Origin of the sequence: Ensifer sp. LC163 (genome assembly GCF_001695855.1) — a bacterium.
GTDB lineage: Bacteria > Pseudomonadota > Alphaproteobacteria > Rhizobiales > Rhizobiaceae > Ensifer.
Genome location: NZ_MBSS01000025.1, coordinates 7,501 through 48,900 on the forward strand (window position 1 = coordinate 7,501; position 41,400 = coordinate 48,900).

The 41,400-nt window shown below is 62.5% G+C and carries 38 protein-coding genes and 1 tRNA gene (1 of these 39 only partly in view); 16 read left to right on the plus strand and 23 right to left on the minus strand.

The window, feature by feature from the left end; translation table 11 throughout:
* Positions 1-1,017, plus strand: the 3' portion of a protein-coding gene (locus BC360_RS20990) for a M23 family metallopeptidase (protein ID WP_065796804.1). The gene continues 933 nt to the left of window position 1, outside the view; the window shows 1,017 of its 1,950 coding nt (coding positions 934-1,950); the start codon falls outside the window, past its left edge; it ends in the stop codon at positions 1,015-1,017.
* Between the two features lie 234 nt (positions 1,018-1,251).
* Here the strand turns inward: BC360_RS20990 and clpB are convergent, their stop codons facing one another.
* Together clpB and BC360_RS21000 are read right to left on the minus strand one after the other, a co-directional pair.
* Positions 1,252-3,858 carry an ATP-dependent chaperone ClpB gene (gene clpB, locus BC360_RS20995; protein ID WP_065796786.1) on the minus strand — a complete coding sequence of 869 codons (2,607 nt, stop codon included), beginning with the start codon at positions 3,856-3,858 and terminating at the stop codon, positions 1,252-1,254.
* A 299-nt stretch (positions 3,859-4,157) separates the two neighbouring features.
* Positions 4,158-5,165, minus strand: a complete 1,008-nt coding sequence (locus BC360_RS21000) for a saccharopine dehydrogenase (protein WP_065796805.1) — start codon at positions 5,163-5,165, stop codon at positions 4,158-4,160.
* Between the two features lie 145 nt (positions 5,166-5,310).
* Here BC360_RS21000 and BC360_RS21005 point away from each other — a divergent pair, with 145 nt between their 5' ends.
* Complete coding sequence (locus BC360_RS21005) at positions 5,311-5,895, plus strand: TetR/AcrR family transcriptional regulator (protein WP_065796787.1); 585 nt, start codon at positions 5,311-5,313, stop codon at positions 5,893-5,895.
* A 134-nt stretch (positions 5,896-6,029) separates the two neighbouring features.
* Here BC360_RS21005 and BC360_RS21010 read toward each other — a convergent pair whose 3' ends face one another.
* The 5 genes from BC360_RS21010 to BC360_RS21030 all read right to left on the minus strand — a co-directional run bounded on the left by BC360_RS21010 (position 6,030) and on the right by BC360_RS21030 (position 12,682).
* Entirely contained in the window at positions 6,030-6,689 is a 660-nt protein-coding gene (locus tag BC360_RS21010; protein WP_065796788.1) for a DUF4167 domain-containing protein, read from the minus strand.
* 331 nt (positions 6,690-7,020) lie between these two features.
* Positions 7,021-7,890: a peptide chain release factor N(5)-glutamine methyltransferase gene (prmC, locus tag BC360_RS21015; protein ID WP_065796789.1), complete on the minus strand. Its 870-nt coding sequence runs from the start codon at positions 7,888-7,890 to the stop codon at positions 7,021-7,023.
* 5 nt (positions 7,891-7,895) lie between these two features.
* On the minus strand, positions 7,896-8,978 hold the full coding sequence (prfA, locus tag BC360_RS21020; RefSeq protein WP_065784936.1) for a peptide chain release factor 1: 1,083 nt from the start codon (positions 8,976-8,978) through the stop codon (positions 7,896-7,898).
* A gap of 71 nt (positions 8,979-9,049) precedes the next feature.
* Positions 9,050-11,317 carry a phosphoenolpyruvate--protein phosphotransferase gene (ptsP, locus tag BC360_RS21025; protein ID WP_065784935.1) on the minus strand — a complete coding sequence of 756 codons (2,268 nt, stop codon included), beginning with the start codon at positions 11,315-11,317 and terminating at the stop codon, positions 9,050-9,052.
* Positions 11,318-11,407: 90 nt separating this feature from the next.
* Complete coding sequence (locus tag BC360_RS21030) at positions 11,408-12,682, minus strand: aspartate kinase (RefSeq protein ID WP_065784934.1); 1,275 nt, start codon at positions 12,680-12,682, stop codon at positions 11,408-11,410.
* Between the two features lie 702 nt (positions 12,683-13,384).
* Here BC360_RS21030 and BC360_RS21035 point away from each other — a divergent pair.
* The 4 genes from BC360_RS21035 (at position 13,385) to ubiG (ending at position 17,618) form a co-directional block, all read left to right on the plus strand.
* Positions 13,385-14,917, plus strand: coding sequence for an ABC-F family ATP-binding cassette domain-containing protein (locus tag BC360_RS21035; RefSeq protein WP_065796790.1), 1,533 nt, complete (start codon positions 13,385-13,387; stop codon positions 14,915-14,917).
* Positions 14,918-15,321: 404 nt separating this feature from the next.
* The gene (locus tag BC360_RS21040; RefSeq protein ID WP_065796791.1) at positions 15,322-16,050 is read left to right on the plus strand and encodes a class I SAM-dependent methyltransferase; all 729 of its coding nucleotides are present in this window, start codon (positions 15,322-15,324) and stop codon (positions 16,048-16,050) included.
* A gap of 131 nt (positions 16,051-16,181) precedes the next feature.
* Positions 16,182-16,730 carry a dihydrofolate reductase family protein gene (locus tag BC360_RS21045; RefSeq protein ID WP_065796792.1) on the plus strand — a complete coding sequence of 183 codons (549 nt, stop codon included), beginning with the start codon at positions 16,182-16,184 and terminating at the stop codon, positions 16,728-16,730.
* A 141-nt stretch (positions 16,731-16,871) separates the two neighbouring features.
* On the plus strand, positions 16,872-17,618 hold the full coding sequence (gene ubiG / locus BC360_RS21050) for a bifunctional 2-polyprenyl-6-hydroxyphenol methylase/3-demethylubiquinol 3-O-methyltransferase UbiG (protein ID WP_065784930.1): 747 nt from the start codon (positions 16,872-16,874) through the stop codon (positions 17,616-17,618).
* A gap of 188 nt (positions 17,619-17,806) precedes the next feature.
* Here the strand turns inward: ubiG and BC360_RS21055 are convergent, their stop codons facing one another.
* The 5 genes from BC360_RS21055 to BC360_RS21075 form a co-directional block, all read right to left on the minus strand.
* Positions 17,807-18,310: a GNAT family N-acetyltransferase gene (locus tag BC360_RS21055; RefSeq protein WP_413813758.1), complete on the minus strand. Its 504-nt coding sequence runs from the start codon at positions 18,308-18,310 to the stop codon at positions 17,807-17,809.
* Between the two features lie 208 nt (positions 18,311-18,518).
* Positions 18,519-18,947, minus strand: coding sequence for a DUF1178 family protein (locus tag BC360_RS21060; RefSeq protein WP_065796793.1), 429 nt, complete (start codon positions 18,945-18,947; stop codon positions 18,519-18,521).
* Entirely contained in the window at positions 18,944-19,801 is an 858-nt protein-coding gene (locus BC360_RS21065) for a carbon-nitrogen hydrolase family protein (RefSeq protein ID WP_065784927.1), read from the minus strand. The genes BC360_RS21060 and BC360_RS21065 overlap by 4 nt, the downstream gene beginning before the upstream one ends.
* Positions 19,802-19,917: 116 nt before the next feature.
* Positions 19,918-20,175: a glutaredoxin 3 gene (gene grxC / locus BC360_RS21070; protein ID WP_065784926.1), complete on the minus strand. Its 258-nt coding sequence runs from the start codon at positions 20,173-20,175 to the stop codon at positions 19,918-19,920.
* 47 nt (positions 20,176-20,222) lie between these two features.
* Positions 20,223-20,999 carry a ComF family protein gene (locus BC360_RS21075; protein ID WP_083222666.1) on the minus strand — a complete coding sequence of 259 codons (777 nt, stop codon included), beginning with the start codon at positions 20,997-20,999 and terminating at the stop codon, positions 20,223-20,225.
* 173 nt (positions 21,000-21,172) lie between these two features.
* On the opposite strand from BC360_RS21075, the gene BC360_RS21080 reads away from it, so the two are divergent.
* Positions 21,173-22,051 (plus strand): SAM-dependent methyltransferase, encoded by an 879-nt coding sequence (locus BC360_RS21080; RefSeq protein WP_065784941.1) that lies wholly within the window; start codon positions 21,173-21,175, stop codon positions 22,049-22,051.
* Positions 22,052-22,070: 19 nt separating this feature from the next.
* Here BC360_RS21080 and BC360_RS30965 read toward each other — a convergent pair whose 3' ends face one another.
* The 6 genes from BC360_RS30965 to BC360_RS21105 all read right to left on the minus strand — a co-directional run bounded on the left by BC360_RS30965 (position 22,071) and on the right by BC360_RS21105 (position 26,378).
* Complete coding sequence (locus BC360_RS30965) at positions 22,071-22,244, minus strand: Flp family type IVb pilin (protein ID WP_083222667.1); 174 nt, start codon at positions 22,242-22,244, stop codon at positions 22,071-22,073.
* A 74-nt stretch (positions 22,245-22,318) separates the two neighbouring features.
* Positions 22,319-22,639, minus strand: coding sequence for a hypothetical protein (locus tag BC360_RS21085; RefSeq protein WP_053249846.1), 321 nt, complete (start codon positions 22,637-22,639; stop codon positions 22,319-22,321).
* Positions 22,640-22,819: 180 nt separating this feature from the next.
* Positions 22,820-23,233: an 8-oxo-dGTP diphosphatase MutT gene (mutT, locus tag BC360_RS21090; RefSeq protein WP_065784925.1), complete on the minus strand. Its 414-nt coding sequence runs from the start codon at positions 23,231-23,233 to the stop codon at positions 22,820-22,822.
* Between the two features lie 3 nt (positions 23,234-23,236).
* Positions 23,237-24,055 carry a GNAT family N-acetyltransferase gene (locus BC360_RS21095; protein WP_065796794.1) on the minus strand — a complete coding sequence of 273 codons (819 nt, stop codon included), beginning with the start codon at positions 24,053-24,055 and terminating at the stop codon, positions 23,237-23,239.
* Between the two features lie 88 nt (positions 24,056-24,143).
* On the minus strand, positions 24,144-25,385 hold the full coding sequence (argJ, locus tag BC360_RS21100) for a bifunctional glutamate N-acetyltransferase/amino-acid acetyltransferase ArgJ (RefSeq protein ID WP_065796795.1): 1,242 nt from the start codon (positions 25,383-25,385) through the stop codon (positions 24,144-24,146).
* A gap of 135 nt (positions 25,386-25,520) precedes the next feature.
* Complete coding sequence (locus BC360_RS21105) at positions 25,521-26,378, minus strand: peptidylprolyl isomerase (RefSeq protein ID WP_053249842.1); 858 nt, start codon at positions 26,376-26,378, stop codon at positions 25,521-25,523.
* A 245-nt stretch (positions 26,379-26,623) separates the two neighbouring features.
* Between BC360_RS21105 and secA the strand changes: the two genes are divergently transcribed.
* The 3 genes from secA to BC360_RS21120 all read left to right on the plus strand — a co-directional run bounded on the left by secA (position 26,624) and on the right by BC360_RS21120 (position 32,279).
* Positions 26,624-29,338, plus strand: coding sequence for a preprotein translocase subunit SecA (secA, locus tag BC360_RS21110; protein ID WP_065784922.1), 2,715 nt, complete (start codon positions 26,624-26,626; stop codon positions 29,336-29,338).
* A gap of 275 nt (positions 29,339-29,613) precedes the next feature.
* Positions 29,614-31,008: a lipopolysaccharide biosynthesis protein gene (locus BC360_RS21115; RefSeq protein WP_065796796.1), complete on the plus strand. Its 1,395-nt coding sequence runs from the start codon at positions 29,614-29,616 to the stop codon at positions 31,006-31,008.
* Positions 31,005-32,279, plus strand: coding sequence for a GNAT family N-acetyltransferase (locus BC360_RS21120; protein WP_065784920.1), 1,275 nt, complete (start codon positions 31,005-31,007; stop codon positions 32,277-32,279). Before BC360_RS21115 ends, BC360_RS21120 begins: the two co-directional genes overlap by 4 nt.
* A 6-nt stretch (positions 32,280-32,285) precedes the next feature.
* On the opposite strand, the gene BC360_RS21125 is transcribed toward BC360_RS21120, so the two are convergent.
* A complete protein-coding gene (locus BC360_RS21125; RefSeq protein WP_065796797.1) occupies positions 32,286-33,935 on the minus strand; it encodes an AMP-binding protein in 1,650 nt (549 codons plus the stop codon).
* A gap of 190 nt (positions 33,936-34,125) precedes the next feature.
* Positions 34,126-34,210, minus strand: a tRNA-Leu gene (locus BC360_RS21130).
* Between the two features lie 220 nt (positions 34,211-34,430).
* On the opposite strand from BC360_RS21130, the gene BC360_RS21135 reads away from it, so the two are divergent.
* A complete protein-coding gene (locus tag BC360_RS21135) occupies positions 34,431-34,940 on the plus strand; it encodes a disulfide bond formation protein B (protein ID WP_065796798.1) in 510 nt (169 codons plus the stop codon).
* Between the two features lie 211 nt (positions 34,941-35,151).
* On the opposite strand, the gene BC360_RS21140 is transcribed toward BC360_RS21135, so the two are convergent.
* Both BC360_RS21140 and BC360_RS21145 read right to left on the minus strand, forming a co-directional pair.
* Positions 35,152-35,709 (minus strand): HNH endonuclease, encoded by a 558-nt coding sequence (locus BC360_RS21140; RefSeq protein ID WP_065784916.1) that lies wholly within the window; start codon positions 35,707-35,709, stop codon positions 35,152-35,154.
* 105 nt (positions 35,710-35,814) lie between these two features.
* Positions 35,815-36,462: a DNA-3-methyladenine glycosylase family protein gene (locus tag BC360_RS21145; RefSeq protein ID WP_065796799.1), complete on the minus strand. Its 648-nt coding sequence runs from the start codon at positions 36,460-36,462 to the stop codon at positions 35,815-35,817.
* 54 nt (positions 36,463-36,516) lie between these two features.
* Here BC360_RS21145 and gluQRS point away from each other — a divergent pair, with 54 nt between their 5' ends.
* Positions 36,517-37,407 (plus strand): tRNA glutamyl-Q(34) synthetase GluQRS, encoded by an 891-nt coding sequence (gene gluQRS, locus BC360_RS21150; protein ID WP_065796800.1) that lies wholly within the window; start codon positions 36,517-36,519, stop codon positions 37,405-37,407.
* A gap of 6 nt (positions 37,408-37,413) precedes the next feature.
* Here gluQRS and BC360_RS21155 read toward each other — a convergent pair whose 3' ends face one another.
* Complete coding sequence (locus BC360_RS21155; protein ID WP_065796801.1) at positions 37,414-38,295, minus strand: YihY/virulence factor BrkB family protein; 882 nt, start codon at positions 38,293-38,295, stop codon at positions 37,414-37,416.
* Between the two features lie 183 nt (positions 38,296-38,478).
* On the opposite strand from BC360_RS21155, the gene BC360_RS21160 reads away from it, so the two are divergent.
* The 4 genes from BC360_RS21160 to BC360_RS21175 all read left to right on the plus strand — a co-directional run bounded on the left by BC360_RS21160 (position 38,479) and on the right by BC360_RS21175 (position 40,994).
* Positions 38,479-39,312, plus strand: a complete 834-nt coding sequence (locus BC360_RS21160; RefSeq protein WP_065796802.1) for an SDR family oxidoreductase — start codon at positions 38,479-38,481, stop codon at positions 39,310-39,312.
* A gap of 23 nt (positions 39,313-39,335) precedes the next feature.
* The gene (locus tag BC360_RS21165) at positions 39,336-39,539 is read left to right on the plus strand and encodes a twin transmembrane helix small protein (RefSeq protein WP_025424626.1); all 204 of its coding nucleotides are present in this window, start codon (positions 39,336-39,338) and stop codon (positions 39,537-39,539) included.
* 16 nt (positions 39,540-39,555) lie between these two features.
* Positions 39,556-40,134 (plus strand): cob(I)yrinic acid a,c-diamide adenosyltransferase, encoded by a 579-nt coding sequence (locus BC360_RS21170; RefSeq protein ID WP_065784911.1) that lies wholly within the window; start codon positions 39,556-39,558, stop codon positions 40,132-40,134.
* Positions 40,135-40,199: 65 nt separating this feature from the next.
* A complete protein-coding gene (locus BC360_RS21175) occupies positions 40,200-40,994 on the plus strand; it encodes a rhomboid family intramembrane serine protease (protein WP_065796803.1) in 795 nt (264 codons plus the stop codon).
* Positions 40,995-41,400: the final 406 nt, after the last annotated feature.

Sequence of the window (41,400 nt, forward strand, 5' to 3'; positions counted from 1 at the left end):
AACGACGGCGACGTCCTGCGCATCGGCATCATTCAGAAGGGCGAGGAAGCGCGCATCGTTCGCGCCACCATCTATTCGCGCAACCGCCATGTGCTGACGATGGCCGTCGACGATGGCGGCCGCTTCGTGCCCGGCGCCGAGCCGCCCAAGCTCGATGCGGTCGCGACCGCCTTCGACGACAACGGCACGCCGACGATCACCAGCACCCACGATCTGCCGCGCGTCTATGACGGCATCTACCGCGCCGCGCTGTCCTACGGCATGAACACCGACATGGTCGGGCTCGTGGTCAAACTGCTGGCCAGCAATGTCGACTTCCAGGCGCAGCTGAAACCAACGGATTCGCTCGAAGCCTTCTTCTCGGTCACCGACGATCGCGGCATGGCAACGGCGGAATCCGAACTGCTTTACGTCAGGGCGAAGTTCGGCGACGCGGAAACGGCCTTCTACCGCTTCCAGGATCCGGACGACAACTCGATCGACTACTTCAACAGCGAAGGCAAGAGCATCCGACAGTTCCTGTTGCGCAACCCCGTGCCGAACGGCCATTTCCGCTCCGGCTTCGGCATGCGTCGCCACCCGATCCTCGGCTTCTCGCGCATGCACACCGGCGTCGATTGGTCGGCCCCCCGTGGCACGCCGATCATCGCAGCCGGCAACGGCACGGTGGAGAAGGCTGGCTGGGATTCCGGCGGGTACGGCAACCAGACGCTGGTCCGCCATGCCAACGGCTATGTCTCCTCCTATAACCACCAGAGCGCGATCGCCAAGACCGTCAAGACAGGCGCGAAAGTGGTCCAGGGTCAAGTGATCGGCTGGGTCGGCACGACGGGTCTTTCGACCGGTCCGCACCTGCACTACGAACTGATCGTCAACGGCAACAAGGTCGATCCGCTGCGCATCCGCCTGCCGGGCGGCAAATCGCTGGGCGGTGACGCGCTCGCGAAGTTCGAGAAGGAGCGCGACCGCATCGACGAGTTGCTGGACAAGGACGGCAGCGAAGTCGCCAGCAAGTAGCCTGCGACACCCACCCCTTACAGCGCCGCGCGTCTATTTAGACGCGCAAAGGACGCTGTAACGCTTTAAACTCGCTGCATAATTTTCTCCTTAAATCGGTTCTGATTTAAGGAATTATGCAGTAGCGGTTTGGCGCCTTGATAGGCGGTGGCCGCGATCCCCGCAGCGACGGAACTTCAAGCGCATGAACGAAAAAGGCCGCCCCGAAGGGCGGTCTTTTTCAGTTTCTGTGGTTTAGGCGGCTTCCTTTTCCGTGCCGGCGCCACGCTTGAAGTTCAGCCGGTCGGAGCCGGCAAGAACCTTGATGGCGGATCCGTCCGGGAACTCGCCCTGCAGGATCTTTTCAGCGAGCGGATCCTGAAGATACTTCTGGATCGTCCGCTTCAAGGGGCGGGCGCCATAGGCAGGATCGTAGCCCTTTTCGGCCAGGAACGTCCGCGCGTCGTCCTCCAGTTCCAGCGTGATCTTGCGCTCGGACAGCAGCTTGCGCAGCCGGGCCAGCTGGATATCGACGATCGCGCCCATTTCCGAGCGACGCAGCCTGTGGAACAGGATGATCTCGTCGACGCGGTTCAGGAACTCCGGCCGGAAGGCCGACTTGACGACGTCCATCACCTGGTCGCGAACCACATCGCTGTCCTCGTTCTCACCGAGCCCGGTCAGATATTCCGCGCCGAGGTTCGAGGTCATGATGATCATCGTATTGCGGAAGTCGACGGTGCGACCCTGACCATCGGTCAGGCGACCGTCGTCGAGCACCTGCAGCAACACGTTGAAGACATCCGGATGCGCCTTCTCGATTTCGTCGAACAGCACGACCTGATAGGGCCGGCGGCGGACGGATTCGGTCAGCGCACCGCCTTCCTCGTAGCCGACATAGCCGGGAGGTGCGCCGATCAGCCGGGCAACGGAGTGCTTCTCCATATATTCCGACATGTCGACGCGCAGCAGCGCGGTCTCGTCATCGAACAGGAAGCGGGCGAGCGCCTTGGTCAACTCGGTCTTGCCCACCCCGGTCGGGCCGAGGAAGATGAACGAGCCGATCGGCCGGTTCGGATCCTGCAGGCCGGCGCGCGCACGGCGAACGGCACGCGATACGGCCTGGACGGCATCGCCCTGACCGACGACCCATTTCGCCAGTTCGTCTTCCATCCGAAGCAGCTTCTCGCGCTCGCCTTCCAGCATCTTGTCGACCGGGATACCGGTCCAACGTGAAACCACATGGGCGATGTTGTCGGGGGTCACGACCTCCTGCACCATCGGATTGGCGTTGGCGTTCTCCTGGCTTTCGGCATCGGAAAGCTCTTTTTCGAGCTTGGGGATGACGCCATAGGTCAGTTCGCCGGCGCGCTGGAACTCACCTTTGCGCTGGACGATCGCCAGTTCGTTGCGGGCTTCGTCGAGCTGCTTCTTGAGGTCGGCGGCGCGGCCAAGCTTCTGCTTCTCCGCCTGCCAACGCGCCGTCAGCGCCGATGCCTGCTCTTCGAGCGAGACCAGATCGAGCTCAAGCTTCTCCAGCCGGTCTTTCGACGAGCTGTCGGTTTCCTTCTTCAGCGCTTCGCGCTCGATCTTCAGCTGCATGATGCGCCGGTCGAGTTCGTCGAGTTCCTCGGGCTTGGAATCCACCTGCATGCGCAGACGTGAAGCCGCTTCGTCCATCAGGTCGATCGCCTTATCCGGCAAGAACCGGTCGGTGATGTAGCGGTTGGAAAGCGTCGCGGCGGCAACCAGCGCAGAGTCGGAGATCCGCACCTTGTGATGCTGCTCGTATTTTTCCTTCAGGCCGCGCAGGATCGAGATGGTGTCCTCGACCGTCGGCTCCTCGACCATGACGGGCTGGAAGCGGCGGGCAAGGGCTGCGTCCTTTTCGACGTGCTTGCGGTATTCGTCGAGCGTGGTCGCGCCGACGCAATGCAGTTCGCCGCGCGCAAGCGCTGGCTTCAAGAGGTTGGAGGCATCCATCGCCCCTTCCGCCTTGCCGGCACCGACCAGCGTGTGCATTTCGTCGATGAACAGGATGATCTCGCCGTTTTCCGCCTGCACTTCGTTGAGCACAGCCTTCAGCCGCTCTTCGAATTCGCCGCGGAACTTCGCGCCTGCGATCAACGCGCCCATGTCGAGCGCCATCAGGCGCTTGTCCTTCAGGCTTTCCGGCACGTCGCCATTGACGATGCGCAGAGCGAGGCCTTCGGCGATCGCCGTCTTGCCGACGCCGGGCTCGCCGATCAGAACCGGGTTGTTCTTGGTCCGGCGCGACAAGACCTGGATCGTGCGACGGATTTCGTCGTCACGGCCGATCACCGGGTCGAGCTTGCCTTCGCGCGCATCGGCCGTCAGGTCACGGGCGTATTTCTTCAGGCTGTCGAACCCCTGTTCGGCATTGGCGCTGTCGGCCGTGCGGCCCTTGCGGATGTCGTTGATGACCTGGTTGAGCTTGGTCGGCGTCACGCCGGCCTTCTTCAGGATGTCGGCCGTGGCGGCAGAACTTTCGATCGCCAGCGCCAGAAGCAGGCGCTCGACGGTCACGAAGCTGTCACCGGCTTTCTTGGCCGCTTCTTCGGCGCTCGAAAAGACGCGAGCAAGCGGCTGCGACAGATAGACCGAACCGTTGCCGCCGGAAACCTTCGGCAGTTTTGCCAGGGCCGCATCATTGCCGGCGCGCGCTTCGCGCGCATCGCCGCCCGCCCGCTCGATCAGCGAGGCGGCCATGCCCTGTTCGTCGTCGAGCAGCACTTTCAGCACATGCTCGGGCGTGAACTGCTGATGTCCCTGCGCCAACGCATAGGTCTGCGCCGATTGCAGAAAACCGCGCACGCGTTCGGAATATTTCTCGATATTCATTCTCTACCTCCATAGCCCACCAGGCCCGTCGCACGGCACCCGCTGGTGTTTCAGGATCAGGCCCCCGCATTCGGCGAACCTGTCATTGGCCGTCGATCCACACCTTGCGCGGGATCAACGCGTCCGAAGCGAATATGGGGCAGCGGTTTTCGAAATTAAAGGGCTGATTGCATGTCGCAAATAGGAAATCTTGCGGGGGATGCAAACGGCCACGCCCCTTTGCGATGCGTGGCCGTTTGCAAGTGGATGCCGGCATGCCGGGCGGCCTCGGACGAACGCCCTCGGTGGCAGCTCAGAGGTCAGTGATCGACAAATGACGTACCGAACTCCTTCATCCGGGAGACGTAGTAGGCCGGTTCGATCAGCACCTCAGGCAGATAGAGGCCGGCCTTGGGCGCCTCGCCGCCGGCAAGACCGAGCATACGCTCGACCGCAAGGGCAACGCCAAGCGCCGTCAACGGCGCCTGCCCCTGCGAATGCACGATCTCGTGCCGGCGCGTCAGCGGTTCTCCGTCCTTCGCCTGTCCAGCGATTTCAAGCGTGATCTCGGTTGAAAACGGTTCGCCGCGCCGCCGGCTAGCGGACACGCTATAGGCAAGGTCGAGCCGGATTTCCTTGGCGCCGGTTCGCGCGGCCAGCGCCATGACATCAAAGGGCGAATAGGCCGCAGCATCGAGTTCGACACCATCGACACTTCTGTAGCGCGCGCGTGCCTCTTGCCCGCTCGCCCAATGCAGCTTGCCGTCCTTGACCGTGAGCGATGCCGGCGCCTTGCCGGTAATGCGGTTGTAGTCGGCGAGTGCCGCGGGCCCGCCCATATCCTCTTCATCGAGCAGCACGCCGATGCGGATCGCATCGACCGTCTCATAGGACGAGAGGGTGTCGAGCACGGGGAAAATCGCCGCTCCCGCAAGCCAATGGCTGGCGAGCAGGATCGGCGCCTTGTCCGGCGCATGGATATACTGTGCAACCTCAGGCCCGACCTCGAACGTTCCGCTGGAGAGGCTGATATACGGTATTCCCTTGTTCTGCGCGTACCGCATCGAGGTCAGTCTCTCGTCCTTGACGAAGATGACCACGGCGCTGAAGGCGGCATTGTCATCAAGGCCAAGATCGGCGCGGTCGAGATCGATCCGTACACCGATCGCTCCCCCGACCTCGTCGGCGACGGCCTGCGCCCGGGAGAGATCCCGGCCGCCGATTGCCAGCGGCAGCCCGGGGTGCAGCCTGCGGATCGCCTTGGCCGCCTGTGACCCGACGACGCCGGAGCCGCCGATGATCAGGACGGGTGAGAACTTGCTCGACATGTTCATATCTCCTAGACGGAAGAGAGGTGGGCGTTTTGCCAACCTACCATTAGTAAGTTACCATCAGTAGATAAGTAGCAAACGCGTTGCGTCAAGGGATTGGGATATTTATCGCCTGGCGCGAACGACCGGAGGAGAGCAGCCGATGCCGAAGACGGCGTTGAGGAAACTTACCAAGCCCGAACGGCGTGCGCAGCTCATCGAAACCTCCAAGCAAATCCTGCGGGAATGCGGCGCAGACGCCCTCACCCTCGGCCACCTTGCCGAACGCGCCGGCGTCAGCAAACCGATCGCCTATGAACACTTCGGCACCCGCGAAGGGCTGCTGATCGCACTATCGCGCGAGATCGAGAGCCGTCACACGGAAAAACTGAAGAACGGCTTGCTGGAGGCGCCGGCCGAACTTGCATCCGTCGCCGGCATCATCAGCTCCGTCTATATCGGATGTGCCGTCGAGAACGGCTCGGAATGGCAGGCAATGTCAGGCGCCCTGCGTGGCAACGCCGAGATGGACCGCGTGCAGCAGGAACTGGCCGACGACTATGTCGCGCTCATCGGCGCGGCCGTCGCCCCCTTCTCCAACCTCACTGACGACGATCTGCGCCTGCGTTGCGCCGGCATTGCCGGCGCTGCGGAAACGATTGCCAGGGAGTTCGTCCGGGGTCGCGCGACCGCGGAGAATGCGGCTGCCAATCTCGCAGCCTTGATCGTCAACGGCATCGGCGCCTGATGCACAACGCTCCACAGCGGCCGCGATCGACCGGCTATTCGAACAATGGTCAGATAACAAAAAACCCGGCCGCAAAGCGGACCGGGCTTTTGATGTTTGTTTCTGCCGGGCCGCATATGCGGCCCTGCGAAGATTTACTCGGACGCGGCCAGAGCCGGAGCTTCCGGAGGCGCTTCGCCTGAAGCTTCGCCTTCACCGGCAGCCTCATCGGCTGCATTGCGGCGCGGACGGCGCGGGCGCGGTGCGCTGCGGCGGCGCGAGGCCGCACGGCCGGAAGCCGCTGGCGTTTCTTCTTCCATCGCCACTTCGGCTGGCGTGCCGTCGATGACGGGCTGCGGGCCCGAACCGTCGATCACCGGCTGCTGCTCGATGACCACGGGAGCGGCTGCAAGCGGAGCCGGTGTCTCGTCGGCGTAGCCCTGATCCAGATCGTCCTGATCCTGGTCGTTGGCATCCTGGCCGCGGAAATCCTGGCGCTCTTCGCGCTGGAAGCGATCCTGCATCTGCGCCTGTGCGGCTGCGATGATGCGGTTGTAATGCTCGGCATGCTGAAGATAGTTTTCAGCGATGACACGGTCGCCAGAGCTCTGCGCGTCGCGAGCAAGCGCCGAGTATTTCTCGGCAATATGCTGCGCGGTACCGCGAATCTTCACGTCCGGACCCGAACTATCATAGGTCCGCGTCAGGGGATTGGATCCCTTGCGGTTATGACTGTTGTTGCTTCCGTTGTTGTTATTGTTGTTATTATTGTTATTCCGCCCGCGGCCGCGCTTGTTTTGCTGTCCTGGCCTCATAGTACATTCACCCGAATTCTCTTGATAATGATGATCATGTGGTTTCGTCTTCCGGCCGGATCCGTCCGCGCCCGACAGAGCACGCGCCGGTGAGCCCGCACATGGCGGCTTCGGCGCCGACTGGCGTCAAATTAACAGGTACCTGCACAAGGCACTGTTGAACCCTAGCAACTCTTTCTTGAGAGCAATCCCCGTGGCCAGGTCATACCGGAACGAATCTTAGGTCCATGACCATCTGCCCAGTGCGCGGGCAAACTAGCCCGCTTCCTCTGGGATTCCAAGCCCTTTCTTTGCGTCTGCAAGAAAGAAGATGCGCCAGTGCAGCATTTTTTCAACGGCCGAAGCTACGCTCGAAGATCAGCACCCGGTCGTTACCGCCCAGATCCTTGGCTTCTTCGCGCAAACGGAAGTTCTCGGCATTAAACAATGCCGTAACCGCCTCTTTCTGATCGAAACCGATTTCCAAGCCTATCACGCCGTCTGTCTCAAGATGATGACCGGCCTGAAGGGCGATGGCACGATAGGCATCAAGGCCGTCGTCTCCGCCATCGAGTGCTGCGGCCGGATCGTGCAATCGCACTTCCGGCTCAAGCTCTGCAACTACACTGGACCGTATATAAGGCGGATTTGAGACGATGACGTCGAAGCGCCCCTCCACCCTTTCGAACCAGTTGCTGCGCAGGGCCTCGAAACGATCCGCAAGGCCAAGCGCCTCGGCATTTGCACTCGCTGTCGCCAACGCATCCTCGGATATATCGGTAGCCGTGCCGTGCGCTTCAAGAACGCTGGCGAGCAAAGCCAGGCAGATCGCCCCCGTCCCTGTGCCGAGATCGAGAAGCCGGCAGCTCCCCTTCGCCGTAACGGTACGGCGCAGATGCGGGATCATGCGATCGACGAGCGTTTCCGTATCCGGCCTCGGCTCCAGCGTTTCCCGCGACAGCTTGAGCGGCAGGCCAAAGAACTCCCGCTCGCCGAGAATGCGGTAGACCGGCTCGCGCGCGATCCGCCGCTCGACGGCGGCCCGGACCCTGACGGCGTCCACCTCCGAAACCGGGTCCTTGCCACGGGTCACGACATCCGTCAGCGAAAGCCCGAGCAGGCCCGACACCAGATGGCGCGCGTCGAGTGTCGCATGCTCGATGCCGGCCGCGGTCAGGCGGTCCCGGCTTTCCGCCACGAGGCGCGCGAGCGTGGCAGTCATCGCGATCAGCCTCGTTGCTCGCCCAGGAGAGCCAGTTGGCTCGCCTGGTAATCGGCCAGCAGCGCATCGACGACTTCGTCGATTTCGCCGATCATCATCCGGTCGAGCTTGTAGAGCGTCAGGTTGATACGGTGATCGGTGATGCGCCCCTGCGGAAAGTTGTAGGTGCGAATACGTTCGGAGCGGTCGCCGGAGCCGACCTGGCTCTTGCGGTCGGCCGAACGTTCGCTGTCGGCGCGCTGGCGCTCCATGTCATAGAGCCGCGAACGCAGCACCTGCATCGCCTTGGCGCGGTTCTGATGCTGCGACTTTTCCGAACTCGTGACGACGAGACCGGTCGGGAGATGGGTGATGCGCACGGCGGAGTCTGTCGTGTTGACGTGCTGCCCACCCGCGCCCGACGAGCGCATGGTGTCGATGCGGATGTCCTCGGGCCGGACCTCGATGTCGATCTCCTCGGCCTCCGGCAGCACGGCGACGGTTGCCGCCGAGGTGTGAATGCGTCCGCTCGCTTCGGTTTCCGGGACGCGCTGAACCCGGTGCACGCCCGACTCGAACTTCAACCGCGCAAACACGCCGCGACCGGAAACGGTGGCGATGATTTCCTTGAAACCGCCAGCTTCGCCGTCGCTGGCCGAAAGCACTTCGACCCGCCAGCCCTTGGCTGCCGCATAACGCTCGTACATCCGGAAAAGATCGCCGGCAAACAGCGCTGCCTCCGAGCCGCCGGTTCCCGCGCGGATTTCGAGGATCGCGCTCTTTTCGTCGGCTGCATCCTTCGGCAAGAGCAGGATCTGGATCTCCTGTTCCAGCTGCTCGATCGCCTCCACGACTTCAGGCCTTTCCATCTCGGCCAGGTCGCGCATGTCCTTGTCGGTCGTCCTGTCGGCCAACATGGCATTGATGTCGGCAAGCTCGGCGGTTGCCTTCTCATAGGCGCGGATCTTGGTGACCACAGGCTGCAGTTCGGAATATTCCGACGCCAGCTTCACATAGACGTCGGCCGCGGGCCCTGCCGACATGCGGGCCTCGATCTCGCCGAACCGCCGTTCCAGTTCGCGCATTTTCTCAATGGGAAGCTTTGCCAAGTGTCACTCCAAATGCGCTTCGCCTCGCCCGGATCATAGCCCGAACGAGGACAAAAGCCCTTCAAATCTATCTAAACCGGGATGCCGTTCGCCGCAGCGAAGTCGATCAGGATCTGGCGAACCGGCGTCTGGTCGCGCGTGTCGTCCAGCGCCGCGTTCAGGACCTCGCCGAGCTTGCCGGCATCGAGAGCCAAGAGCATCGCCTTGATCGGCCCGACTGCCGTCGGTGACATCGACACCGAGCGGTAGCCAAGACCGAGCAGGGCCATGGCCGACAAGGGCTTGCTCGCCATCTCGCCGCAGAGCGTCACCGGTGTCTGATGGCGCTCGCCGCCGCGCACGATATCGCGCAGGATTCTGAGGAAGGGCCGGCCAAGCACGTCGAAGCGCTCGGAGACGCGGGCATTGCCGCGATCGACCGCCATGGCGAACTGGAACAGATCGTTCGAGCCGACCGAAACGAAGTCCACCTCGCTCATCAGCTCGTCGAGCTGCCACAAGAGCGCCGGCACTTCCAGCATAGCGCCGAACTGCAGCTTGCGCGGCAGCTGTTCGCCGAGCTTCGACTGGCGCTCGATTTCCTTTTGCAGCAGTTCGCGGGCTTCCTTCAGCTCCGAGACCTCGGTCACCATCGGCAGCATCAGTCTCAGCTCGGCGCCGGCAGCGGCGCGCAGCATGGCGCGAAGCTGGGTGCGCAGCAGACCCGGCCGGTCGAGCGAAAGGCGGATCGCCCGCCAGCCGAGCGCCGGATTTTCCTCTTCCGCCGCACGGAAATAGGGAACCACCTTGTCGCCGCCGATATCGAGGGTGCGGAAGGTCACCGGCTTGCCGCCGGTCTGCTTCAGGACGCTGCGATAGAAGGCCTCCTGCTCTTCCGCCTTCGGCATGGTCGAGGCGATCATGAACTGCAGCTCGGTGCGGAAAAGGCCGATGCCCTCAGCACCCGCCTCGTTCAGATGCGGCAGGTCGACCAAAAGGCCGGCATTCATCTGCAACGTGATGCGCTTGCCGTCCTTGGTGAGTGGCTCGACGTCCTTGAGCGCCCGGAACTGCGCCTGTCGGCGTGCGCGGAAACGCACCTTTTCCTCGTAGGCGCGCTGCAGATCGGCCAGAGGCCGCAGGTGCACCTTGGCATCGTCGCCATCGATGATGACGGCATCGCGATTTTCGGCAAGCGCCACAGCACCCGCAGCCTGGCCGACGACCGGGATGCCCATAGCGCGGGCGACGATGACCACGTGGCTGGTGACGGCACCCTCTTCAAGCACCAGGCCGCGGACGTTTTCGCGCGGATAGTCGAGAAGTTCGGCCGCACCCATGGCGCGCGCGACGATCACCGCATCGGTCGGAAAATCGCTGGCCGAAAGCTTGGCGCCATAGCCCGAAAGCTGTCGCAGCAGCCGGTTGGCCAGATCGTCGAAATCGTGCATGCGCTCGCGCAGATAGGGATCCGTCAGCCGGATCATGCGCGCCTTGGTCTCGCTCTGCACCCGTTCGACGGCGGCTTCGGCCGTCAGGCCGTTGCGGATCGCCTCTTCCAGCTTCCGCACCCAGCCGCGGTCATGGGCAAACATGCGATAGGTCTCGAGCACCGCGCGGTGCTCACCCTCCATCGACACTTCGCGACGCGACAGCATGTCGTCGATCGAGATGCGCAGCGATCCCAGCGCTTCGGCAAGCCGCTGCAATTCCTGGTCCGTATCCTCGTTCAGAAGATTGGTGACGACGATCCTCGGCTCGTGCAGCACGACATAGCCAAGGCCGATGCCTTCGCCGTAGCTGTTGCCATCGATCGAGACCGGGCGGGACAGATCGAGCTCGAGGCCGGGCTTGGTGATTTTCTTCAACTCGCCGGTCGCCACCATCTCGGCGAGAACCATCGCGGTCGTTTCCAGCGCCTCGACCTCGTCTTCCCGGTAGTTGCGCTGCGCCTTGTTCTGCACGACGAGAACGCCGAGCGCGCGGCCCGTGCGCAGGATCGGCACGCCGAGGAACGAGTGATAGATCTCTTCGCCGGTTTCCGGCAGGTAGGTAAAGGCGGGATGCGCCTGGGCGTCGGATAGGTTGAGCGGCCGCGCAGACGCAGCAATGGTGCCGACAAGGCCCTGCCCCATCTTCAACTGCGCCAGGTGGACGGCGGTCTTGTTCAGACCTTCGGTCGCGTAGAGTTCGAGCACGCCGTCGGAACGCAGCACATAGACCGAACACACTTCCGCGACCATGTTCTGTGCGATCTGGCGCACGATCCGGTCAAGGCGCTCCTGTGGCTCGAGCGGTTCCGCCATCAGTTCGCGCAACCGCTTGAGGAGAACGCGCGGACCTGCGGAAAGGTCTCTCATCGCGTGGGGTCCCCCGAAAAAGAGTAGACGACGGCGGCGGAAGAATTCGCAGCCAAAACGGCTGCGAATCCCAAATCAGTCACCTGTCGGTTAACTCTTATCGAGACCGTAGGCGGAATGCAAAGTGCGAACTGCCAATTCGGCATAGGGTCCGTCGATCAGGATCGAGATCTTGATTTCGGAGGTGGTGATCGCCTTGATGTTGATGCCCTTGTCGGCCAGTGCACGGAACGCCGACGCGGCAACGCCCGCATGGCTGCGCATGCCGATGCCGATGACCGAGACCTTGACCAGGCCCGCTTCCGACTGGATCACGTCGTAGCCGATCTTTTCCTTATTGTCGCCAAGCACTCTCAGCGCCTTGTCGACATCGCCGGAAGGAACGGTGAAGGTCATGTCGGTCTTCGAACCATCTTCCGAGATGTTCTGAACGATCATGTCGACATTGATATGGGCTTCGGCCAACGGCCCGAAGATCGCGGCGGAAACGCCCGGCCGGTCGGCAAGACGGCGCAGCGAAATCTGGGCTTCATCCTTGGCATAGGCAATGCCGGTTACGACTTCCTGTTCCACGATTTCTTCCTCATCACAAATCAGCGTGCCGGGCGGATTGAGAAGGTCACCCATGCCCGGCGCATCGGGATCCTCGAAAGACGAGCGCACGAAGGTACGGACCTTGTGCACCATGGCAAGCTCGACCGAGCGCACCTGCAGCACCTTGGCGCCGAGCGATGCCATTTCCAGCATTTCCTCGAACGCGATCTTTTTCAGACGCCGCGCCTTCGGCTCGATACGCGGGTCGGTCGTGTAGACGCCGTCGACGTCGGTATAGATGTCGCAACGGTCGGCCTTGACGGCAGCGGCAATCGCAACCGCCGACGTATCGGAGCCGCCGCGGCCAAGCGTCGCCAGGCGATTGTCCGGGCCAAGGCCCTGGAAGCCGGCGACCACGGCCACCTGGCCCTCGCCCATGCGGCGGATGATGTCGGCACCCTCGATGTCGAGAATGCGGGCGGCGCCATGAGCGTTGTCGGTGCGGATCGGAATCTGCCAGCCCTGCCAGGAGCGCGCATTGATGCCCATCGACTGCAGCGCGATCGCCAGGAGACCCGAAGTCACCTGCTCGCCCGAGGCGACGATGGCGTCATATTCGCGCGCATCGTAGAACGGCGCATTGCTGCCGGCGACCTTGGGCATGTGCTGCACCCAACCGACGAGCTCGTTGGTCTTGCCGGACATGGCGGAAACGACGACCGCGACCTCATGGCCGGCGTCGACTTCACGTTTCACATGGCGAGCAACATTGTGAATGCGGTCCAAATCAGCGACGGAAGTTCCGCCGAATTTCATCACGATGCGTGCCATTTCGCCTCTACCGGTACCGAATGTTTGCGCGCGAGCGCGCGTGACAGGAAAGCGCCCCCGTCGGCGCCCGACGATCAAAAAGTTGGGAGACTTCTCGGACATCGGCCAATCACCGCTTCGGGGAGCGGAAAGTCGCGGCGTCTCTTAGCGGATCGGGGGGCGCGGCGCAATGGCAAGAAGGCAGGAATAAGGCCCGCGTGACAGCAACCTGGCCGCACGCTGAGCAACAATATTGCCAATCGACATCGCCTGGAGCAACGAACGGCCCGCCAGATAGCTTTACGGCTTTGCACATATGGCAAGAGCCATCTTCGGTCGCACCCAACCGTCGCCACCCCGTTGAAAATTGCTCGCGCCGATGGTAAAACTGCGGCGCAACTCGATTGTGAAAGGAGGGCTGCGTTGTGATGACTTTTTTCCGGCACCACCGCCAGCGTGGCCCCGTCAACGCCCTGCAGATGCGTTTGCAGGGCTGACCGGTACAATCGCTTCGCGTCCTCGCGAACCTTATCCCTGGTCTGCCCCAGTGTGGTGCGGCTGAAAACCGTTTCGGTTTGAACGCCTGCACAGTTGTCCATTCCGAGCCGACGCGGCCCGAAGACTGCACCATACCGTGCATCGGGTCCGACAATCCGCCCAACCCGGCAGAAGTCTTGCCGCCCGTGGATGTTTGCCGTCGCTCGCGCAGTCCAGAGAACGAACATGGCTTTGATCAATATCCGCAACCTCGGCGTCACCCTCAGCACGGCGCTCTTTTCCAACCTCAACCTTTCGGTCGCGGCCGGCGACCGCCTCGGTATCGTCGCCGCCAACGGGCGCGGCAAATCCACCCTGCTCAGATCGATCGGCGGCAGCTTCGAGCCGACAGCGGGCGAGATCACCCGCTCGCGCGGCCTGACCATCGGCCATGTCGAGCAGAACGTGCCGGCACATCTGCTGTCACTATCGTTCCATGACGCGGTCCTTTCGGCGCTCTCGGCCGAGCAGGCGGACAGCGAAAGCTGGCGCGTCGATATCGTGCTGGATTCGCTCGAGGTGCCGGAAGCGCTTCGCCAACGCACCGTCGCTGACCTCAGCGGCGGCTGGCAGCGGCTGGCGCTCCTTGCCCGTGTCTGGGTCACGGATCCCGACGCACTGCTCCTCGACGAGCCGACCAACCATCTCGACCTGGCCAAGATCGCAAGGCTCGAATCCTGGCTGAATGCGCTAGCGCGCGACGTGCCGGTGCTGATCGCCAGCCACGACCGCGCCTTCCTCGACGCCACCAGCAACCGCACGCTGTTCCTGCGCCCGGACCAATCGCCCGTTTTCGCGCTACCCTATTCCCAGGCGCGCGCGGCCGTCGACGAACTGGACGCCTCGGAAGAGCGGCGCTACCAGCGCGACATGAAGGTGGCGCAGCAATTGCGGCGGCAGGCGGCCAAGCTCAACAATATCGGCATCAACTCCGGCAGCGATCTGCTGACGGTGAAGACCAAGCAGTTGCGCCAGCGCGCCGACCGGCTGGAAGACGCGGCCAAGCCCGCCCATCAGGAGCGTTCGGCCGGCGCGATCCGGCTGACCAATCGCGGCACGCACGCGAAAATCCTGGTAACGCTCGATGACATCCAGGTGGAAACACCGGATGGCGCCCCGCTTTTCCGCACGGGAAAACGCTGGATCTGCCAGGGTGACCGCATCGTCCTGCTCGGCGAAAACGGCGCCGGCAAGACGAGGCTGGTCAACCTCATTCGCACCGCCATCGAAGAACCGGCACGCGCGCCCGAAACGTTGAAAGCCACGCCTTCCCTGGTGCTCGGCTATAGCGATCAGGCGCTTGCGGGTCTTTCGGACAAGGAGACGCCGCTTGCCGCCCTCTCCCGCCGGTTCTCGCTGGGCGACCAGAAGGTGCGTTCGCTGCTCGCCGGCGCCGGTGTCGGCATCGACATGCAGGACAAGCCGCTCGGCCGGCTCTCCGGCGGTCAGAAGGCGCGCCTTGCGATGCTGGTGCTTCGCCTGCGGGAGCCCAACTTCTACCTGCTCGACGAGCCGACCAACCATCTCGACATCGAGGGCCAGGAGGCGCTGGAAGACGCGTTGATGAAAAACGAGGTCAGCTGCCTGCTGGTGTCCCACGACCGCAGCTTCGTGCGCAACATCGGTAATCGCTTCTGGTTGATCGACAAGCGCCGCCTCGTAGAGGTGGAAGACCCCGAGGATTTCTTCGCCGCGGCCGCACAAGGCGACATGGCCTGACGAGCAGGCGGCGCGCGGTGGATACCGTGCGCCGCTATGCCTGACAGCGCCGCGCGTCTGTTTAGACGCGCAAAGGTCGCTGTAACACTTTGAGTTGCTGCATAATTTTGTCCTTAAATCGATTCCGATTTAAGGACAAAATTATGCATTAGAGGCAACCGCAAGTGACCAATGGCTTCGCCAGCAACGAACTTGACTGGGCGGCGCGATCGGGCGATATCGGACCCATGTGCGAACATGACGTCCCTATCATTGCGCGTTCGGCCGGCATCCCAACAGGCGGGATGCAGGGCGATAGAGCACGCTGACGAAAGAGCGTTCGCGCACCTGCAACCTCGCCGGAAACGGACGGGGTTCTTCTTTTGACGGGTGCGCCGTCCATCGGCATTTTGATGGAGAATGAAATGGCACAGAATATCTACGACAAACCGGAATTTTTCGAAGGCTACAGCCAGCTGGGGCGATCCGTGCATGGTCTCGACGGCGCCGCCGAATGGCCGGCGATCCGCGCCGCCTTGCCGGATCTGCAAGGCAGCCATGTGGTCGATCTCGGCTGCGGCTTCGGCTGGTTCTCGCGTTTCGCCCGCGAGCAGGGTGCCGCCCGCGTCCTCGGGCTCGACCTGTCGGAGAACATGATCGCCCGCGCCCGACGCGACACGGCCGATCCGGCGATCGAATACGGCATCGCCGATCTCGATCACCTGACACTCGAGGACGGCGCCTTCGACCTCGCCTACAGCTCGCTCGCATTCCACTATGTCGAGGACTTCGATCGCCTGATCCAGGCGATCCACAATGCGCTGATGCCCGGTTCGCACCTGGTCTTCACCATCGAGCACCCGATCTACATGGCCTCGCTCACCCCGGGCTGGCAGGTCGGAGAAAACGGGCGGAAGCGGTGGCCGGTGGATCACTACTCCGTCGAGGGCCGGCGCACCACGGACTGGCTGGCCAAGGGCGTGGTCAAATACCACCGCACGATCGGCACCACGCTCAACGCGTTGATGCGCGGCGGCTTCGCCATCCGTCACGTCGAGGAGTGGCACCCGACGCCGGCGCAGATCGCCGCCAATCCGGATCTTGCCGAAGAGATGGAGCGGCCGATGATCCTGATCGTCGACGCACAGAGATAAGGCCGGCTGGAGCCTGGGCCGGAACCGCCCGGGCTTCGCCCCATGCTGTCCCGCACGTTCATCCGGCGCGACAGTTGTCGGCCAAAGAACAGGGCCGCAAATGGCGGCGAGCGAAAACGGGAGAAACGACAATGCGCAAGGTCATCATGTGGGACATGGTCAGTGTCGACGGCTTCTTCGAAGCACCCGGTCAGGACATCAGCTGGTTCGTCTTCGAGGATGAACTCGCGGCCTATATCGGCGAAACCCAGCTCGAAGCCGATACCCTGCTCTTCGGCCGGGTTACCTATGAGATGATGGCGTCCTACTGGCCGGAAGCCGAAGGCGATATCGCCACCTTCATGAACGGGGTCGAGAAGTACGTCTTCTCCCGATCGCTGAAAACCGTCGGCTGGCACAACACTAAGCTCGTTACCGGCGACGCGGTCGCCGAAGTCGAACGCCTGAAGGCGCAGGAGGGCGGCACCATCTTCATTTTCGGCAGCGCGGATTTTGCCGCAGAGCTGGTGGAGAAAGGCCTCGTCGACGAATATCGGCTCGGCATCAATCCGGTCCTGCTCGGCGGCGGCGTTCCCCTCTTCAAACCTCTGTCGAAGCGCACCAGCCTCAGGCTCACCCACACGCGGCCGCTCAAGTCCGGTGTCGTCATCCTGCATTACCAGCCGCAGCCGGATGCCTGATCGAAGGCTGCCCGACGTGGCACCTGACGTCGCCGGACGCACGCGCGGCCGCTTCAGATGCGCTGTTGTGGCCGCTGCCCGCCTCTTGACATCCCTGCCCGATCGTCCGACTTCATCAGGCAGAATGAAGGAGATGGCAGCATGAGCGAGACAGCGCGCACGACGATCGACCAGAGCGAGGTAGACCGCTTTTCGGCCATGGCCGCCGAATGGTGGGACCCGACGGGAAAGTTCCGGCCGCTGCACAAGTTCAATCCCGTACGCCTCGCCTATATCCGCGACAAGGTCGCCGAGCATTTCGGCCGTGATCCGAAAAGCCCGCAGCCGCTGAAGGGCCTGCGCCTGCTCGATATCGGCTGCGGTGGCGGTCTGCTGTCGGAGCCCATGGCCCGCATGGGGGCTGATGTCGTCGGCGCCGACGCTTCGGAAAAGAATATCGGCATTGCCAAGACCCACGCGGCCGGCAGCGGCGTTGCCGTGGATTATCGCGCCGTGACGGCCGAGGCCCTTGCCGAGGCGGGTGAAAGCTTCGACATCGTTCTCAACATGGAAGTGGTCGAGCACGTGGCCGATGTCGACTTCTTCATGACCACCTGCGCCCATATGGTTCGCCCCGGCGGCCTGATGTTCGTCGCCACGATCAACCGCACGATGAAGGCGGCGGCGCTCGCGATCTTTGCGGCTGAAAATGTTCTGCGCTGGCTGCCGCGCGGCACGCATCAATACGAAAAGCTCGTGCGCCCGGAGGAACTGGAAAAGCCGCTTGTGGCGAGCGGCCTCGAGCTGACCGAGCGCACCGGGGTGTTCTTCAATCCGCTGTCCAACCAGTGGAACCTGTCGAAGGACATGGACGTCAACTACATGATTGTCGCCAAGCGCCCGCTTTAACGGGAAGGCGCCAGCCCCCTCGGGCCTGCATCAAATCCTTTGCAAACCCCTCCGGCGACGCTGATCGCCGGAGGGGTTCCTTCTGGCTTCGCCGCCTTACAGCGACCTTTGCGCGTCTGTTTAGACGCGCAAAGGTCGCTGTAACACTTTGAGTTGCTGCATAATTTTGTCCTTAAATCGATTCCGATTTAAGGAATTATGCAGTAGTCGAGCTTCGGCCTGGCCTGCCATTCGTGCTGGAGCAGGGCGTAGATGAACTCGTCCCCCCAGGCTCCGTTGAACTGATCGTTCTGGATCAGGTGCGCCTCGCGGCGCATGCCCAGGCGCTCGACGACGCCGACGGAGCCCGCGTTGAGTGGATCGAGGCGCGCAAAGATCCGATGGAAATTCAGCTTGGAGAAACCCAGGTCGAGCACCGCCCGCATCGCTTCGGTCGCATAGCCCTTGCCCGCAAAAGCCGGGTTGAAGACATAGCCGGTTTCCGCCTGCCGTGCCGCCTTGCTCGCGAGCTTCAGCAGCACCTCGCCGACGAGCGCCCCATCCTCCCGCCGCTCGACGGCAAAGACCGCGACATCTCCATCCTCATCCAGACGCGGATTGCTCGCCCTGGCGAATTTTGCGCGCGCGCTGTCCTCGTCCAGCGGATCGGCATAGAGATATGCGGTAGACCTCCGGCAGCCTGTGATAGGCATGGAACCCGTCGAAATCCTCAGGTGCAAAATGCCGGACCGTCAGGCGGTCGCTGGAAATACGAAGGTCGGAAAGATCCATTGCTGTCAAAATCCCGGATTGCAAAGATCCGGAGATGGGAAACAACGATCTGTTTTTAAAGGGTGTTTCCGGGATTTCACCCGACGGCACTGAAAATAGCCGACGTGAGGAGGTATTCCGGCTTGCCGCTCAGTTGACCTCGTCGGGCAACACCGGCAGCGGCGCGATAGCGATGCCCTCTTCGAGAAGAGCGACTGCCTCTTCCACGGTCGCCTGGCCAATGAGACCACGTTCGTCCGCCTCGCCGTAGTGGATCTTGCGGGCCTCTTCGGGAAAGCGGTCGCCGACATCCTCGGCATTTTCACGCACCGCTTTTACCAGTTCGCGAATCTTGGCGACGGTTTCCTTCTGTGCCTGATCCATGACCAGCGCCCGTGTCGCTTCCTTCTTGCGTGCGGTTGCGATCGACGGCGTCATCAGCTGTTTGGCAACGGACGTAGAATTGCAGGTGGGACAGGAAACGAGCTTGCGGTCCATCTGGCGTTCAAAGTCGTCACTCGACGAGAACCAGCCCTCGAAAGCGTGGCCCTGATCGCAGGAAAGCGTGTAGCGGATCAAGCGGCAACACCTCCCTTGCCAGCGAGCAAGACGTGGTCCAGCGCAAAGCTGCGCGCGTTCCTGAGGTTCGGGATCTTGGCGCGGGCCGCATGCACGGCAGCCACGTCGATATCTGCCAGGACGATCCCCTCGCCGGCGGCACCCGCCGCAGCAAGCACCTTGCCCCAGGGGTCGATGATCATCGAATGACCGAAGGTCTCGCGCCCGTCCTCATGCACACCGCCCTGTGCCGCGGCGATGACGAAGAAACCGTTCTCGATGGCGCGGGCACGCAGCAGGATCTCCCAGTGCGCTTCGCCGGTCTGGCGAGTGAAGGCCGCCGGCACCGACATCACCTGCACACCCGCGACCGCCTGCTGGCGGAACAGCTCGGGGAAGCGAACGTCGTAGCAGATGGCAAAGCCCAAGGTGCCGAAATCGAGGTCCGCCAGGCGCGCCGTGCTGCCAGGGCTATAGGCCGCGCTTTCGCGCCAGCTTTCGCCATTGTCGAGATCGACGTCGAACATATGGATCTTGTCGTAATCGCAGATCTTGGCGCCGTCCGGACCGAACAGGAAGCCGCGATTGGCGATCTTGCCGTCTGCAAGCGCAATTGGGGTCGACCCGACATGCAGATGAATGCCGAGCTCGCCCGCAAGTGCTGCCGCTTCGCGCACGATGGTGTCGTTCGCCTCATCCCTGAGCACGGCCCGCAAACCGGCGCGATCGCGCTGGAGCGCTCCGGTCATCTCCGGCGTCTGGACATAGGTCGCCCCGTGCCCGGCTGCCTCGCGCACCAACCGCGCCATCGTCTCGGCATTTCTTGCCGGATCGACGCCGGAACACATCTGGATCGCGGCAGCCTTGAATGTCATCGCAGTCGGGCTCCTCGGAGCATTTCAGGGAAACGTACGAAGCGTTTTCCCGTCAGGAAATGCGTAGAAACAGAAAGATAGAGCGCTTCCCTAGCTCTGTCTAAAGTGGAAACGGTTTAGGCGGCGAGCATCTCGTCGAGTTTTCCGGCCCGCTCCAGTGCGTGCAGATCGTCGCAGCCGCCGACATGGATGTCGTTGATGAAGATCTGCGGGAAAGTGACCCCGCCATGCGATTTCTCGATCATCTTCTGGCGCACCTGCGGATCGTAAGTCGCATCATGTTCGAGGAACGAGACGCCCTTGGTTTCCAGAAGCTTTTTTGCAGCCGAGCAATAACCGCAGAACTGACGCGTATAAATAACGACCGAAGCCATGTTTCCTAACCGCTCCTTCACCGGCAACGATGCCGGACTTCTATTTGTCATATAAGACCCGACATGGCTCTTGCAAAGGTTAAAACCGTGACATGTCCGGCCCCCGCCCGCTTCAGTGCGCGCGTCGCAGCCGTAACGGTGGCGCCGGTCGTATAGACGTCATCGACGAGAACGATGCGTTTTCCGATGAGACCTTGCCTGCCGCTCTCGGCAACGGCAAAGGCGCCGCGAACATTGTCCTCGCGCGCCTTGGCGTCGAGCCCGACCTGTTTGGTCGTGCGGCGGACGCGGTGAAGCGTTGCCGGAAGATAAGGGCGACCGGACAGTGCGGCGACGGCGCGGGCAAGCTCCGCCGCCTGGTTGTATTTACGCCCCCACAGCCGGAAGGCATGCAGTGGCACCGGGATGATGGCATCGGCGGAAGCGACAGCACCGTCGCTCGCCCGGACCATCCATTCCGCCATCATCGGCGCGAGATCGGTACGGTCCCGATATTTCAATCCATGCACCAGTTCACGCGCGATGCCTTCGTGGACAGCAACAGAGCGCAAGCGGTCGAAGACCGGCGGATCGGCGATCGCCTCTGGCGACATCGCTCCCTCCCCGTGGTCATGGGCAAATGGCAGGCCGAGGATTTCGCAGTAAGGCCGCTCGATCAATCGAAGCGTCGACCAGCAGGGGGCGCAGACCGCCCGATGGCGGCCCATCAGTCGCCCACAGCCGCAGCAAACGGGAGGGTAGACGACGTTGACGAGATCGTTGCCGATCCGACGCAGAAAGGTCAGGCACTCCGCCAGCCCAAAATGCCGCTCTTCCCCGTTCATGAGGTTGACTTTGCCGTCGTGTGGGTTTCTTTGCAGGACACTGGAACACCCTACAGCGCCGCGCGTGTTTTCAGACGCGCAAAGGTCGCTGTAGCACTTTGAATTTCAGCATGATTTTTCCCTTAAATCGGTTCCGCTCCAGGGAGGCAATCATGCTGTCGGAGCACAGTACCGTGGAAATCATCTTTGACCAGAGCCTTGTCGAGGCGCACCGTCGCCGGGCGCTGCGTAATGCCGACCCAAAGGCGGCCTTCCTCCTCGATATCGTCGCACAGGAGTTGGCCGACCGCGTCAGCGTGGTGGAGCGGCAGTTCGACAAGGCAATGGAATTGCACGGCTACACCGGCGCAACGGCGCATCGCCTTCTGGAAACGGGCAAGGTCGGAACGGTCGAGCGGGTGGAAACCGACCCCGGCTTCGGTACGACCGCCATGCCGGTTGCGATTGCGCCGCTCGAGCGCATCCCCGCCGAGCCCGAGACACTCAATCTTCTCGTCTCCCCCCTGTCGCTGCATCTCACCAACGACACGCCCGGCGCCTTCATCCAGGCGCGCCGGTCGCTGAAGCCCGACGGGCTTTTTCTGGCGGCAATTCCCGGCAATGGAACGCTGAACGAACTGCGCGAGGCGTTGCTTGCCGCCGAGGCCGAGTTGACCGGCGGTGCGAGCCCGCGGGTCATTCCCTTTGCCGACGTTCGCGACATGGGCGCATTGCTGCAACGGGCGGGCTTTGCCCTGCCGGTGGCGGACGCCGAAACCTATACGGTTCGATACGATTCGCTCTTCGCACTCATCCGCGATTTGCGGGCCATGGGCATGACCAGCCCGCTGGCGGCCCGCAGTCGGACACCGGTGTCCCGGCGCTTTTTCCTGAGGGCTGCGGAAATCTATGCAGAGCGCTTCTCCGACCCGGACGGCCGCATCCGCGCGACCTTCTCCGTCGTCTACCTCTCCGGTTGGGCGCCGCACGAAAGCCAGCAGAAACCGCTGAAGCCGGGCTCTGCGAAACAGCGGTTGTCGGAGGCGCTGGGGACGAAGGAAAGACCGGTCTGAAAACCCGATGATCAGGCCCTCAGTTTTGCGAATCCAGGAACGTCGTTGTCAGCAGATTGAAAAGAGACAGGAGTGCGTCTCTTAGTTGCTCCGCGCCAAGAAGCAGGCTGAGGCAAATCAGGCCAGCGATAAGCCCATACTCCACGGCAGTGGCCGCACTACTATCGCGAATAAGGCGCTTCAGCGTGTTCATATGTTCCCAACCCGGTTGGAACTCACTTCCCGACCGGCAGACACGCAGGGAACCACTCCGACGCGCCGCCCAGATCAGCAGCCACTCTTGCTGCCGTCAGCATCGATGATGCAGACCGCACCCGGCATTTCCTGAAGCACGCTGCGGCGCACAGTATAGCGCTTCGTCGTGCCGTTCGAAGGGATCGAGCCGGTCGAAATATTGTCGTAGTCCACCGGCGTATTCGCCAGCATGCGCTTGTCCGTCTTCGAGGACAGCATCGGCGTCAGGATCAGCGTCAGCGCGATCACGGCCGTTCCAAACAACAGCGACAGATTGAGCACGCCTGTCCGGCGGGACTGGCTCGTCACCATGTCCTTCTCCTGAACCGTCCTCCAGAAATCGTCGTCTACCATCCCAGCCTCACAAACGCATAAGGTGCGGCGAACGGGAGCATCCTTCCCAAGCTTCGTTCTGCCACATTGCCCGAAACCGATACGCCGTTCGCTGAACATACGTACCGAAACTGAATTGAGGTTATCTTTGCGGGAGGGAGATAAACGATCAATTAATAATCGGTCGGTTTTTGGGTAGGTTCAGAGCAAATCCATCAGAAATGGGATAAGTGGCTCGTCGGCAGGAGGCATCGGGTAGTCGCGCAGCGCCTTGGAGCGCACCCATTTGATCGCCTGGCCCTCCCGCCCGATCGCCACGCCTTCATAGCGCCGGCAGACGTAAAGCGGCATCAGCAGATGGAAATCGTCGTAGGTGTGGCTGGCGAAGGTCAGCGGCGCCAGACACGCGACCTTGGTCTGGATGCCAAGCTCTTCGTCCAACTCGCGGATCAGCGTTTCCTCCGGCGTCTCGCCGGGCTCCACCTTGCCGCCGGGAAACTCCCAAAGGCCGGCAAGCGATTTGCCTTCAGGGCGCTGCGCCAGAAGGATTCGGCCGTCGGAATCCACCAGCGCGCAGGCAGCGACGAGGACGATCTTCTTTCCGTTGGCGTCCATGGATCAGGCCTTCGGCGTGCGATAGAGATAGGTGTAGACGTCTGAGAAGCCGGCACCGCGATAGAGCGCCAGCGCCGCCTCGTTGTCTGCCTCGACCTGCAACCAGACCTTCTTGGCGCCGCGTAGCCGCGCCCAGCGCAGCGAAACGTCGAGCATGGCCTTGCCCACCCCCTGTCGGCGGAAGTGTTCGTCAACGGCAAACAGCATGATACCGGCGAGATCGTTGTCCTGAACGACAAGCGACACCGCCGTCGGGCCGCTCTCCACATCCTCGAAAAGAAACAGACCGCTTTCCGGCTTGATGGAATTGATGATCTCGGCGAGCGCCGCCTTGGTCTTGGGATCTTCCCTGCCGATGCGGATGCGCGCGTCGACGAAGCGGCCGACATCCTTGATCGGCAAATGGTCTATGCCATCGCCGAAGTCGCGCTCGGCGATATCAGCCATCATCACGATGCTATGGGAGAAGGCAGTCCAGCCTTCGGCATCCATGTGTGCGATCAGCTGCGGCGGCGTCAACGGCGTCTGCCGCACGGTCAGCGGCCGGCCGTAATCGGCAAAGCGTCGGGCGGCTTTTTCCAATCGGACGGGGATGTCGCGGTAATCGGAGGGATCGAGCGGGTTGACCGAATTGAGGCGCTTGGAATCGTGGCCGGCATTCAGCCGGATCAGCCAGCTGCCGTCATAGTGAACCGACGCTGCCGGCCAGGCGCGAAAACCGACGGCCTCAAGCCGCCGCACGCTCGGAAGATCAACCATGCGCTTGTCCTTGCCTTCAGCCGTAGCATCGCCTGCGCTCGGCTGAGTGTCGATCGATGTCATCTGCTTACCCCCAGGTCAGACCAGTCGTCGGCGATACAAGCAACCCGGGAGCAGCAAGCAGCCCCGCGAACGGTTGCCCGTGAATCCGTCAGCTTCTGTAGTCGCCGTTGATCTCGACATATTCCTTGGTGAGGTCGCAGGTAAAGACCGTCGCACGTCCGGAACCGAGGCCGATATCGACGCGGATCGGGATATCCTGCGCCTTCATGACTGCGGTGGCGGCCGCTTCCGAATAGGTAGGATCGCGCTCGCCCTCGACAGCGACGCGCACATCGCCGAACCAGATCGCCAGCCGGTCGCGCTCTGCCATCTCGCCGGATTTGCCGACGGCCATGACCACCCGCCCCCAATTGGCGTCCTCGCCGGCAACCGCAGTCTTGACCAGCGGCGAGTTGGCGATCGAAAGCGCGATGCGCTTGGCAGCCGCGTCGTTCTCGGCACCTTCCACCGTGACGGCAACCATCTTGCGCGCACCTTCGCCGTCGCGAACCACCTGGAGAGCCAGATCGCGCAGCAGGTCGTTGAGTGCCGCCCGGAAGGCGTCGAGCTTCGCATCGGATGCATCCGTCATCTTCTGCTGGCCATCGCCGGCGGCGGCACCGGTCGCAAACAGCATCAGCGTATCCGACGTCGAGGTATCGCTGTCGACAGTGACCGAATTGAACGTCGGGCCGACGCCAGCCGAAAGCAGCGCCTGCAGTGCCGCCGGTGCAATGTCGGCGTCGGTGACGACGAAGGAAAGCATCGTCGCCATATCAGGCGCGATCATGCCTGCGCCCTTGGCGATGCCGTTGATCGTCACCTTCACGCCGCCGATCTCGGCACTGCGGGTGGCGACCTTCGGATAGGTGTCCGTGGTCATGATCGCCTTGGCCGCCTCGAACCAGAAGTCTTGGCGGCCGGCAACCGCGAGATCGTCGAGCACGCCTGCGAACTTCGTCGCATCCAGCGGTTCGCCGATGACGCCGGTCGAGGCCAGGAACACCTCGCTCTCGGCGCAACCGACGGCCTTCGCCGCCGACTTCGCGGTCAGCTCCGTCGCCTCGCGGCCCTTCTTGCCGGTGAAGGCATTGGCATTGCCGGAATTAACGACGACTGCGCGCGCAACGCCGCCGCCAAGGTTCTGGCGGCAGAAGTCGACAGGCGCAGAGGGGCACTTGGAGCGCGTGAACACGCCGGCAACGGCAGCAGGCTGGTCGAAAACCATCATCAGCACGTCGGTACGGTTCTTGTACTTGATGCCGGCAGCGGCAGTTGCCATGCGAACACCGCGCAAAGCGGGCATTTCGGCAAAGGTTTTCGGAGCGAGCGGAGAGACGGAACCGGACATGGCAAACCTGCGTGAAGACCGTGGGATCAAGGTGGCGTTGCGACAAATGCCCGATCGGCTTTTGGGGCCGTCGGGCATCGACAAGAAACGTTGACCGGCGAACCTTGCCCTCAGACAGGGCCCGCCGGTCGAAAGTTACTTGGCTTCCTGCGCCTTGTTGGCCTCGTCATAGGCCTTCTTCAGAGCCGGATCGGAAATCTCGACACCGGCGTCCTTCTTGGCAGCAGCAAGCAGCTCAACGTATTTGTCGCGCATGACAAGCTGACGAACCTGCGGCTCGACCTGCTCCAGCGTCGGCGGCGCCTGCGGGCGCTTGTCTTCGACCAGGATCACGTGGAAGCCGAACTGCGTCTTCACCGGCGTCTTGGTGTAGGCGCCCTTGTCGAGCGTGAACACGACGGCTTCGAATTCCGGAACCATGCGGCCCTTGGTGAAGTAGCCGAGGTCGCCGCCGTCGTCCTTGTTCGGATCGGAGGACTTGGCCTTGGCGAGTTCGACGAAGCTCTTGCCGGCGTCGAGTTCCTTGATGATTTCCTTGGCCTCTTCCTCGGTCTTGACGAGGATGTGACGCGCCTTGATTTCTTCCTGAACGGGAACGGCTGCGATTTCCTTGTCGTAGCGCGCCTTCACTTCTTCCTTGGTGATCGCGTCGACGACGTGCTTCTTGAAGAAGGCGTTGTGCAGTTCGCGCTCGGTCAGGTAGGCGAGACGCTGCTTGAAGGTCGCATCGTCCTGAAGGCCTTCCTTTTCGGCGGTCTTCGACAGAAGCTTGACGTCGATGACAGCCGACAGCGCGGCAGCACGCTTCTGCTCTTCCGGCATCTGCTGGAGCTGCGGGTCAAGACCGCCAAGGGCGAGATTGAGCTCGGACTGGCGCACTTCCTCGCCACCGACGGTCGCAATGACCGGGTCCGCGTCTTCGGCGCGCGCGACACCATGAACGGCGATCGCCGCAACCAGGGCCGCAGCGGCCAGGGTTTTCAACTTCGACATGCTCGTAACCTTTCACCTTTGGCCGTCAACGCGATTGCATCGGGCTTGTGGCGGCTGAACACCACCAGAATGTGGCCGTTCTGTAGCCGTCCGGCCATGCAAGTGCGTTGACATAATTCGACCCCCCTCTTATCTGTCACGCAACCTCGCGTCCAGAACAGTTTCCGGGCGTTTCACGGCATTGCGCGGTTTTGGACGGTGCGGCCGGTGGAACCCAAGGCAACAAAAAAGAAAGGACCATTCGTATGGTCAGTCTCGGCGGCCTAGCCCGCAAGTTGTTTGGCTCCTCCAACGATCGCCGTGTGCGTGGCTACAAGGCCAGAGTGGATGCCATCAACGCACTTGAAGCCGATATGAAGGCTTTGTCGGATGAGGCACTCGCCGCCAAGACCGTGGAATTCCGCCGAGAGTTCGCAGACGGCAAGACCCTCGACGACCTGCTGGTGCCGGCCTTTGCGGTTGCCCGCGAGGCAGCCCGCCGCGTGCTTGGCCTGCGTCCCTTCGACGTGCAGCTGATCGGCGGCATGATCCTGCACGAGCGCGCCATCGCCGAAATGAAGACCGGCGAAGGCAAGACGCTCGTGGCGACCCTGCCCGTCTATCTCAACGCGCTTGCCAGCAAGGGCGTGCACGTCGTCACCGTCAACGACTACCTGGCACAGCGCGACGCCGCCACCATGGGCCGCGTCTACAGCTTCCTCGGCCTGTCGACCGGCGTCATCGTCCATGGCCTCACCGATGACCAGCGCCATGCGGCCTATGCCTGCGACATCACCTACGCGACCAACAACGAACTCGGCTTCGACTATCTGCGCGACAACATGAAGTACGAGCGTGCGCAGATGGTCCAGCGCGGTCACTTCTTCGCCATCGTCGACGAAGTGGACTCGATCCTTGTCGACGAAGCGCGCACGCCGCTGATCATCTCCGGCCCGCTCGACGACCGCTCGGATCTCTACAACACGATCAACGAGTTCATCCCGCTGCTTTCGCCGGAAGACTACGAGATCGACGAGAAGCAGCGCTCGGCCAACTTCTCCGAAGAAGGCACTGAGAAGCTCGAAAACCTGCTGAAACAGGCAGGCCTGCTCAAGGGTGAATCGCTCTACGACATCGAAAACGTCGCAATCGTCCACCACGTCAACAACGCGCTGAAGGCCCACAAGCTGTTCCAGCGCGACAAGGACTATATCGTCCGCAACGGCGAGATCGTCATCATCGACGAATTCACCGGCCGCATGATGCCGGGCCGCCGCTATTCCGAAGGCCAGCATCAGGCGCTCGAAGCCAAGGAAAAGGTGCAGATCCAGCCCGAGAACCAGACGCTCGCCTCGATCACCTTCCAGAACTATTTCCGCATGTATTCCAAGCTCGGCGGCATGACCGGCACGGCCTCCACCGAAGCCGAAGAATTCGGCAACATCTACGGCCTGGAAGTTATTGAAGTTCCGACCAACCTGCCGATCAAGCGTCTCGACGAGGACGATGAGGTCTATCGTACCCAGGGCGAGAAGCTCAAGGCGATCATCGACGAGATCAAGTCGGCGCACGAGCGCGGCCAGCCGATGCTGGTCGGCACGACGTCGATCGAAAAGTCCGAACAGCTTGCCGATCTGCTCAAGAAGTCCGGGTTCAACAACTTCCAGGTGCTGAACGCGCGTTACCACGAGCAGGAAGCCTTTATCGTCGCACAGGCCGGCGTGCCGGGTGCAGTCACGATCGCCACCAACATGGCGGGTCGCGGTACCGACATCCAGCTCGGCGGCAACGTCGACATGCGCATCCAGCAGGAACTCGCAGAGGTCGAGCCCGGCCCCGAGCGCCACGGGCGCGAACAGGCGATCCGCGACGAGGTGCAGCAGTTGAAGGAACAGGCGCTGGCCGCCGGCGGACTTTACGTACTTGCCACCGAACGCCACGAAAGCCGCCGTATCGACAACCAGCTCCGCGGCCGTTCCGGCCGTCAGGGCGACCCGGGTCGCTCCAAGTTCTACCTGTCGCTTCAGGACGACCTGATGCGCATCTTCGGCTCCGACCGCATGGATGGCATGCTGCAGAAGCTCGGCCTGAAGGAAGGCGAGTCGATCGTCCATCCCTGGATCAACAAGGCACTTGAACGCGCCCAGAAGAAGGTCGAAGCCCGCAACTTCGACATCCGCAAAAACCTTCTGAAATACGACGACGTGCTCAATGACCAGCGCAAGGTGATCTTCGAGCAGCGCATCGAGCTGATGGATGCCGAGAGCGTTACCGAAACCATCACCGACATGCGTAACGAAGTCATCGAAGACGTCGTTTCCAAGCGCATCCCCGAGCGGGCCTATGCAGAACAGTGGGACGTCGAGGGCCTCAAGGCCGACGTCCAACAATACCTCAACCTCGACCTGCCGATCGTCGAATGGGCAGCCGAGGAAGGCATCGACGAGAGCGACATCCTGGAGCGCGTGACGGCGACTACCGAAAAGGCGGTGGCCGACCGTGCCGAGCGTTTCGGCCCCGAGATCATGCAATATGTCGAGCGCTCGGTCATTCTGCAGACGCTCGACCATCTCTGGCGCGAACACATCGTCAACCTCGACCACCTGCGCTCGGTCATCGGCTTCCGTGGCTATGCCCAGCGCGACCCGCTGCAGGAATACAAGTCCGAAGCCTTCGAACTGTTCCAGGCCCTGCTCGGCAACCTGCGCCAGGCCGTAACGGCCCAGCTCATGCGCGTCGAACTGGTCCGTGAGGCAGCCGAGGCTCCCCAGCCCGCGCCGCCACAGATGGTCGGTCACCATATCGACCCGCTGACCGGCGAAGACGATTTCGGTGGCGGCGCCGGTTCGCTGCTGGCCGTCGCGCCGGTGAACCGCAACCCGGCCGATCCTTCGACCTGGGGCAAGGTCTCGCGCAATGAGGCCTGCCCATGCGGCTCCGGCAAGAAGTACAAGCACTGTCACGGGATTTACGAAGCTTGATCTGAAATGCCGCCTCCGGGCGGCATTTTTGTTTGGGGCCAGGAAAAGGTCGCAGATCGTCGAGCCGCTTGGCCGAATGGGACAACCTCGCCCGCTTTGCCACCCGCCCTCGGGCCTTCGCAGCCGATGAGCCGAGACCGTCTGATCGAGGCCCTCCCTCGTGCAAAGCACCCGGTTGAACCGTTTGTTAACGCTGATCTGGCACAACTAAGCCCTGTATTGCGTAATCTCAGGGTGTTCTCGTGTTCATGGCGGTATGTCAAACAGCCGGACGAATGCTGCCGTCGGCGCTGCGACACCGCCTGTCTCCGCTGATCGGCGTGCTAATCGCCGCCCTGACCGAACAGGACCCGAAGAATACGGCGCGGCGCATGGCGCTGGTCGCCTTCGTCATCCGCATCCTCAGCGCCGCGATCGCATTCCTGTCCCAGATCATTCTCGCGCGCCTGATGGGCGAGTTCGAATACGGCATCTTCGTCTTCGTCTGGGTGCTGGTGATCCTGTTCGGCAACCTGTCCTGCATCGGCTTCCATTCGGCCGTGATCCGCTTCCTGCCGGAATACCAAGCAACAGCGGCGCTCGACGAAATTCGCGGCCTGACGACCACCGCCCGGGTCTTTGCGCTCGTGTCGGCAAGCACGCTCGCCCTCGTCGGATTTCTGGGATTGTGGCTCTTCGCCGACCGGATCGAGGGCTACTATCTCGTTCCGCTCTATCTCGGTCTGTTCATCCTGCCGATGATCGCGCTTGGCGATGTGATGGACGGCACCGCCCGTGCGCATGGCTGGCCGCTCTCGGCGATGAGCCCCACCTTCATCATTCGCCCTCTGCTGGTGCTCGCCTTCATGGTGCTGGCAACGATGATGGGCGCGCCGCACACGGCGCGCACCGCCATGGTGGCAGCCATGGCCGCCGTCTATGCGACGACCATCAGTCAGTTTCTCGTCCTCACCTGGCGGCTGCGTTCGCGCTATGTCAGTGGGCCGCTTCGGATCGAAATGGGACGATGGCTCCAGGTCGCTGTCCCGATCTTCCTGATCGACGGCTTCGGCTTCCTGCTGACCAATTCCGACGTGGTCATCGTCGGCTTCTATCTCAAACCCGATGATGTCGCCGTCTATTTCGCCGCCGCCAAGACGATGGCACTGGTGCATTTCGTTATGTTCTCGGTCAAGGCAGCGGCAGGCCCCCGTATCGCGGTCGCGATGGCCGCCCGCGACCGCAGGCAATTGGCAGACATCGCCGTCGACAGTGCGCGCTGGGCATTCTGGCCATCGCTCCTGCTCGGGACCATGGTCCTGCTTGCCGGTCCCTTCCTGCTTTCGCTCTTCGGCCCTGCCTTCGTCGGCGGCATGCCGCTAATGGCCATCCTCTTTGCCGGCATCATGGCCAAGGCTTTCATCGGGCCTGCCGAAATCCTGCTGACGATGGCAGGTCAGCAGACGCTCTGCGTGATCCTTTACGCTGGCGCACTGGTGGCCAACATCGCGCTTAACCTGAGCCTCATTCCTCTCTTCGGATTGACCGGTGCTGCATTTGCAACCGCCGGTGCTATGTTCGTCGAGGCTATGCTGCTTCATTTCGCCGTAAGGCGCACCTTCGGTTTCGCACTCTTCGCTCTCGCAAGCGGGCGTCCGAACCATGACAACAACGGGGCGATCCATCCATGATCGGCAATACCAATCTTCCCGGTGACGCAGACGACAGGGCGGCCCGCATTCTTGGCGGGCTGGCGCCGATGGGCCACCCCCATCCACAGGCAGAACACATGCTTGCGGTCGGGCGGCCCGGACGACATCTTGCCATCTACCCGGCCAAGGCCGGTTATGAATTGCAGCGTGAGCTCGACTTCCTGTCGAACCGAGCGCTCGAGCCGAACGTGTTCTTCACCGGCCGCTTCCTGGCGCCCGCAATGCCCCGGCTCGAGGAGCGCGTGATCCGGCTCGCCATCATCCGCGATAACGATGAACGCCGCAGCCGCATGCGTTTCCTGATGCCGTTCTCGATTGAGAAACCCGGCTTTTCCATCGGCGCCCCGATCATCCGCGCCTGGTCCAATCCGTTCGGCCCGCTTGGCGTGCCGTTGCTCGATGCCGAGGATGCGGCTGAGACGATCGACAACCTGTTCGAAGCCCTGACCAATCCATCAGCAACCCTGCCCCGGGTTCTGGTGCTGCCGGACGTACGCCTGAAGGGCAAATTCGCGCAGCTGGCGCGCGCCGTCGCCATCGGCCGGAATCTGCCGCTGACGGTGACCGACACGTTCAGCCGGCCGATGCTCGAGAGCCTGCTTGACGGCCCGACCTATCTGAAGAAATCGATCAGCCCGGCGCATTTCCGCGAATTGCGGCGCCAGTGGGACCAGCTGGAGAAGCGCGGGCAGCTTGCCTATTCGGTCGCACGCCAGCCCAGCGAGATCCGCATTCGCATGGAAGAGTTCCTTGCGCTGGAAGCGTCCGGCTGGAAGGGCCGCGAACGCAGCGCCATGGTGCTCGACCGCTTCCGCGCGGCCTTTGCCCGCGAGGCGATCACCAATCTCGCCGAGGCCGATAGCGTCCGCATCCACACGCTCGATCTCGACGGCAAGGCGATCGCCTCCATGGTCGTATTCCTGATGTCCGGCGAGGCCTATACGTGGAAGACGGCCTACGACGAGCGCTACGCGAAGTTCTCGCCCGGCAAGTTGCTGCTGGCGGAACTGACCGAATGGCATCTCGATGACGCCAACATCGCCCGCTCCGATTCCTGTGCCGTTCCCGACCACCCGATCATGAGCCGCTTCTGGCAGGAGCGCGAAGAGATGGGCACGCTGGTGATCGGCCTGCAGCAGACCCGCGACCGCGACGTCCGGCAGGTCGCCGCACAGCTGCACCTTTACCGCAACACCCGCAACATGGCGCGGATGCTGCGGGAAAAGATCAAGGCGCTCGCCGGGCGCTGACCTGTTTCAGTCGGTGGGCGAATGCGGCGGTTCCGCCGCCGCCCGCTCGCGCAGGATCCGGCGAATGACCTTGCCCGACGTCGTCAACGGCAGGCTGTCGACAAAGGCGATCTCCCGGGGATACTCGTGCATCGACAGCCGCGTCTTCACCCATTCGCGGATGGACTGAGCCGTCTTGTCGTCGCCAGCGATACCCGGTCTTAAAACGACATAGGCCTTGACGATTTCCGTGCGCAGCGCGTCGGGCTTTCCGACGGCCGCAGCAAGCTGCACATCCGGATGGCCGGCAAGACAGTCCTCGATCTCTCCCGGGCCGATGCGATAGCCCGAAGACGTGATCACGTCGTCATCTCGCCCGAAGAAGGTGAAATAGCCTTCCGCATCCATCACGCCCTGGTCGCCTGTTGTCATCCAGTCGCCGATGAATTTCGCGTTGGTTGCCGTCTCGTTATTCCAGTAGCCAAGAAACATCACCGGGTCTGGCCGCTTGATCGCCACCTGTCCGACGGTTCCGGCCGGCAATTCGCGGCCATCGCCGTCGATGATCGCCACCCGATGGCCCGGCGCCGCTTTGCCCATCGCGCCCGGCTTGACAACACCGAGATCGGCGGCCGACGAAATGACGATATTGCACTCCGTCTGGCCATAGAACTCGCTGACGTCGAGGCCGAGTGCTGCCCTGGCCCATTCAAAGGTTTCGCGCCCGAGCGCCTCGCCGGCGGAACCGACGGTCCTCAGATTGAGACGGTATCGATCGCGCGGCCTGTCGACCGCCTTCATCAGCCGCAATGCTGTCGGCGGAATGAAGGCGTTGCGCACGTCCATCTCTTCGAGGATCCGAAAAGCCGTGTGCGGATCGAACTTCTGCGCCGGCGACGAGACCACGGGAACACCGAGCAGCAGCGAGGGCAGCAGCGCATTCAACAATCCGCCGGCCCAGGCCCAGTCCGCAGGCGTCCACATCCGGTCGCCCGGTTGCGGCAGGAAATGATGGTGAAACTGGAACCCCGGGAGGTGGCCGAGCAGCACCCGGTGCCCATGCAGGGCGCCCTTGGGCGGCCCGGTCGTTCCCGAAGTGTAGATCATCAATGCCGGATCGTCAGGCGTGCTATCCGCCGCGACAAAACCGCCGGCTTCGCCTGAGGCAAGGTCGGCGAAACCGAGCGTGCCTGGAACGCCTTCGGCACCGGCCAGCACGACCAGCCGCAAATCCGGCAGCCGCTCGCGGATGGCCGCGACCCGCTCGTGGCCGAATGCATTCGTGACGATCGCCGCCGCACCCGCATCGAGCAGTCGATACTCCAGCGCCTCGACCCCGAAGAGCAAGGCGAGTGGCAGGGCGATCGCGCCGAGCTTGTAGATGGCCGCGTGCGCAATGGCAGCCTCGAACCCCTGCGGCAACAGGATCGCCACCCGGTCTCCGGGCTTGACCCCCTGGCGTTCGAGCCCGCGCGCGAAAGCGGAGGATTGCCGAGAGAAAGCGCCGTAAGTCAGCGTCCGATGGGCGCCATCCGGGCTGAAATGCTGAAGACAGATGCGCTCCGGCGCTTTTGCGGCCCAGGCGTCGCTCACCGCAACGCCGATGTTGAACTTCGCGGGGATCTGCCACCGGAAGGCGCCGTAGAGTCCGTCGTAATTCTCAATTGTCGGTAACATTGCCCCGCCGCGACAGATTTCTGCTGCACCGCACCTAACATCTTCGCCCGCCCTTGTTCAATCGCCGGGGCGGCAAGGGTGTCGACCAACCCTCACACGCAGATGGGCGCCTGGGATAAAAACAACAAAATCATTCGAAGACGGGGCGAACCGAAGTCACGCTAAGAGCGATGCGCAAAAAACTGAGTGGTGGTGCCCCATGCCGGGGTCGAACCAGCACTCCTTTCGGAACTCGATTTTGAGTCGAGCGCGTCTACCAATTCCGCCAATGGGGCTCAGGGATGTAAGATATCAGCGGCTGGGATTTACACGAGGGTTTTTGCCTCGGTCAACCATCATTTTCAACTTTGCTCGGCAACAATCACGAAAGCGTGCAAAGGTGACGCTGAGGACGTGATTTACAGCGCGTGCCGTCGCACCTAAGAAGGCCATATTTAGTTGCAATGCAGCATATGCCGGACACTGATCCGTTATGCTTTCCAGCGTGAGGTACGCATGATCGACGCTTCCACCGCTTCTCGCCATCACCTGCTCATCGCCGTTCTCGTGACGCTCGGCATGGCGGCGACCGTTGGCGGCGCGCTCGGTTTCGAACACCTTGGCGGGTACATCCCCTGCGCGCTTTGCCTGCTGCAGCGCGATCCCTATTACTACGGCATCCCGCTCGGTATTCTGGCTGTTATCACCAGTGCCTTGAGGCTGCCGGCCTGGACGACGCGCACCCTGCTTCTGGCGATCGGCATCCTGATGCTCGTCGGTGCGGGCATGGGCGTCTATCACTCGGGTGCGGAATGGGGCTTCTGGGAAGGTCCGTCGACCTGCGCGACGACGGCGCAGGGCGTATCGTCGAATGTCGGCGACCTCCTGGGCGATCTCGATTCCAAGCACGCCCCGTCCTGCTCTGAGGCGGCGCTTCGGGTGCTCGGTCTGTCCTTTGCCGGGTGGAATGTGATTGCCAGCCTGATCTTTGCAGCGATCGCCTTGCGCGGCGCTGCGAAGGCCTGATCCCCGAGACTGAAACGGCCTGCCTTCAGGAGATGGCCGCGTGACAATGAACTAAGCGGCGTGCGCAATACTGCATAATTCCTTAAATCGGAATCGATTTAAGGAATTATGCAGTAACTCAAAGTGTTACAGCGACCTTTGCGCGTCATATTTGACGCGCGGCGCTGTAGCTCCGCTCTCGGCCTGCCGTCGTCCACATGGCCGAGATGCCTCAGGGCTGCAGTTCGACATCCCAGTAGAGATAGTCCATCCAGCTTTCATGCAGGTGGTTCGGCGGGAAAAGCCGGCCATTGTTGTGCAGGTCCTGGACCGTCGGGTGATAGGGCTTCTGGTGCGGGAACATGCCGGCCTGCTTCGGCAGCTTGCTGCCCTTGCGCAGATTGCAGGGCGAGCAGGCCGCAACGACGTTTTCCCAGGTCGTCTGGCCGCCATGGGCGCGCGGTACCACATGATCAAAGGTCAGATCGTCGGGCGTGCCGCAATACTGGCATTCGAACTTGTCGCGCAGGAAGACGTTGAACCGGGTGAACGCCGGATGCCGCGACGGCTGCACGTAGCTCTTGAGGCAAACAACGCTGGGCAACCGCATCGAGAAGCTGGGCGAGGAGACCGAGTGCTCGTACTCCGCGAGGATAATCACACGGTCAAGGAAGACGGCCTTGATCGCGTCCTGCCAGGACCAGAGCGACAAGGGATAATAACTCAGCGGCCGATAGTCAGCGTTCAAGACGAGCGCCGGCAAGGCCTGCGGTGAGACTGCAATCGTCAAGCGTATTCTCCTGATCGATTCGGCATCTGCACCTTCTATATTAGGCCCGTTGCAACAGGATTGTGAAGCCGGAAAGAAAAACGAACAGCGGATTCGCTTTTTCCTTCAAGACGTCACAGGAACAGCATCCCGCCGCATTTCTTGCGCGTAATAGGCCCAGAACAGACGTGCCGCGACGCTGCGCCAAGGCGACCATGACGCGGCCAGCGAATCAATCTCGCGGGCGGTCGGGCGCAACTCCAGACCGAGACCGTGGCTGATCGCGTTTTGCAACGCGACATCGCCGGATGGAAAGACATCCGGATGCCCGGCGCAAAACAACAGATAGACCTCCGCTGTCCAGCGCCCGACGCCCTTGATGGTCGTCAGTTCGTGGATCGCCTCCTGGGCTTCGACATTGCAAATCGCGTCGAGGTCGATCTCGCCGGCAACAACCACCTGTGCCACCCGCCGCAGCGCGTCGGCCTTGGCGCGGGAAAGCCCGATCGTCCGGCAATCCTCGTCGCTGAGTGTCAGGGCGGCAGGCGCGGTGATCTCACCGAGCGACACTTCCATGCGTTTCCAGATCGCCGCAGCGCTTGCCTTCGACACCATCTGCGACACGATGATGCTGGCAAGACCGCGATAGCCGGGGTCGGTTCGTCTGAGCGGCACGGGCCCGGCCCTGGCCACGACATGCTCGAGACGGGCGTCTAGCATCACCAGACCAGCAAGGCCCGCCTCGATGTCCTCATGTGTTCGGATGATCCGCATGGCGCCTCCAAAAAGCGGATGATTTTTATACCGCTTCCATGCCAAAGGGAAACGATGGCAGACACGTCATCCGCACAACCTGTTTTCCGTTTTGCACCGAGTCCGAACGGCCTTCTGCATCTGGGCCACGCGCTGTCGGCGATGCTCAACCACGACATGGCGCGCGCATCGGGAGGGCGGTTCCTGCTGCGCATCGAGGATATCGACCGGACGCGCTGCCGTCCGGAATTCGAGGCCGCGATCTCTAGCGATCTCGCCTGGCTCGGGCTTGAATGGGAACAGCCAGTGCGCCGGCAATCGGACCATCTCGATCTTTACGCATCCGGACTCCAGCGGCTGAACGAGATGGGCCTCGTCTATCCCTCGGCCCTGTCGCGCGGCGAGATCAAGGCGGCGGTTGCCAATGCCGAAGCTGAGGGCAGGAGTTGGCCGCGCGATCCGGACGGCACACCGCTCTACCCCGGGCGCGAGCGCGATCTGGAGACCGGTGCGCGCAACGCCATCATCGCAGGCGGCAAGCCCTATGCCTGGCGGCTGGACATGCAAAAGGCGGTGCTTGCGGCCGGTGGACCTCCCCTCGTCTGGCAGGAAACCGGCAGTGGACCGGATGGAGAGACGGGCACCATAAAGGCCGATCCTGCCGCCTGGGGCGACGTCATCCTGTCGCGCTCCGACGCGCCGTCGAGCTACCATCTGTCTGTTGTCGTCGACGATGCGCTGCAAGGCATAACCCATGTGGTGCGCGGTCGCGACCTCTATCACGCAACCGCCGTGCATCGCCTGCTGCAGCGGCTGCTGGATCTGCCCGAACCCAACTACCACCATCACCGCCTGCTGCTCGGCGCCGACGGCCGGAAGCTTTCCAAGAGCAATCGGGACACCGGTATTTCAGCCTTCCGCGAGGCTGGCCGGTCGCCGGCCGACATCCGTGCCCTGATCCTCTAAGCGAACTTAGTCCTCGGTCGTGCGCACGCCCTGGAAGCTGCGCCGCACCATGCGCTTAACCCGATATTTAAGGATCGCGGCATTGATCTCGGCGCCGATGATGAAGATCGCCGCGACTATATAGAGGAACACCAGCACGATCATGATCGAGGCCAGACCCGCATAGGTCGAGACATAGGTCGCAAAGGTCGAGAGGTAATAGGCGAAGGTGTAGCCGCCGATCGTCCAGCAGAGCAGCGTCAGAAAAATGCCCGGCAACACGTCGACGACCTTGCGGTGACCATCCGGCAGCCACAGGTGCGACATAAACAGCCCCCCCGTCACCACGACCAGTGCCAGCGGCAGGCTCCAGTTGTCGACCGTCGCCAATACCCCGTCGAGCCAGGGCAGCCATTCGCCGGCATAGCGAAGCGCCAGCGGCACGGCAACGAGAATAATGCTCAGCGCCGCAAGGATCAGCACCCCGGCGATCACGAACCCGAGGCTGGCAAGGCGCGTCACGTACCAGTAGCGGCTTTCCGTCACCCGGTAGGCGCGGTTGAGCGACACCCGCAGCGCCTCGACGCCATTCGAGGCGAAGTAGGCGGCTGCGAGCACCGAAACGGTCAGCAGGCCGCCGCGCGGAATGGTCAGCACCTGTACGATCTCGTTGGCGATCGGGGTGGCGATCGACTCCGGCCAGGCGTCGAAAATGAGGTGAACCGCGGTCTCGGCAAACTGATCGGCCCCAAGAAAGCTGCCGAGCGCCGTACCGAAAATCAGGAAGGGGAAGACGGCAAGCAAGGACGAAAGCGCCACATGGCTCGCCATGGCCCAGCCGTCGTCCAGACTGAAGTGCCATAGCGCATCGAACACGACTTTCCAGATGATGCGAAGAAACGCTGGCATTTCCACTCCGGCCCAGTGGCACCGGGGTCGCCTGCCTTCGCATGCATCCCGTCCGGCGCCGTTCCATGGCATTGCCGCTCATCCGCCCGCGACAACGTACACGGGTTTGGGCTCGCGCAATTCAATTGTATCCCGCCGATGAATATGGGAAACGGAGGCAGGATTTCTACAGGAATCGACAGGATGTCCGATCGCCCCACAATCATTGTCACCGGCTGTTCATCCGGGATCGGCGCCCATTGTGCCCGCGCGCTGCATGCGGACGGCTGGCGGGTGTTTGCAACCGTTCGCCGCGAAGAGGACCGAAGCGCCCTGGAAAGCGAGGGCATCGAAACCTTCCTGATGGACTATACCAAGCCGGAGACGATCGCCGCCCTCGTCGAGGCAGTCATGGCGCGCTCCGGCGGTCGTATCGATGCGCTGTTCAACAACGGCGCCTATGGCCAGGCCGGCGCGGTCGAGGACCTGCCGACCGAAGCCCTGCGGCTGCAGCTGGAAACCAACGTCATCGGCTGGCACGACCTGACGCGCCGGGTGATCCCGGCGATGCGGGCGCGCGGAAGCGGCCGCATCGTGCAATGCTCCTCCATCCTCGGTATCGTGCCCTACCGTTGGCGCGGCGCCTATAACGCATCGAAGTTTGCGATCGAGGCGCTGTCGCTGACCCTGAGAATGGAACTCGCCGGAAGTGGCATCAAGGTCAGCCTGATCGAGCCGGGGCCGATCGCCTCGAAATTCACCGCCAATGCCGTGACCTATATCGAACGCTTCATCGACCTGAAGAATTCGGTCCACCGCGCCGAGTACGAGCGGCAGATGCGCCGCCTGAGAGGCGAGAGCAAACCGGTCGCGGGCAAGCTCGGACCGGATGCCGTATATGCGGTCCTAAAGCACGCGCTGGCAGCAAAGAGACCGAAACCGCACTATATTGTAACAAGGCCCGCCAAGCAGGGCGCGTTCCTGAAGAAGCTCCTGCCGGCCGCATTGTTTTACCGTATTATCGGCCGACTCGGCTGAGTGAAAACGCAAGGGAGCATTCGATGTCCAGTTTCGTCACCGGCCTGACCCTGTTTGTCATGGGGCTGGTCGTCATCGTTCTGATCCGCGGCCTCTTGAACATGATGAGGGGTGGCAGCAGCAGCAAATCCAACAAGCTGATGCAGGCTCGTGTACTGCTGCAGGCAGTCGCGATCGTATTGATCATGCTGACGCTATGGATCACCGGCGGCGGCCGCCCCGCCTGAGGAACGTGACGACACCATGGTCAAGCTCAACAAGATCTACACCCGGACGGGCGACAACGGCACCACCGGGCTCGTCTCCGGTGCGCGCCGCCTGAAGAGCGATCTCCGGGTCGACGCGTACGGCGCCGTCGATGAGGCCAACGCTTTCGTCGGGCTCGCACGGCAACACACCGCCGATGCCGTCGATCTCGACGCCGCCTTGATGCGGATCCAGAACGATCTCTTCGATCTCGGCGCCGATCTCGCGACCCCCGACACCGGCGAGAAGCCGGAATACGAGCCGCTTCGCATCGTCGCCACGCAGGTAACCTGGCTCGAAGCCGAGATCGATCGGCTGAACGCCGATCTCCAGCCCCTGCGCTCCTTCGTGCTGCCGGCCGGCAGCGCCGCATCCGCCGCGCTCCATGTGGCGCGAACCGTTGCCCGACGTGCCGAGCGGCAGATGGTGGCGCTTGCCCAGCTCGAGGCCGAAATCGTCAGCCGCGAGGCGATCGCCTACATCAATCGGCTGTCGGATTTCCTGTTCGTCGCAGCCCGCTGGGCAAACGACAAGGGACATGCCGACGTCCTTTGGATTCCCGGGAAAAACAGATAACGTTTCCGACTCCATGGCGCGTCTAGATCGGCGCCGGACTGTAGGATCACGCTTCGGGGGACCGCATGTTCATACCGCTTCACGACAGGAACACCCTGAAGCACATCAAGGTTCAGTATGTGACGATCAGCCTGATCGTCATCAACATCGTCGTCTGGCTGATAACCGGTCCGATCGCCACGGAAGAATTCGCCAACGCGACGTTGCTGGGCTTCGGCTATATCCCGGCGCTCATCTTCGACTATGCCCAGCTCGACCCGTCGCTGATCATCGTGCCTGATGGTTTCACCTTCATCACCTATTCCTTCCTGCATGGCGGCTTCATGCATCTGGCGATGAACATGCTGTTTCTCTGGGTGTTCGGCGACAATGTCGAGGATGCGCTCGGGCACTTTCGCTTTCTTGTGTTCTATCTCGCCTGTGCCGCTGCCGGGGCCTTGGCGCATGGCCTGCTCGACCCGGCATCGGAAGCCCCGCTGATCGGTGCATCGGGCGCGATCTCCGGCGTGGTCGCCGCCTATTTTCTGCTGCACCCGAAGGTGCGTGTCTGGGTTCTGGTGTTCTTCCGGATACCGTTGCCCCTGCCGGCGGCCATTCCGCTCGCCTTCTGGATCGGCCAGCAATTCTTCATGCTTGTGGTCGATCCCGGTAGTGGCGTCTCCTGGAGCGCCCATGTCGGCGGCATCGTCGCGGGGCTGGTACTGGTGGTCATTTTGCGACGCCGCGGCGTCCCGCTCTTCGACCGCACGATCGTCACGCCCCGCGCTGTCGAACACAAGGCGGAGTCCGTCGTCGTCTCGCCGCAACCCACGCCGGAAACGCGCAAACCACCGACACCCTGGGGTCGCCCGACAGCTTGAAACCGCGGACTTGAGATCCAACCCGCACCGGTTTCGTCGTCATTTCAAGGGCTTGACCTCCCATGAACGATAGGAAGAGTACGCTCGTACCGCATCGGCGAAGAGGTCTTGTCAGGTCACTTTCTTACGTGTACGTAAACGTTATTCCAATTCTCGGGATTATATCGATTTAGCGCCATGCACAGTGATTGTAATTGGAGAAAAAACGCGTATCGATGTCGCCCACCGACAATCAGGCGGCTCCGTTAAGGCGCATTTTCCTGCGAAAGCTCTTGGAGGGAAGAATCCATGAAAATACTTGTGACGGTCAAGCGGGTGGTTGACTACAACGTCAAGATCCGGGTGAAGGCGGACGGCTCGGGCGTCGAGCTCGCCAATGTGAAGATGTCGATGAACCCGTTCGACG

Bases quoted from the DNA above. Each gene is read 5' to 3' on its own strand.
- BC360_RS21035 (WP_065796790.1), top strand. From the start codon at position 13,385: ATGGCTTTGATCAATATCCGCAACCTCGGCGTCACCCTCAGCACGGCG.
- BC360_RS21145 (WP_065796799.1), bottom strand. From the start codon at position 36,462: ATGCGGATCATCCGAACACATGAGGACATCGAGGCGGGCCTTGCTGGT.
- BC360_RS21055 (WP_413813758.1), bottom strand. From the start codon at position 18,310: ATGCCTATCACAGGCTGCCGGAGGTCTACCGCATATCTCTATGCCGAT.
- BC360_RS21095 (WP_065796794.1), bottom strand. From the start codon at position 24,055: ATGACATCGATCGACACTCAGCCGAGCGCAGGCGATGCTACGGCTGAA.
- BC360_RS21075 (WP_083222666.1), bottom strand. From the start codon at position 20,999: ATGAACGGGGAAGAGCGGCATTTTGGGCTGGCGGAGTGCCTGACCTTT.
- BC360_RS21135 (WP_065796798.1), top strand. From the start codon at position 34,431: ATGATCGACGCTTCCACCGCTTCTCGCCATCACCTGCTCATCGCCGTT.
- ptsP (WP_065784935.1), bottom strand. From the start codon at position 11,317: ATGAGAGACCTTTCCGCAGGTCCGCGCGTTCTCCTCAAGCGGTTGCGC.
- BC360_RS21165 (WP_025424626.1), top strand. From the start codon at position 39,336: ATGTCCAGTTTCGTCACCGGCCTGACCCTGTTTGTCATGGGGCTGGTC.
- BC360_RS21040 (WP_065796791.1), top strand. From the start codon at position 15,322: ATGGCACAGAATATCTACGACAAACCGGAATTTTTCGAAGGCTACAGC.
- grxC (WP_065784926.1), bottom strand. From the start codon at position 20,175: ATGGCTTCGGTCGTTATTTATACGCGTCAGTTCTGCGGTTATTGCTCG.
- BC360_RS21160 (WP_065796802.1), top strand. From the start codon at position 38,479: ATGTCCGATCGCCCCACAATCATTGTCACCGGCTGTTCATCCGGGATC.
- argJ (WP_065796795.1), bottom strand. From the start codon at position 25,385: ATGTCCGGTTCCGTCTCTCCGCTCGCTCCGAAAACCTTTGCCGAAATG.
- ubiG (WP_065784930.1), top strand. From the start codon at position 16,872: ATGAGCGAGACAGCGCGCACGACGATCGACCAGAGCGAGGTAGACCGC.
- BC360_RS21125 (WP_065796797.1), bottom strand. From the start codon at position 33,935: ATGTTACCGACAATTGAGAATTACGACGGACTCTACGGCGCCTTCCGG.
- BC360_RS21115 (WP_065796796.1), top strand. From the start codon at position 29,614: ATGCTGCCGTCGGCGCTGCGACACCGCCTGTCTCCGCTGATCGGCGTG.
- BC360_RS21085 (WP_053249846.1), bottom strand. From the start codon at position 22,639: ATGGTAGACGACGATTTCTGGAGGACGGTTCAGGAGAAGGACATGGTG.
- BC360_RS21005 (WP_065796787.1), top strand. From the start codon at position 5,311: ATGCCGAAGACGGCGTTGAGGAAACTTACCAAGCCCGAACGGCGTGCG.
- BC360_RS21170 (WP_065784911.1), top strand. From the start codon at position 39,556: ATGGTCAAGCTCAACAAGATCTACACCCGGACGGGCGACAACGGCACC.
- mutT (WP_065784925.1), bottom strand. From the start codon at position 23,233: ATGGACGCCAACGGAAAGAAGATCGTCCTCGTCGCTGCCTGCGCGCTG.
- clpB (WP_065796786.1), bottom strand. From the start codon at position 3,858: ATGAATATCGAGAAATATTCCGAACGCGTGCGCGGTTTTCTGCAATCG.
- BC360_RS21010 (WP_065796788.1), bottom strand. From the start codon at position 6,689: ATGAGGCCAGGACAGCAAAACAAGCGCGGCCGCGGGCGGAATAACAAT.
- BC360_RS21155 (WP_065796801.1), bottom strand. From the start codon at position 38,295: ATGCCAGCGTTTCTTCGCATCATCTGGAAAGTCGTGTTCGATGCGCTA.
- gluQRS (WP_065796800.1), top strand. From the start codon at position 36,517: ATGGCAGACACGTCATCCGCACAACCTGTTTTCCGTTTTGCACCGAGT.
- BC360_RS21175 (WP_065796803.1), top strand. From the start codon at position 40,200: ATGTTCATACCGCTTCACGACAGGAACACCCTGAAGCACATCAAGGTT.
- BC360_RS21120 (WP_065784920.1), top strand. From the start codon at position 31,005: ATGATCGGCAATACCAATCTTCCCGGTGACGCAGACGACAGGGCGGCC.
- prmC (WP_065796789.1), bottom strand. From the start codon at position 7,890: ATGACTGCCACGCTCGCGCGCCTCGTGGCGGAAAGCCGGGACCGCCTG.
- BC360_RS21030 (WP_065784934.1), bottom strand. From the start codon at position 12,682: ATGGCACGCATCGTGATGAAATTCGGCGGAACTTCCGTCGCTGATTTG.
- BC360_RS30965 (WP_083222667.1), bottom strand. From the start codon at position 22,244: ATGAACACGCTGAAGCGCCTTATTCGCGATAGTAGTGCGGCCACTGCC.
- BC360_RS21065 (WP_065784927.1), bottom strand. From the start codon at position 19,801: ATGACATTCAAGGCTGCCGCGATCCAGATGTGTTCCGGCGTCGATCCG.
- secA (WP_065784922.1), top strand. From the start codon at position 26,624: ATGGTCAGTCTCGGCGGCCTAGCCCGCAAGTTGTTTGGCTCCTCCAAC.
- BC360_RS21045 (WP_065796792.1), top strand. From the start codon at position 16,182: ATGCGCAAGGTCATCATGTGGGACATGGTCAGTGTCGACGGCTTCTTC.
- BC360_RS21000 (WP_065796805.1), bottom strand. From the start codon at position 5,165: ATGTCGAGCAAGTTCTCACCCGTCCTGATCATCGGCGGCTCCGGCGTC.
- BC360_RS21105 (WP_053249842.1), bottom strand. From the start codon at position 26,378: ATGTCGAAGTTGAAAACCCTGGCCGCTGCGGCCCTGGTTGCGGCGATC.